At 63.9% G+C, this 57,188-nt stretch carries 52 protein-coding genes and 3 pseudogenes (2 of these 55 only partly in view); 38 read left to right on the forward strand and 17 right to left on the reverse strand.

The window, feature by feature from the left end; all coding sequences use genetic code 11:
• The 3 genes from ACFQU1_RS08795 to ACFQU1_RS08805 all read left to right on the forward strand — a co-directional run.
• Positions 1–56: the final stretch of a GNAT family N-acetyltransferase gene (locus ACFQU1_RS08795; protein ID WP_378131399.1), read on the forward strand. The gene continues 226 nt to the left of window position 1, outside the view; 56 of the gene's 282 nt are visible here — the last part of the coding sequence; its start codon lies beyond the left edge, outside the window; the stop codon is at positions 54–56.
• A 232-nt stretch (positions 57–288) separates the two neighbouring features.
• Positions 289–840 carry a cytochrome P460 family protein gene (locus tag ACFQU1_RS08800; RefSeq protein WP_378131401.1) on the forward strand — a complete coding sequence of 184 codons (552 nt, stop codon included), beginning with the start codon at positions 289–291 and terminating at the stop codon, positions 838–840.
• 178 nt (positions 841–1,018) lie between these two features.
• Positions 1,019–1,552, forward strand: coding sequence for a DUF1993 family protein (locus tag ACFQU1_RS08805; RefSeq protein WP_378131403.1), 534 nt, complete (start codon positions 1,019–1,021; stop codon positions 1,550–1,552).
• Positions 1,553–1,626: 74 nt separating this feature from the next.
• Here the strand turns inward: ACFQU1_RS08805 and msrA are convergent, their stop codons facing one another.
• From msrA to ACFQU1_RS08820, 3 genes are all read right to left on the reverse strand, one after another.
• A complete protein-coding gene (gene msrA / locus ACFQU1_RS08810) occupies positions 1,627–2,142 on the reverse strand; it encodes a peptide-methionine (S)-S-oxide reductase MsrA (RefSeq protein ID WP_378131405.1) in 516 nt (171 codons plus the stop codon).
• Positions 2,143–2,270: 128 nt separating this feature from the next.
• Positions 2,271–3,575 carry an alpha/beta fold hydrolase gene (locus ACFQU1_RS08815; protein ID WP_378131407.1) on the reverse strand — a complete coding sequence of 435 codons (1,305 nt, stop codon included), beginning with the start codon at positions 3,573–3,575 and terminating at the stop codon, positions 2,271–2,273.
• A 95-nt stretch (positions 3,576–3,670) separates the two neighbouring features.
• On the reverse strand, positions 3,671–4,261 hold the full coding sequence (locus tag ACFQU1_RS08820; RefSeq protein ID WP_378131638.1) for an NADPH-dependent FMN reductase: 591 nt from the start codon (positions 4,259–4,261) through the stop codon (positions 3,671–3,673).
• Between the two features lie 301 nt (positions 4,262–4,562).
• On the opposite strand from ACFQU1_RS08820, the gene ACFQU1_RS08825 reads away from it, so the two are divergent.
• The 9 genes and pseudogenes from ACFQU1_RS08825 (at position 4,563) to ACFQU1_RS08865 (ending at position 11,485) form a co-directional block, all read left to right on the forward strand.
• Positions 4,563–6,257: a thiamine pyrophosphate-binding protein gene (locus ACFQU1_RS08825; RefSeq protein WP_378131409.1), complete on the forward strand. Its 1,695-nt coding sequence runs from the start codon at positions 4,563–4,565 to the stop codon at positions 6,255–6,257.
• 117 nt (positions 6,258–6,374) lie between these two features.
• On the forward strand, positions 6,375–6,881 hold the full coding sequence (locus ACFQU1_RS08830; protein ID WP_378131411.1) for a Dps family protein: 507 nt from the start codon (positions 6,375–6,377) through the stop codon (positions 6,879–6,881).
• Between the two features lie 205 nt (positions 6,882–7,086).
• A complete protein-coding gene (gene gorA / locus ACFQU1_RS08835; RefSeq protein ID WP_378131640.1) occupies positions 7,087–8,580 on the forward strand; it encodes a glutathione-disulfide reductase in 1,494 nt (497 codons plus the stop codon).
• Between the two features lie 424 nt (positions 8,581–9,004).
• Positions 9,005–9,577, forward strand: a complete 573-nt coding sequence (locus ACFQU1_RS08840; protein WP_378131413.1) for a hypothetical protein — start codon at positions 9,005–9,007, stop codon at positions 9,575–9,577.
• A 73-nt stretch (positions 9,578–9,650) separates the two neighbouring features.
• The gene (locus ACFQU1_RS08845; protein WP_378131415.1) at positions 9,651–10,094 is read left to right on the forward strand and encodes a hypothetical protein; all 444 of its coding nucleotides are present in this window, start codon (positions 9,651–9,653) and stop codon (positions 10,092–10,094) included.
• 245 nt (positions 10,095–10,339) lie between these two features.
• Positions 10,340–10,525: pseudogene (locus tag ACFQU1_RS08850) on the forward strand (hypothetical protein); the annotation flags it as partial.
• Positions 10,516–10,875, forward strand: a pseudogene (locus tag ACFQU1_RS08855) (ATPase, T2SS/T4P/T4SS family); the annotation flags it as partial. The pseudogenes ACFQU1_RS08850 and ACFQU1_RS08855, both read left to right, overlap by 10 nt.
• Positions 10,872–11,209, forward strand: a pseudogene (locus tag ACFQU1_RS08860) (TrbC/VirB2 family protein). The pseudogenes ACFQU1_RS08855 and ACFQU1_RS08860, both read left to right, overlap by 4 nt.
• On the forward strand, positions 11,210–11,485 hold the full coding sequence (locus ACFQU1_RS08865) for a VirB3 family type IV secretion system protein (protein WP_378131417.1): 276 nt from the start codon (positions 11,210–11,212) through the stop codon (positions 11,483–11,485).
• 390 nt (positions 11,486–11,875) lie between these two features.
• Here ACFQU1_RS08865 and ACFQU1_RS08870 read toward each other — a convergent pair whose 3' ends face one another.
• The 4 genes from ACFQU1_RS08870 to ACFQU1_RS08885 all read right to left on the reverse strand — a co-directional run bounded on the left by ACFQU1_RS08870 (position 11,876) and on the right by ACFQU1_RS08885 (position 15,988).
• Positions 11,876–13,051: an enolase C-terminal domain-like protein gene (locus ACFQU1_RS08870; protein WP_378131419.1), complete on the reverse strand. Its 1,176-nt coding sequence runs from the start codon at positions 13,049–13,051 to the stop codon at positions 11,876–11,878.
• A 108-nt stretch (positions 13,052–13,159) separates the two neighbouring features.
• A complete protein-coding gene (locus ACFQU1_RS08875) occupies positions 13,160–14,434 on the reverse strand; it encodes a TRAP transporter large permease (protein WP_378131421.1) in 1,275 nt (424 codons plus the stop codon).
• Positions 14,435–14,437: 3 nt separating this feature from the next.
• Positions 14,438–14,923, reverse strand: a complete 486-nt coding sequence (locus ACFQU1_RS08880) for a TRAP transporter small permease (RefSeq protein WP_378131423.1) — start codon at positions 14,921–14,923, stop codon at positions 14,438–14,440.
• A gap of 66 nt (positions 14,924–14,989) precedes the next feature.
• Positions 14,990–15,988, reverse strand: a complete 999-nt coding sequence (locus tag ACFQU1_RS08885) for a TRAP transporter substrate-binding protein (RefSeq protein WP_378131425.1) — start codon at positions 15,986–15,988, stop codon at positions 14,990–14,992.
• A 127-nt stretch (positions 15,989–16,115) separates the two neighbouring features.
• Here ACFQU1_RS08885 and ACFQU1_RS08890 point away from each other — a divergent pair, with 127 nt between their 5' ends.
• A complete protein-coding gene (locus tag ACFQU1_RS08890; RefSeq protein ID WP_378131427.1) occupies positions 16,116–17,069 on the forward strand; it encodes an NAD(P)-dependent oxidoreductase in 954 nt (317 codons plus the stop codon).
• 4 nt (positions 17,070–17,073) lie between these two features.
• On the opposite strand, the gene ACFQU1_RS08895 is transcribed toward ACFQU1_RS08890, so the two are convergent.
• Positions 17,074–18,030, reverse strand: a complete 957-nt coding sequence (locus tag ACFQU1_RS08895) for a GntR family transcriptional regulator (RefSeq protein ID WP_378131429.1) — start codon at positions 18,028–18,030, stop codon at positions 17,074–17,076.
• Between the two features lie 271 nt (positions 18,031–18,301).
• Entirely contained in the window at positions 18,302–19,102 is an 801-nt protein-coding gene (locus tag ACFQU1_RS08900; RefSeq protein ID WP_378131642.1) for an IclR family transcriptional regulator, read from the reverse strand.
• Between the two features lie 90 nt (positions 19,103–19,192).
• Between ACFQU1_RS08900 and ACFQU1_RS08905 the strand changes: the two genes are divergently transcribed.
• The 7 genes from ACFQU1_RS08905 to ACFQU1_RS08935 all read left to right on the forward strand — a co-directional run bounded on the left by ACFQU1_RS08905 (position 19,193) and on the right by ACFQU1_RS08935 (position 26,399).
• Complete coding sequence (locus ACFQU1_RS08905; RefSeq protein WP_378131431.1) at positions 19,193–20,197, forward strand: TRAP transporter substrate-binding protein; 1,005 nt, start codon at positions 19,193–19,195, stop codon at positions 20,195–20,197.
• Positions 20,198–20,211: 14 nt separating this feature from the next.
• Positions 20,212–20,685, forward strand: coding sequence for a TRAP transporter small permease (locus ACFQU1_RS08910; protein WP_378131433.1), 474 nt, complete (start codon positions 20,212–20,214; stop codon positions 20,683–20,685).
• Positions 20,685–21,974 carry a TRAP transporter large permease gene (locus ACFQU1_RS08915; protein WP_378131435.1) on the forward strand — a complete coding sequence of 430 codons (1,290 nt, stop codon included), beginning with the start codon at positions 20,685–20,687 and terminating at the stop codon, positions 21,972–21,974. The genes ACFQU1_RS08910 and ACFQU1_RS08915 overlap by 1 nt, the downstream gene beginning before the upstream one ends.
• A 33-nt stretch (positions 21,975–22,007) precedes the next feature.
• Positions 22,008–23,192: an enolase C-terminal domain-like protein gene (locus ACFQU1_RS08920; RefSeq protein WP_378131437.1), complete on the forward strand. Its 1,185-nt coding sequence runs from the start codon at positions 22,008–22,010 to the stop codon at positions 23,190–23,192.
• Positions 23,192–23,938 (forward strand): SDR family NAD(P)-dependent oxidoreductase, encoded by a 747-nt coding sequence (locus ACFQU1_RS08925; RefSeq protein WP_378131439.1) that lies wholly within the window; start codon positions 23,192–23,194, stop codon positions 23,936–23,938. Before ACFQU1_RS08920 ends, ACFQU1_RS08925 begins: the two co-directional genes overlap by 1 nt.
• Positions 23,939–24,215: 277 nt before the next feature.
• A complete protein-coding gene (locus ACFQU1_RS08930) occupies positions 24,216–24,704 on the forward strand; it encodes a hypothetical protein (RefSeq protein ID WP_378131441.1) in 489 nt (162 codons plus the stop codon).
• Between the two features lie 153 nt (positions 24,705–24,857).
• Positions 24,858–26,399: a thiamine pyrophosphate-binding protein gene (locus tag ACFQU1_RS08935; RefSeq protein WP_378131443.1), complete on the forward strand. Its 1,542-nt coding sequence runs from the start codon at positions 24,858–24,860 to the stop codon at positions 26,397–26,399.
• A 106-nt stretch (positions 26,400–26,505) separates the two neighbouring features.
• Here ACFQU1_RS08935 and ACFQU1_RS08940 read toward each other — a convergent pair whose 3' ends face one another.
• The 4 genes from ACFQU1_RS08940 to ACFQU1_RS08955 all read right to left on the reverse strand — a co-directional run bounded on the left by ACFQU1_RS08940 (position 26,506) and on the right by ACFQU1_RS08955 (position 31,635).
• Complete coding sequence (locus ACFQU1_RS08940; RefSeq protein ID WP_378131445.1) at positions 26,506–27,369, reverse strand: alpha/beta fold hydrolase; 864 nt, start codon at positions 27,367–27,369, stop codon at positions 26,506–26,508.
• Entirely contained in the window at positions 27,370–28,380 is a 1,011-nt protein-coding gene (locus ACFQU1_RS08945) for a TRAP transporter substrate-binding protein (RefSeq protein ID WP_378131447.1), read from the reverse strand. It abuts the gene before it with no gap.
• A 48-nt stretch (positions 28,381–28,428) separates the two neighbouring features.
• Complete coding sequence (locus ACFQU1_RS08950) at positions 28,429–30,312, reverse strand: TRAP transporter large permease subunit (RefSeq protein WP_378131449.1); 1,884 nt, start codon at positions 30,310–30,312, stop codon at positions 28,429–28,431.
• A 345-nt stretch (positions 30,313–30,657) separates the two neighbouring features.
• Positions 30,658–31,635, reverse strand: coding sequence for a peptidyl-alpha-hydroxyglycine alpha-amidating lyase family protein (locus ACFQU1_RS08955; protein ID WP_378131451.1), 978 nt, complete (start codon positions 31,633–31,635; stop codon positions 30,658–30,660).
• Positions 31,636–31,931: 296 nt separating this feature from the next.
• On the opposite strand from ACFQU1_RS08955, the gene ACFQU1_RS08960 reads away from it, so the two are divergent.
• The 17 genes from ACFQU1_RS08960 (at position 31,932) to ACFQU1_RS09040 (ending at position 51,527) form a co-directional block, all read left to right on the forward strand.
• Complete coding sequence (locus ACFQU1_RS08960; RefSeq protein WP_378131453.1) at positions 31,932–32,870, forward strand: LysR family transcriptional regulator; 939 nt, start codon at positions 31,932–31,934, stop codon at positions 32,868–32,870.
• A 413-nt stretch (positions 32,871–33,283) separates the two neighbouring features.
• Positions 33,284–34,258, forward strand: a complete 975-nt coding sequence (locus tag ACFQU1_RS08965) for a Bug family tripartite tricarboxylate transporter substrate binding protein (protein ID WP_378131455.1) — start codon at positions 33,284–33,286, stop codon at positions 34,256–34,258.
• A gap of 147 nt (positions 34,259–34,405) precedes the next feature.
• The gene (locus ACFQU1_RS08970; protein ID WP_378131457.1) at positions 34,406–34,849 is read left to right on the forward strand and encodes a tripartite tricarboxylate transporter TctB family protein; all 444 of its coding nucleotides are present in this window, start codon (positions 34,406–34,408) and stop codon (positions 34,847–34,849) included.
• Between the two features lie 18 nt (positions 34,850–34,867).
• Positions 34,868–36,373, forward strand: coding sequence for a tripartite tricarboxylate transporter permease (locus ACFQU1_RS08975; protein ID WP_378131459.1), 1,506 nt, complete (start codon positions 34,868–34,870; stop codon positions 36,371–36,373).
• 318 nt (positions 36,374–36,691) lie between these two features.
• The gene (locus ACFQU1_RS08980; protein ID WP_378131461.1) at positions 36,692–37,840 is read left to right on the forward strand and encodes a mandelate racemase/muconate lactonizing enzyme family protein; all 1,149 of its coding nucleotides are present in this window, start codon (positions 36,692–36,694) and stop codon (positions 37,838–37,840) included.
• Positions 37,841–37,870: 30 nt separating this feature from the next.
• The gene (locus ACFQU1_RS08985; protein WP_378131463.1) at positions 37,871–38,857 is read left to right on the forward strand and encodes a peptidyl-alpha-hydroxyglycine alpha-amidating lyase family protein; all 987 of its coding nucleotides are present in this window, start codon (positions 37,871–37,873) and stop codon (positions 38,855–38,857) included.
• Between the two features lie 43 nt (positions 38,858–38,900).
• Positions 38,901–39,671: a Crp/Fnr family transcriptional regulator gene (locus ACFQU1_RS08990; protein WP_378131465.1), complete on the forward strand. Its 771-nt coding sequence runs from the start codon at positions 38,901–38,903 to the stop codon at positions 39,669–39,671.
• 201 nt (positions 39,672–39,872) lie between these two features.
• Positions 39,873–40,838, forward strand: coding sequence for a Bug family tripartite tricarboxylate transporter substrate binding protein (locus ACFQU1_RS08995; protein WP_378131467.1), 966 nt, complete (start codon positions 39,873–39,875; stop codon positions 40,836–40,838).
• Between the two features lie 61 nt (positions 40,839–40,899).
• Entirely contained in the window at positions 40,900–41,364 is a 465-nt protein-coding gene (locus tag ACFQU1_RS09000; protein ID WP_378131469.1) for a tripartite tricarboxylate transporter TctB family protein, read from the forward strand.
• A gap of 19 nt (positions 41,365–41,383) precedes the next feature.
• Positions 41,384–42,901 (forward strand): tripartite tricarboxylate transporter permease, encoded by a 1,518-nt coding sequence (locus ACFQU1_RS09005; protein ID WP_378131471.1) that lies wholly within the window; start codon positions 41,384–41,386, stop codon positions 42,899–42,901.
• A complete protein-coding gene (locus tag ACFQU1_RS09010; RefSeq protein WP_378131473.1) occupies positions 42,898–44,067 on the forward strand; it encodes an alpha-hydroxy acid oxidase in 1,170 nt (389 codons plus the stop codon). Before ACFQU1_RS09005 ends, ACFQU1_RS09010 begins: the two co-directional genes overlap by 4 nt.
• Positions 44,064–45,113, forward strand: coding sequence for a 2-hydroxyacid dehydrogenase (locus tag ACFQU1_RS09015; RefSeq protein WP_378131475.1), 1,050 nt, complete (start codon positions 44,064–44,066; stop codon positions 45,111–45,113). Before ACFQU1_RS09010 ends, ACFQU1_RS09015 begins: the two co-directional genes overlap by 4 nt.
• A complete protein-coding gene (locus tag ACFQU1_RS09020) occupies positions 45,110–46,258 on the forward strand; it encodes a mandelate racemase/muconate lactonizing enzyme family protein (protein WP_378131477.1) in 1,149 nt (382 codons plus the stop codon). The genes ACFQU1_RS09015 and ACFQU1_RS09020 overlap by 4 nt, the downstream gene beginning before the upstream one ends.
• 23 nt (positions 46,259–46,281) lie before the next feature.
• Positions 46,282–47,202, forward strand: a complete 921-nt coding sequence (locus ACFQU1_RS09025; RefSeq protein ID WP_378131644.1) for an SMP-30/gluconolactonase/LRE family protein — start codon at positions 46,282–46,284, stop codon at positions 47,200–47,202.
• 109 nt (positions 47,203–47,311) lie between these two features.
• Entirely contained in the window at positions 47,312–48,076 is a 765-nt protein-coding gene (locus ACFQU1_RS09030) for an SDR family NAD(P)-dependent oxidoreductase (RefSeq protein ID WP_378131479.1), read from the forward strand.
• A 1,221-nt stretch (positions 48,077–49,297) separates the two neighbouring features.
• Positions 49,298–50,590, forward strand: coding sequence for an MFS transporter (locus tag ACFQU1_RS09035; RefSeq protein WP_378131481.1), 1,293 nt, complete (start codon positions 49,298–49,300; stop codon positions 50,588–50,590).
• A gap of 13 nt (positions 50,591–50,603) precedes the next feature.
• The gene (locus tag ACFQU1_RS09040; protein ID WP_378131483.1) at positions 50,604–51,527 is read left to right on the forward strand and encodes an SMP-30/gluconolactonase/LRE family protein; all 924 of its coding nucleotides are present in this window, start codon (positions 50,604–50,606) and stop codon (positions 51,525–51,527) included.
• 508 nt (positions 51,528–52,035) lie between these two features.
• Here the strand turns inward: ACFQU1_RS09040 and ACFQU1_RS09045 are convergent.
• Positions 52,036–52,857 carry a DeoR/GlpR family DNA-binding transcription regulator gene (locus ACFQU1_RS09045; RefSeq protein ID WP_378131485.1) on the reverse strand — a complete coding sequence of 274 codons (822 nt, stop codon included), beginning with the start codon at positions 52,855–52,857 and terminating at the stop codon, positions 52,036–52,038.
• A gap of 898 nt (positions 52,858–53,755) precedes the next feature.
• Here ACFQU1_RS09045 and ACFQU1_RS09050 point away from each other — a divergent pair.
• Entirely contained in the window at positions 53,756–53,977 is a 222-nt protein-coding gene (locus ACFQU1_RS09050; protein WP_378131487.1) for a hypothetical protein, read from the forward strand.
• 191 nt (positions 53,978–54,168) lie between these two features.
• Here ACFQU1_RS09050 and ACFQU1_RS09055 read toward each other — a convergent pair whose 3' ends face one another.
• The 3 genes in view from ACFQU1_RS09055 to ggt are tightly spaced (at most 53 nt apart) and all read right to left on the reverse strand, a layout consistent with a single transcriptional unit that may run on beyond the window.
• Complete coding sequence (locus ACFQU1_RS09055; protein WP_378131489.1) at positions 54,169–55,122, reverse strand: aldo/keto reductase; 954 nt, start codon at positions 55,120–55,122, stop codon at positions 54,169–54,171.
• 22 nt (positions 55,123–55,144) lie between these two features.
• Entirely contained in the window at positions 55,145–55,984 is an 840-nt protein-coding gene (gene pucL / locus ACFQU1_RS09060; protein WP_378131491.1) for a factor-independent urate hydroxylase, read from the reverse strand.
• A gap of 53 nt (positions 55,985–56,037) precedes the next feature.
• On the reverse strand, positions 56,038–57,188 hold the 3' portion of the coding sequence (ggt, locus tag ACFQU1_RS09065; RefSeq protein ID WP_378131493.1) for a gamma-glutamyltransferase. 448 nt of this gene lie beyond the right edge of the window; the window shows 1,151 of its 1,599 coding nt (coding positions 449–1,599); the start codon falls outside the window, past its right edge; it ends in the stop codon at positions 56,038–56,040.

The following is a 57,188-nucleotide window of genomic DNA, read 5'->3' on the forward strand; positions in this document are numbered from 1 at the left end:
TCATGTCCTCCTACGCCGCCCGGCATCCCGAGTACCAGGCAATCCTCGATGGCTGACCGGACATCAAGCGGGACACACGCACAACGCTTTTACGCGACGATACCTCATGCCTATCGAATGCATGCTCAAACGGAATTTCTAATTTCGTCGGCTGTATCCGATCCTGGGGTACGCCGGACAGGCTGAGTTCGCGGCAGCCAGGACATTGATTGAAGCCATTGCGCTGAGCCACCGTGCGCTGCGCGGGCAACAAAGGAACCCCCCATGAAATTATCGAGGACAGTCGGCTTGGCCGTCGCCGTCTCGTTGGTCGCCGGCTCCCTGGTGGCGCTCGCTCAAATCAGTGGAGCGGCTCCAGCCGATCCGACCGCGAACGTAGTGGACGCCGCCGGGCATATGCGCGTACCGGCAGACTACCGAACACTCTACCAAGCGCTCGGGACGTGGGCGGTTGCCGCCGACAGCGACAGAGGCTCGAAGGAAATGCACACCGTCTATGTATCGCCCGGCGCGATCGACGCCTACCGGAAGACGGGGCACTTCCCGGACGGCGCCGTCCTGGTGAAAGAGGTCTTCGAGACCTCGACGAACGAGTTGACCACCGGAACTGTAAGCCATGCCGACAAGCTCAAGGGCTGGTTCGTCATGGTGAAGGACAGCAAGGGAACGCACCCCGACAATCCGTTGTGGGGCGACGGGTGGGGATGGTCGTGGTTCGACGTGGACAAGCCGCTCAAGACAACCTCTACGGACTACCGTTCCGATTGTCAGGGGTGCCATGCGCCCGCGGAGGCCACCGACTGGGTTTACGTGAACGGATATCCCGTCCTGCATCACTAGGCGGACCGCATGCGTAGGCGCTCTACCCTTGCCGCTGTTTCGCGGAGGCCACTGTCGAGTTCGGCAACCTGATGTGACAAGCCGTGAGATAGAAGCGGTTATCTCATCATTCATTTCGGCTATCGACTTATCGGGTCCGACCGACGTTCACACTAGAATTGAGCGCATGGAGGTCACAGTGCCCTTCTCGGTCTATGACATCACTGTTCCTGTCATGGTACATGGACTGAACGTGATGGACGATTATCTCGACGACGCCCAAGCGCTCGAGCGGACCAGAAGGTTCGAACCTGGAAGGGTCCTTGGCGAGCGGTTGGCGCCCGACATGCTAACTTTCGGAGAACAGTTCTCCGTAGGCTGCAACAAAGTCGACGCGCACATGGCGAAGTTGATGAAGCACGACCCGCCAGCCCCCCGCAAGACCCCGATGATGTATCCGGCATTGAAGGGACGCCTCCTGGAGACTCGCGGATTCCTGCAAAACGTGCAGCCGGACGAAATTGCCGGCGCGCAGTCCCACACATACCAACTGACGCCGCCTATCGTGCGTGGGTGGTACGGCGGCGACGACTACATTCGACACCTAGTTCTTCCGGATTTCTTCTTCCACATCTCGATTGCTCACGCGATTCTCCGGCACCTCGGAGCGAAGATCGGGAAGCGCGACTACCTCGGCAACCTCACGCAGCAGAGTGGCGGCGACTATTCCTGAGACGCAGGCTCGGTGCACCACGCGGACCGTGGCCTTCAAGAGTAGCGGGGGCAGTTCGGCAGCCCCTCAGCGGTTCACGACTTTTGGGATGAACGAGCAGAGGGTAGTCGCCAACTCGGCCGAATGAAGTGGCAGCTGTAGCCGCCCGGGTGCCGTTGCAGGTAGTCCTGGTGCTCGTCCTCGGCCTGCCAGAACCGCTCCTCGGGGTTGATTTCGGTCACCACGGGACCGGGCCACAAACCAGAGGCTTCGATTTCGGCAATCGTCACGAGCGCCGTCTCCTTCTGCTGCTCGTCGGTGTAGAAGATGGCAGAACGATAGCTTGGTCCAAAGTCGCTCCCCTGCTGCTCGTAAGTTGTCGGGTCGTGAATCTGGAAGAAGCGTTCAAGGATGGCCCGGTAGCTTACGACCGCGGGATCGAAGATGATCTCGATTGCCTCAGCGTGCCCCCGATGGTTGTCGTAGCTCGGATTGGGGAGATCGCCGCCGGTGTAGCCGACTCGCGTCGAGACCACACCTCGCAGTCGGCGGAACATGTCCTGCATGCCCCAGAAGCATCCGCCGGCCAGTACCGCCTTCTCCGTCGTCATATTTGGATCCCTCCGGTCGCTGCGCGACGGTACCGGTCGTCGCCAGCGCGTGTGGGTGCGCCCGACCCGAGCCAACTGGACCATCGCTTGCGCCTCAAAATGTTTGCTAACGCTTACACCGCCCTCCATCAGTCTCTCAGAACGGAGTTATTGCCCGCGAGCGCATGAACAGGGATCTGGCTTCGCGCGAGCACCGGCTCCTTGAGCGTGTCCACCGACGTGGACACGACGGACGAGGACTCAAGCGTCCGGTGCACCGGGCATTTGTTGGCGATCTCGATGATCTTCGCTCGGAGTTCCTCGGTCACCTCGACGTCCACGGCGATGGCGCGTGTGAAGCGGTCGATCTTCGCGTCTGGCGAGGTGTCCGCCGCGCACTCGGCGCAGTCGGCGGCATGGACCCTGTCGTGAGCGACGTCGACGCTGATGCGCCCCAGCGGAATATTCTTGCGGTCTGCGTAGAGGCGAAGGGTCATCGAGGTGCACGCCGCAAGCGCGATGGAAAGGAAGTCGTACGGCGTCGGCCCGGAGTCCAAGCCGCCCAACTTCGCGGGCTCGTCCGCAAAGAGCCGGTGCCGGCCCGCGCGCACCATGTTCTGGAACCGTCCCTCCCCCGTTTCCATGACGCGCACGTCGCCGCGGACGTCGTCCTCTTGGGGCGTGTCCGCCGGGACGTAGCGCGACAGCCAGCCCGCCATCGCTTGACCTGCGAACGCGGCGTCCGCCGGATCGGAAAGCAGGTGGTCGGCCGCGTCCAGGGAGATGAAGCTCTTAGGGTGTTTCGCAGCCAAGAATATTTCGGTGGCATTCTCGATGCCGACCGTCTCGTCGCGCGGAGCGTGCATGATGAGAAGCGGCTTTCGCAGCAATGCGATGTCACGTGAAAGCGGATCGCGGCGCACGTCCTCGACGAATTGCCTGCTGATCTTGAATGTGCGCTCTCCGATGTGCACGTCGGCCACTCCGTCTTCCTCGATCCTTGAGAGATCGGAGGAGGACACGTGCTTCAATACGTGGCTGGCGTCGGCAGGCGCCCCAATTGTCACGACAGCGCGGGTTTCCGGTATCAGCTTCGATGCGGACAGCACCGCAGCGCCGCCGAGCGAGTGGCCGATAAGAACGGACGGCGGCTCGAAGTTCCCGCGCAAGTAATCCGCCGCGGAAACGAGGTCAGCTACATTTGACGAGAAGCTGGTCGACGAGAACTCGCCTTCGCTTGAACCAAGTCCGGTGAAGTCGAAGCGCAGCAGCGCGATGCCCGCACGGGCGAGCTCGGCGCCAATCCGTCGAACGGCCGCCAGGTCCTTGGAGCACGTGAAGCAGTGGGCAAAGAGCGCGTAGGCCCGGACCGGCCCGTTGGGAAGGTCGAGCCGAGCAGCGAGGTTGGCGCCCGAGTGGCCGGCGAAGTCCAGTCGAAGGGGCTGCGATGTCATTCGCGCTGTCCGCGCCGATTTTGCTGCATCGTTCATCCAAGCGGCACGGGGCATCGGCTTGTCCCCACGAGTCGCGTCGATCACGGGAGCGCCACCTAGTAAGGCGGCTCCCGCCGCGCCCTCTGCGCCTGGGCGGCTTCCGCCCACCAGGCGAGGTCTTCAACGAATTTCGATAGCGCCGGTCCCATCGAGTGGCCGAGCTCTCCAGTCGGCCGGCCGTGATCGTCGAGCGCTTCCTCTATGGGCCCAATAGCAAGCGTGCTGGACACGACGAGCATGCCCATCTCGGAAAGGGTGCCGCGCCAGGCGAGCGCGGCGCGGACGCCGGCTGTGCGGCCCGCGGAGTAGCTGGCGATGGCGGCGGGCCGCCAAAACCACTCTTCGAGGAAGTGATCAGTGAGGTTCTTCAGCCCCGGCTGGACTCCCCAATTGTACTCGCCGACAACGAACACGAACGCGTCCGCCTGACGGATCTTCGCGGCCAGGGCCTCCATCTGCGGGGGCGCCTCTCCCGGCGAGAACTCCTTGTACATACGATCTATGATCGGCAAGCCGACAGCCTTGGCGTCGATCAGCTCAGCCAGATGGCCACGCAACCGGAGCTCTTCGCACATGTGCCGCGCCAAACGGATGCCCTTCCGGTCAGACCGGTACGATCCATAGAAGACGAGTATTCGTAGCGGCATGGTCATATTCCCACGATCGCCGCCGTCGGAGGTGACGAACCAGTTCGGCCTGCGGTGCGCGTCGTCGCCGTTGTATCCCGTGGCGTGCTGCACCCAGGCTCGAGTGTACCCATTGGCGCGCCGGTCCGGAATATACCGGGAGCATGCTATTCATAACGCGTGGTTATCACCGCGCGAGCGTATCCTGCTGTACAATGAACCTCTTAGTGCGAAAACGCACGGCTTTGGCAGTGACGCCGCGGCATCGGCCGGGACCCGGCGGCCATCTCGACGAAAACCAGGCCAACGGTGAAAGTGATCCATGTCGCGTACTGTCGCAGAAGCCCTCGTCGACGTCCTCGAGGAGGTTGGCGTCAAGCAGATCTTCGGCCTGATCGGCGACTCGCTGAACCCCTTGGGCGATGCCGTCCGGAAGAGCAAGATTGAGTGGGTCGGCGTGCGGCACGAAGAGGGTGCCGCTCTGGCGGCGGCCGGACAAGCCAAGCTAACCGGCCGGCTCGCGGTGTGCGCCGGAACGACGGGACCCGGCAGTACGCACCTCGTCGCGGGCCTTTACGAGGCGGCGCGCGACCACGCACCTGTCTTGGCGCTGTCGGGTGAGATGCCGCGACGTCTCAAAGGCATCGACTACCATCAGTCGACAGAGCCGGACCTACTCTTCCGGGACGTGTCGCTCTACACCCAGACGATCACCGCGCCGGCACAGGCGCCCGGCGTGATCCACCAGGCGATCGCTTCTGCATACGCTGGCCCCGGGGTCGCGCACCTGACCCTCCCCCAAGATGTACTGTCCAGCAAGGTCGAGCACGCGGTCCCGAGTGTGGCGACGCTTGGTCCGCGTGGAGAGATCGCGCCGGATGAGCACAAGATCGACGCGGTTGCCCGCCACGTCGACGCGGCAGAGTCGATTGTCATTCTCTGCGGGGCGGGATGCCGGGGCTCGGCCGATCTGCTTCGAGATCTTTCGGACCGCTTGAAGGCGCCGCTTGTCCACACGGTCCGCGGCAAGGAGATCATCGCCCACGACGACCCGCGTTGGATGGGCGGACTCGGCATGATCGGCAGCAAGCCGGCCTACAATGCGGTCCAAGACTGCGACCTCCTGCTGATGGTTGGCACGGACTACCCGTATTCCAACTTCTTGCCGGCACATGGAAACGTTATCCAGATCGATGAGCGGGCCGCGGCGATCGGTCGGCGCGCGCCGACGGCGATCGGCGTAAGGGGCTCGGTGCGTCCGACACTCGCCGCCCTCCTGCCGAGGGTGCGACAGAAGACAGAAAGCGCCTCCTTCGACAAGGTCGCGCGGGGTCGCCGCGCTTGGGACGAGCTCCTCGACCAGCAGAGCGACCTGATGCGCAGCCGCGACAGGATCCATCCGCAGGCGGTGGCCCGCATGGTCAGCGACCTGGCGAAAGACGACGCCGTGTTCGTGTTCGATACGGGCCTCAATACGCTGTGGTCGGGCAACTGGATTCGACAGAACGGCAAACAGCGGATTGTAGGCTCCTTCAACAATGCGGCCGTCGGCACCGCGCTCGGACAAGCCAACGGCATTCAGGCGCTCGATCGGTCGCGACAGGTGATCGCCCTCACCGGGGACGGCGGTTTCAACATGCTCATGGGCGAATTCCTCACGGCGGTTCACCATCACTTGCCTGTGAAGATCGTGATCTTCGACAATGCGGCGTTCGGGCTCATCACGCTTGAGGCCGAGAGTGTGGGCATTCTTCCTTTCCGGAAGGCAATCGAATTCACAAACCCGGATTATGCAGCGCTCGCACGCGCCTGCGGCGCGCAAGGCTTCACGGTGCGCGATCCAGCGCTGCTCCAAGCGACTTTGATCGAGGCGTTCGCGTGCCCGGGTCCTGCGATCGTCGCCTGCAGCGTCGCGCCTGACGAGATGCCGAACCTACCCCACGTCGAGCTCGAGCAGGTCGGCGGCTACGCCATCGCGAAAGTCAAGGAAGCGATCGCCGCCGTGACCGGCGGCTGATCGCCTCTCATCCTCCCCGCTCGTCTTATACACGCCAACGACTCCCAACGATGAAGATAGCAGCGCTAGGCCAGCGACAAAGCAGTACGCAGCGCGAAAAATGAAAGGACTGCCGATATGACGACAAACGTTCAAGAGGTGCCGAACGGTGAGCAAGATGAGACGGCGGCACGAAACTCGGTTACGACCCTCGCGGCGAAGATCAACAAGCTCCTTGCTGACGGTATGTCGCTCTACCTCAAGACCAAGAACTTTCACTGGCACGTGAGTGGCCCCCATTTCCGGGATTACCACCTCATGCTCGACGAGCAGGCGAGCGACATTCTCGATGTGATCGACCCGCTCGCAGAACGCGTCCGCGCAGCCGGCAGCACGACGATCCGCTCGCTTGGGCAGGTGGCGCGGCTGCGAACCATCGCAGACAACGAGGCAGATGACGTCGCACCGGGCGCGATGCTCGCTGAGCTCATGGAGGACAACAAGGCGTTGGCTGCCGCGATGCGGCAGGCGCACAAGCTCTGTGACGAGCTTGAGGACGTTGCGACGGCAAGCCTTCTCGAAGGGTACATAGACGCGGCCGAGAAGCGCGCGTGGTTCCTGCGCGAGACAGCGCGGCAGCACTAATCATCGACGGATGCACTGAACCGAAAGTCCAAAACATGATGCCGCGAGTCCGAAGTGGCAGCGTGTGCGCTAGGACTTGCGCCCGTTCGAATCCAGTCTGGGCGGACGTTTGCCAATGCGCGTGCGTGGACAATGCGATCAGCGCGCGCATTTCGATTGTCCGCACAGAATGAATCGGATGCCTGACTTGAGCGACACAGACGCATTGCAGGAGCCGCTAGGCGGGTCGAGACCTGCCGCCGAGGTTTCAGCTACCTCCAGCGAAGCAGAATTCGACGTCGACCTGTTCGTGATCGGGGGTGGGTCGGGAGGCGTCCGCGCTGCGCGCGTAGCGTCGGGACATGGCGCGAAAGTGATGCTCGCCGAGGAGTACCGGCTGGGTGGGACGTGTGTCATCCGCGGATGCGTGCCGAAGAAGCTGTTCGTCTACGCGAGCCGTTTCAGCGACGCATTCGACGAAGCCGCGGAATTCGGCTGGCGCTTGTCGGTCCCGCGTTTCGACTGGCCGTCATTGGTCGCCGCGAAAGACCGCGAGATCGCCCGCCTGGAGGGGCTCTACGGCACGGGTCAAGAAAGTGCGGGTGTCGAGGTCGTGAGGTCTCGCGCTGTGCTCGAGGACGCCCATACGGTGCGCCTCCTCAAAGACGGCCGTCGCGTGCGGGCGCGCACGATTCTGGTTGCGACCGGCGGACGGCCTGAACTCCCTCCCTTCGACGGCATCGAGCTCGGCATCACCTCGGATGACATCTTCGACTTGAAGACACTCCCGAGAAAGCTTGTCATCGGCGGCGCCGGATACATCGCAATGGAGTTCGCCGGCCTGTTTGCCGCGCTAGGAAGCGACGTCACCGTCGTCTGCCGTGGAAGCAATGTGCTCCGCGGCTTTGACGAAGACGTGCGCCAGGCGGTCGCCGCGTCCTACACGAATCGTGGCGTCAAGCTGATGCTTTGCGACAGTATCCGCCGCCTTGAGCAGCGGAACGAACACGCCGGCGACGGTGACCGCGCGCGAGGAATCGACGTTACGACCGAACAGGGCGGGAGGCTGGTGGCCGACCAGGTGCTGCTCGCCTTCGGGCGCAGCCCGAACACGGCCTCGCTCGGACTGGACCGCGCTGGGGTCAAAACTGCGGCAGACGGCGCAATCATTGTCGACGCGAGCTCCCGCACGAATATCCCGAGCATCTACGCCGTGGGTGACGTGTCGAACCAGTTCAATCTGACGCCGGTCGCGATCCGCGAAGGCCATGCGTTCGCCGACAGCGTGTTCGGCGAAAAAGCTTGGAAGGTCGACTACTCCCATGTGCCAACCGCGGTCTTCACCAGCCCGGAGATCGGCACCGTTGGCCTGACCGAGCTGGAAGCGAGGGCGCAATACCCTGCTGTCGACGTTTACAAGGTCCGCTTCCGGTCGCTGAAAGCCTCGGTGACCGGCGATTGCGAGTCCTCGCTTCTGAAGGTCGTAGTGGATTGCGATACGGACCGGATCCTGGGGATCCACATCTTCACTGAGGCGGCCAGCGAGTTGGTCCAGGTGCTGGCGATCGCCGTTGGCAGCGGGGCCACCATGAAAGACTTTAAGTCGGTCATGGCCGTGCACCCGACGATCGGCGAGGAGATCGTCGCGATGCAGGCGCCGACGGTGCGTTACGACCGGCGAGACGCTTCGACCCCGCTCGTCCGGAGCGCTGGCCTGTGACACCACCGGCTGGCGGCCGAGTGGGTCCGCTCGGAATATTCCCGGTCGTCGAGCCGCTCACTATCCGTTGTCGGCCTCAAACGGGCGGGAATGGAATCGATAACGCTGCACCGCTTCCGTAGCAGCGGAAGCTTTGGCAAAGTTGCGCCGGCCGTATGAACCCGCGGCCCGGTCGACTTGGCTCGCGGCATGTGCGCGCTCAGCCTGAAATCCTGAAGGTGAGCGCGATAGTTGGCTGCTATTTTGCATAATGCCTAATCCAGCCAAGCTCGTTCTGTTCTTGGAGGGGTTGGGCTTAGCGTATGAGCTCATGCAGTCGACACCCGCAGCGGCTGCGCGACGGTCGCGTTCGCAGGCTCGGGCGCCAACTGACCTATATATGTGTCGTGGCGACCTGAGAGCTGCACAATCAAGGAGAGTGCAAATGAACCTCGATGCCAGGGATATGGTCGAGGCCGTCACAGATCTCCTAAGACGCGGCTACGACCACGAGTACCGGATAAGGGACGGCCAACTCTACGATTTGACCGCCGACATGCTTGTCGCGGCCGGCGACGCCCGCGTGGACGGCGCGTTGAGGTTCGAGAGCGCGCCCGATGCGGGGGACGGTTCAAACATCTACGCGATCGCCGACCGGAAGGCTGGCAGCAAGGGCCTGTTGATCGACGCTTTTGACGCCTTGGACCAGGAATGCTCGCGAGAACTCTACGAACAGCTCAACGCGAACCGCCCCACACGTCACGACAACGGGGGCGAAATAGCGAGCCGATATGGCCTGCGGAAGGTCTTCAAGGAGGAATTCGACGCAGACGCCGAGCGGTATGTACTGCGCATCGGCTTCCCTGACTTCCCCCCGTGCCCGTTTGGGCAGTCGTTCTCGATGCTCGGGTTTGACACTGCGGAGCAATCCTACGTCTGGCTGGTCACCAGCATCTTGCGAGATTCTAGGCTTGAGAGAATCCCCTATCAAGGCGCGGACGTGCCCGACAACGAATGAGCGCCCGATAATCAGGCTCCTGATGGTACACCACCGGCCCTGCCTATGCGGCGCCTCTTACGAAGGACGCGAGATGAACAAACAGATCGTGAAGCAAACAATGCTTTCGCTCGAGGCGTGCGACCTTGAGAGCGCGAGAGAGAAATACCTGGAATATGTGGCGAGCGCGCGGCTCGATAGAAGCGAGCCGATCGAAAACGACGAACAAGCGCAGGCCGAGCTCGCGAGCGACCTGTCCGAGGCCATCGACTGCACCGTTCACTCACACTCTGACAAGATCGAGAAGCTCTCGGCGATAGACTTCGGGCCGAAGACCAAGGTCGAAGAAGGCGCAGTGGTAAAACTAGGTGGCCGGCTTTTCGTTATTTCCGTGTCGACAGGCAAGTTTGTGTGCGACGGCAACGAGATGATGGGCATCTCCACCCAAGCCCCGATCTATGCTGAGTTAGAGGGCAAGCGCGCCGGTGATGCGATCTCATTCAACGGACGAACGCTCGTGATCGAACAGGTCGCCTGACCGCAGCAACAACGGAGGTCCCCAAGCCGTGCACGGCATAACGCACGGCGATCGTCTCAAATCTGTGTTCGGCGGCCTTGTAACGAAGAAGAGCGGGATCACTAATCATTAACGTCGACGCGTCGATGAACGAGGGACAAAGGTCGTCGAAATCGCGAACATGCGTGTAGCGCCGCGGTTTCGTTTGCTCTTCTTGGCTCCGCCTGCGGGCCAGCTCGCAACGCTTCCGGAAGGAAGATTAGACCATGTCTTGGAGCGGCTCGGCGCGCTTATATGGGAGGCAGAAAGTGACACTCGATCATCCAATCTTCACGCGCTGGCCGGCGCAGTACCCTGATCGGCTCCAGCTCTTTTCCCTGCCGACGCCCAATGGCGTGAAGATCGGCATCATGCTCGAGGAAACAGGCCTCGCCTATGAGCCGCATCGGATCGCCTACGACCCGACCGTATCCCGGTTGGTGAGGTGCGCGGGGCCGAAGCTCTCGATTTGCTCAAAGCCTGGGGGACCGGTCACCCCGGCGGGATCGGCACGATCCATGCCGGCACGGCGCTCGGCGCGCTTCGGCGCCTCGAACAGCTCATCCAGGAAGCCGTCGTCACCGTTCCCAAGGCGCTGATCGCCGAAACCATCGATCTCGTCGCGGTGCTGCGCGGCCGCGGCAGTGAACGCCGCCTCTCCGAACTCGCTCTCATCGCCGGTCTCGATCCCGCCACCGGCGATTACCGCGTCCAGTCCGCCGGGGTGGGCGGCGACCCGTTGCCGCCCGGAGACCCTTCATGAACCGCGCTCTCGCCGTTGTCCGCTCGCCGCGTCGCCGCTTGGCCGGCCTCGCCGCCGTGACCACCCTCACGCTAGCGTTCGCACCGGCGGCCTACGCCTCCGGCTCCTCCATGCCGTGGAGACGTCGCTCAACCAGATCCTGGAATCGGTTCAGGGGCCTGTCGCCAAGATCATCTCGGTCATCATCACCGTGACCGGCCTGACGCTCGCCCTCGGCGACACCTCGGGCGGCTTCCGGCGGCTGATCCAGATCGTCTTTGGCCTCTCGATCGCTTTCGCGGCTTCAAGCTTCTTCCTCCCCTTCTTCTCCTTCTCGGGCGGAGCGCTGATCTGAGTGGCCGCGGTCGTCGATCCCGACGTGCCCGGCTTCTTCGCGCCGGTCCACCGCGCGCTCACCGATCCGATTCTCATGGGCGGCGCGCCACGGACGGTGGCGATCGCCAACGGCACGCTCGCGGCGGCGATCGCGCTTCGCCTTCGGCTCTGGACTCCCGGCTTATCGCTCTGGACCGTGGGCCACGCTGCTGCCGTGTGGGTGGCCAAACGTGACCCGGAATTCGTCGAGGTCGTGCGCCGGCACCTCCGCTATCCCGCCCACCTCGGCGTCTGAGGCTCGCATGCTGAACCTCGCCGAATATCGCAACCGTCCTGTCGGCCTCGCGGCGGCCTGGGTCAAGTTCGTGATGAGGAAGGGGCTCTTCGAGCCGGAGCTGGCAGATCGTCATGTCGACATCTGATCACTCCGGGTAAAGGCCAGATCTCTGAGTCGTCGTATTTCAGGGGTGTCTGGTAACATCCTAAGATGATGACGTCGCCGGTCACTTTAAGCAGTTCCGCCGTTGCCCCGGCCGGGTCCCTTTAGGGTCGCCCTCCCGCCGCGCAGTGGCGACCGGCGTCTGCCGGATAGGCCTCGAGGACCCACGCCGGCCGATTTCGAGGTCGCCAACCCACGCTTCTCTCACGGGGTAAGATAAACCATAAGACAATCCTTAGAGGCGCCTCAACCCTTGTGCCCGAACCGTCTTTCGCCAACCTTGTGAGCCTCGATGTAGGTCCAGTCATACTGGACGCCAAGTCCGGGGCCGCTCGGAACCTCGACACAGCCGTCGCCACCGACGCAATCGAGCTGGTCGCTATAGCCGCACGTATAGACCGGCGCCACCATGTTGGGGCAATCGGGACCGACGAGCGCGACCTCGTAGAAATTCGAGTTGCGCATCGCCGACATCAGGTGCCGGTGAGCGGGACCGCAGGCGTGGATTTCGACATCGACACCGAGCGCTTCGCCCAAATGGGCTATCTTGAGCGCTCCTGTTATGCCCATGTCGTATTCCGGATCAACGCGCAGGTAGTCGGTTCCCCCCGCGATGATGAAGTCGGCTTTCGGCTCGATCCCGCGGACATATTCCGTAATGAGCAGCGGCGTCTTGATCATTTCGCGCAGTTTCTTATGTGCGAAGGCGGACTTCCCTGAGTCCCGAAACGGATCCTCGTACCAGAAGTAATTGGCCTCGTCGCATGCCTGTCCCACATAAAGCGCGTCCGAGAACTTGCGCAGCTGATTGGCCGGGTCGAGCATCAACGTCATGCGGTCGCCGACCACCTTGCCGACATGGAGCACGTTCTCCGCCTCCCGGCGCGCATCGCCGTCGTTCCAGCCGTGGATTTTGAAGGCGCGATATCCGATGTCGTAGCATTGCTCCGCGAAGGCGGCATAGGCTTCCTTCGAGTCGAGTCCGCCTTGGCTGTCGCCCAAATAGGTCGAAGCATAGGCAGGCAGGCGCTTGCGATAGCCGCCGATCAGCTCGCTAACGGGCACGCCGTATTTCTTGCCGGCGAGGTCCCAAAGGGCGATATCCAACGGGCCGTGGCCCATGCTCGACCATTGGCGCAACTCGCGCTTCAGGTCGTCGAACAGCCCCTCCCGCTCGAGCGGATCGCGACCGAGCAAGAAGGGGGCGAGCATCTCCATTTCACCGCGGGTCGCCGGACTGGCGCACCAGTTGGTTACATATTCACCGCGCAGGTCGTCATCCGTCTCGATCGCGATCGCGTTCTTGACGACCTGGATTGACGATCCGCGCTTGAAGCCGACCATCTGGCCAAAGCCGATCCGGCTGAGATTGGGGGCCTCGAACTCGAAATCGGTGATGGTGACGCTGGTGATCTTGCTCATGGCGTGCCTCGTCTGTCGATCGGCGCGGCTTGCGCCGCAAAGGGCATCGAGAGGCATCGCGATACCGATGCCGGAATATGCCAGGCCGCACTCACCGGATTGCTATTGCTAGAAGATGACGCTGGGAAGCCAGAGTGAAACGGCCGGCACATAGGTTACGAGAAGGAGAAGAAGCAGGAATGCGATGTAGAACGGCACGGACGCTTTCTGGAAAGCGACCGTGGAGACCTTGCCTATCGCGCAAGTCGTGAACATCAAGATACCGAATGGCGGTGTGATCGTGCCCAGCAGCAGGTTAGCCGTGACCATCACACCGAAATGCACGAGATCGACCCCAAGAGCCTTCATCAAGGGGACCAGTGCCGGCACGACGATGAGCAGGATCGAGGTCGATTCCATCACCATGCCGAGCAGGAGCAGCACAAGATTGACGACAAGCAGGACAACCGCGGGGCTGACCGACAACGCCGTTGCAGCGTCGAGGAGGGCGAGCGGCACCTGCTCGGCCGTGAGAATCCAGCCAAAGGGATAGGCGGCGGCCACGACGAACATGATCGACATGGACGTCCGGACAGTCTCCTGCACGGCGCCGACCATGATTGGCAGGTTGAGCGACCGGTATACCAGCAGGCCGACCAGAAGCGCATAGCCGACCGCGACCGCGGCCGCCTCGGTCGCGGTAAAGGCGCCGATCACGATGCCGCCGAGAATGACAACCGGCATGACCATCGCCCAGACCGCATCCAGAAAGGACTGCCAGACCTCCTGTGACGTTGCGCGCTTTGCGACCACGCCATAGCTGTTACGTCGGGAAATGATGTAGATCGTAACGAACATAAAGACGCCGACGAGAATGCCCGGAATGGCACCCGCCACGAAAAGGCGGTTGATCGAGACATTGGCGAGCCAGCCGTACACAATGAACATGATGCTCGGCGGGATCAGCGGCCCCATCGTGGCTGCGAAGGCACAGATCGAGGCCGAGAAGGCGCGTGGATAGCCGAGGCGTTCCATCTCCGGAATGGCAACACGGCTCAGGGCGGCTGCGTCGGCAATCGCCGAACCGGAAGTCCCGGCCATCACCATCCCGACGGACACCACCACGTGACCGAGCGCGCCGGGGATGCGCCCCAGCAAAAGCTCTGCAAACCGGAACAGCCGGTTGGTCATGCCCGTCGCATTCATCAGGTTTCCGGCCAGAATGAACAGCGGGATTGCGAGCAGGGGGAAAGACTGCGTGGTCGCAATGATGCGGCTCGCCACGATATCGAGCGGGACGCCAGCGAGAACAAAATAGACGAGTGAGGCGGCGAGCAGCGCGAAGGCTACCCGCACCCGCAGGAGCATCAGGCCGATGAAGACCGCGAGGACAATCCAGAACATGAGCTAGATCCCCTCTTCCGGCTGCGCTGTCGTTTCGCGCCCCATGATGGAGAGGAGGCAGAGGCGGATCATGTGGACTGTGATCAGCAGGAAGCCAACGGGGGCAGCGGCGTTGTAGGCGGCACTCGACAGGCGGAAGATCGGGGTCACCATCGGCGCTGCCCCGACGGTGTAGCGCCAGGAGACCCATACGAGCACGGCCGAGACAATGGCGGCGACGGCAGCTGCCAAAGCCTCGGAAAAATGATGAAAACCGCTGCCCGGTCTTGGCGCTATCAGGTCGATCAGCACGTGCCCATTCTCGCGGGCGCAGATCGCTGCACCGAAAAACATCAACCAGGCAAAAGCGATAAGGCTCGTCTCCTCGGTCCAGGACAGAGGGTAATTCAGGACGTAGCGGAAAATCACGCCGATGAGAACGACCGCACTGAGAACGACGAGAGCCGTGCCTGCGATGAAGTTTTCGAGGCGAGCCAGTGCGCGCCACATGTGCGAACCTCCGTCAGAAAGGAAGGCGCCGCATCCGGTCCTGCCGTGCGGCGCGGCTTGCCCGAGCTATTTACCAGCGCTCTTGATGGCGGCTTCGAGGTCGCTATGCAGATTAGGGCTCCAGTTGCCCTTCAGGGTCTCATAGACGGAGAGGGTTGCGGCGCGGAAAGCGGCGCGGTCCACGTCTTCGACGATGGTGCCGCCGGCCTCGCGAATCTTGGCCAACTGGTCCCGCTCCGCTTTCTGCTGAAGCTCGGTATTGTGGGCGCCGGCCTTGGAGATTTCCTCCTGGAAGATCGTCTGCAGATCTTGCGGCAGAGACTGGAAGAACTTGTCGTTTACGATGATGAGGTTGCTCTGGAGAATGTGATGCGTGAGACTAACGACCTTGTTGACCTCGTAGAACCGCTGCGCCCAGATCGCGGGAACAGGATTTTCCTGACCATCGACGACGCCCTGCTGCAGCGCCGAGTAGATCTCCTGGAAATTCACGGTGGTCGGGTTGGCGCCGAGGGCCTTGAACATTTCGACAAAGATCGGAATGTTGGGCGCACGCATCTTGAGTCCGCGGAGATCCTCCGGCTTGCGGATCGGCCGGTTGGCCGTCATCTCGCGCCAGCCCCAGTACCAGAGCGGGTCGGCGATCCGGATGCCGGTCTCGGTGCGGAATTTCTCGTAGAGCTTCTGGCCGAACGGACCGTTCAGCACGGCCTTGGCAATATCCCAGTCGTTCCACAGGAATGGTCCGTTCAGGATCTGAAAATCGGCCATGATGTTGCCGAGCGCGCCGGGGCTCATGAAGGCGATCTGGACCGCCCCGAGACGCACACCCTGCACCACATCGGGCTCGCCGCCGAGCTGCTCGGAGGGATAAACCCGGACTTCCAGGCGGCCGTTCGAGCGGCTCTTGACTGCCTCGGCGAAGCGGTTTGCCGCAAGGGTGGCGGGCTGGTCCGGTGCGACGCTGACCGAAAACCGCGCCTGATAGTCGGCGGCGGCAGCCGCACCGGCCATCAACACGCTCGCCAGGATGAGGGGCAGACGTCGCACAGCGTTCTTCAGCATGGCTTCCTCCCGTACGAGGTCAGGTGATCCTGAGCCGCAGCCTTATGGCTGTCATTGCGTTCCGCTCGTACGAGTGTAACTGTGGCAGAAATGATCTTCGCATGCAAGAAGCACTTAGGAGGGACGCGTGGACAAGCAGATCGCGATCGGGGCGGCATGGAGCGGCGCGCTGCTGGAGCGACTGAGGGCCGCCTTGCCGGGCTGGTCGGTCATCGCCGATGCCGGGGCCGATCCGGCGGCGGCCCGGGCCGCAACGGTGCTCGTGCCGTTTCACATGCCCGTCGGGCGGGAGTTCCTGGCCGGCAGCCGCATTCGGCTCGTGCAGCAATTCGGGGTGGGTCTCGATCCGGTCGACCTCGAAGCGGCGCATTCCTTGGGCATTGCCGTTGCCAATGCCCCTTCGGAGGTCTCGGGCATGGCCGCCTCGGTGGCAGAGGGCGCCGTGCTCCTCACCCTCTCCTGCATGCGGCTGCCGAGTGTGCAGGCGGCGAGCCTCGCAGCCGGTGAGTGGAACTGGCGCATGCCGCTCAACCGGGGCCTCGCCGGGCGGCGGGCGGGACTCATCGGATTCGGCTCCATCGGCAAGGCGATCGCCCGCCGGCTCGCGGCGTTCGACATGCGCCTCGTGGCGGTGCGTCGCTCGGGCGGAACGGACGATGCCGCCGGCTTTCCGTTCGACTGGATCGGCGGGCCAGAGCGGATCGAGGAGCTCGCTTCCACGTCCGACGTCGTGGTGATCTCCGCCCCGTTGACCGCAGAAACGCGCGGGCTGTTCGATGCAGCGCTGATCGGCCGGATGCGCCCGGAGGCGAGCATCGTGAATGTCGGTCGCGGCCCAATCCTCGATGAAGCAGCGCTGCTCGCAGCCCTCGACGCCGGCCGTGTTCACGCGGCCGGTCTCGATGTGCTCTCGGCCGAGCCGCCGCCTGCGGATTCGCCGCTCCTGTCTCATCCGAGGATTGTGTTGACGCCGCACGATGCGGGCGTATCCGATCAGGCTTTCGACGGCGTCGCGAGGATTATCGCCGATAATCTGGGCCGGCTCGAAACCGGGCAGCCGCTGAAGTTCCGGGTCGTGTGAGCGATCATGGGTCCTCCCGGACCATGTAGGGCGGCGGCTCCCACCCGATCGGGCCCTGATCGAGCGTGGCCCGCACGACCTCGAAAGCGGCGTGCAGATGCGCTTCCAGGGCGCTCGCGGCGGCTGACACGTCCCCGGCCGCGAGCGCTTCCAGCACCTCCAGGTGCTCGACCACCGTCTTCGCCATGACGGTCGCACGCTCGCTATTGAGCGACCGGTTGGTCGCCATCAGCGGCAGTTGGCTACGACGGATGGCCTCGGCCATCTGCGGGCTGGGGCAGCGCAGGACGATGTCGCGGTGCAGATCCCGCTCCATCCGGTCGAGCTCGTGGATCGTGATGCTGCCGCCCTCCAGCGCCGCCGCTGCACGCTTGCGGCTGCGTTCGACGAGGCCGGGCGGCAACAGCGGCGCCGCCTGTTCGAGCGCGCGCGGCTCGAGAATCCAACGCATCTCGTAGTGGTCGCGCAGACCGCAGATCGTCAGGGAGCGGGCATACCAGCGAGAGGATTGCTGCCGCACGAGGCCGAGCCTCTCGAGGCGCACCAGCGTCTCGTGCGCGATGGTGCGGCTCACGCCGTAATGCAGCGCGAGCCGGCTCGCATTGATGGCGAAGCGCCCGAATGGCAGGCAGGCGGCAATCTCCTGCTCCACAGCAGGATAGAACTGCGAGCGCCAGCTTCGGGTCACGACCGCCTTGGTGACACTTCGCGGCAGCTTCAGCCCTGCCGCTTCCAGATCCTCTCTGAAGGGGATGCCGGCCTGGCCGACCACATAGCCGCGCCCCGGTCCGACGCGAATGATTTTTTCGTTGCTCAGAGCCTCCAACGCGGCCGCGACCGGCGTTCGGCTGAGCCGGAATAGGCGCGCGACCGTTGCCACTTCGAGGATGAGCCCGTCCGGCAGACGATGGCTCTCGATGCTGCGCTTCAGCGTGTTGTAGACGATCTCCGAAAGCCGCATTTTGCACGCCGGGCCAGGAGCGGGCCCCCATGCCCGCTCGCCAGTGCGGCGAATACACAACCGCCTCGTCTGCTGCAAGCGCGGTCAAGCGGAGGCTGCGGCCGTCGACCTTCGCCACACGCTGAGGCAACGGCGACGATCCCAATATTCCCGCCGCGTCGTGACCGGACCACCTCCCACAGATAGCGAAGGGGCTCACTGTGCCCGCCCTCCGATCGCCGAGGATCGCCGGCCGGCACCCTGCGCGCCGCCAGCTATACGCAGAATGCTTTTATTGCCCTTCGCCGAGCGAGCTCCTGTCCCGCTCGTTCCAATAAGGGTCACCCCAAAGCTCGCCGATCTCTGCAGCGGCGGCCGTAAGCGCGGCGGCGATGTCGGCCTGCTCCAGCGGGGCTACCGCCTCGCGCGCATAGCACACTGCAAATCCCGTCGTCCGCCCCGGCGAGATCCGCACCGCAACACCGATGGCGCCGACCCCGACCACGCGATCGTCGAGCCGCGCATAGCCACGCTGCCGCGCCTCTTGCAGCTCGCCGAGCATGGCCTCGCGGGTCGTATCGACGTCGCGCGACTCGTAGACGAGACGTTTCGGAAGCAGGGCGGCAAGCTCCTGCTTATCGAGCCGCGCGAGCAGCGCTTTGCCGACCGCGGTGGCATAGGCCGGGACTTTTGAGCCGGGCTCAAGGATGAAGCGCAGCGGATAGGAACCCTGGTGGCAGCGCAGGATCACGAGATCGATCCCCTGCAGGACCCCGACATAGGCTGTGGCCGGGTGGCGCTTCACGAGGTCCAGGCACACCGCGTCAATCTGATCCTCAGCGGGGACGCCGTCCCGATACAGGCTGCCGAGCCGGAACAGTTCGGGGCCTGCGCGAAAGCCTCGCTCGCCGCTTGCGTGCTCGATGAAATCGGCCCGGACAAGCTCGTTGAGAAGACGGGACACTGTGCTTTTTGGCAGGTTCAGTTCGCGCGCAACCTCACTGACGCGAAGTAATGTCCGCTCGCGGCCCAAGGACGAAACGATGCGTAGTGCGGTGGTGAGAGAGCTCATTTGTCCCGTATATAGCAACATTGTTCTTTTCTGTGGTACATGATTGCATTCCCCTTTGTCCAGACGTACGGTCTGCAGCAAAGCTCATCGAAGCTGATGGAGGGAATGCTCATGACCATCCGGAACTTTGCTGTTTCGCGTCGCACCGCGCTTTTCGCTGCGGGAGCCGTTGCAGCCGGCGTGATCGGCTCACGCAGCGCACGGGCTCAAGCCAAGACGATCCGCCTCGCCCACCACGTCACCACCGATTCCGACCAGCAGCGCGCAGCCGAGCGCTTTCGCGATTTGCTGAAGACCTATACAAACGGCGCGCTCACGGTTCAGATCCTGCCCGCGGGCCAGATGGGCGGCCAGCGCGAAATCATCGAAGCGGTGTCGCTCGGCACGCTGGAGATGGGCTACGGAGAATCAGGTCTCTACGCCAATTATGTCAAGCGCTTCGGCCTTCTGGCCCTCCCCTATCTCTACCGTAACGCGGACCACTGGGCTGCCGTGGTCACCGGCCCGATCGGGAAAGAGCTCGGTGATGAGCTCGTCGGCAAAGCGGGGCTAAGGATCGTCAACTGGATCAACGCCGGCTACCGCAACACCTTCCTCCGCACTCGCGCCGTCAAGGTTCCGTCCGACTTCAAGGGCCTCAAGATCCGGGTCCCGGAATCACCGGTCTTCGTGCGCACCTTCTCGACTTTCGGAGCGACACCCACCCCAATTCCCGCACCGGAAATGTACACGTCCCTGCAGACCGGCGTCGTTGACGCCATGGAGGGCTCGCCGGAGGTCGGTTATACGTTCAAAATGTTCGAAGTTACAAAATTCCTGTCGAAGACGGAGCACATCCTTCTGGACGGCAGCTTCGCGATTAACGAGACCTTTTTCAAGAGCCTGCCGGCCGATCAGCAGTCCGCTTTAATGCGCGCCGCCGCCGAGGCCGGTGAGACGCAGCGCAAGGAGCAGCCTGCGCGCGACAAGGCGTGGTTCGACAAGCTCACCGCGGGCGGTATGATTGTGAACGACATCGACCGCCCAGCGTTCCAGGATGCGGTCAAGGCGCTCCAGGACGACTTCGCCAAAGAAGCGGGTGCGGGCGCTCTCCTGGCCCAGATCCGCAGCGCCTGAGCCAGAGCCGACCGGTGATTTCAACGATAGCGCAGCGCGGCTTTGCCGCCCTCGGAGCAGTCGTGGTCGCGCTCTTTGCGATCATGATGGCCCTGACTTTTCTACAGGTCCTGAACCGCTACGCCCTCGGCTTTCAGCTCTTCTGGACCGAGGAAGTCATTCGACTGCTGCTTGTCTGGGTGGTGTTGCTCGCGACGCCGATCAGCCTGTTTCGGCGGGACGAGATCGTCGTGGATCTCCTCGACCTGCGCAGCCGCGGCCTCATGCGCGCCAAGGGGGCAATCGCAGTCGGCGCCTCTATCGCGTTCTGTGCTGTGCTCGCGTGGTGGGGCTATGCCTTCGCGCTGCGCGGATTGCCGGCGGAGTCGCCGACGCTCGGTATATCGCGGGTCTGGTTCTACGCGCCAATTCCGATCGGCGCCGCGCTCTCGATTATTGCCTTGCTCTGCCGGGGCGAGCGCCGCGAGCCCGCCGAGGAGCTCGTCTGATGATCGTCGGTCTGATGTTCGCCCTATTTGCGATCCTGCTCGCTTTCGGCGTGCCGATCGCTTTCGCGATGGGGCTCAGCGCTGTGGCGGCCCTGCTGATAGACGGGTCCGTTCCGCTTCTGGTTCTGCCGCAGCGCGTGTTCAGCTCGCTCGACAGCTTTGGGCTTCTGGCCATTCCGCTCTACATCTTCGCCGGGGAACTCATGAACCTCGGCGGCGTGACCTCGGCGATCGTGCAGTTTGCCCGCTCGCTCGTAGGCCATCTGCGCGGCGGTCTCGGTCAGGTCAACATTGTCACCAGCATCATTTTCGCCGGCATCTCGGGCTCCGCTGCTGCCGACTGCGCCGCCGTCGGGAGCATGCTGCTGCCGGCCATGGCGCGGGAGGGCTACAAGCGCGAATGGTCGGTGGTGATCACGGCCGCCGCCTCCATCCTCGGCCCCATCATCCCGCCAAGCATCCTGATGGTACTCTACGGATCGATGACCGGTCTTTCCATCGGGACCCTGTTTCTCGCCGGCATCATTCCCGGCTTGATTATGGCCGCGGCCATGATGATCCTGGTCTACGTCAAGGCCGATGCCATCGGCGCTCCGCGCTATCCCCGCGCTTCGCTGCCGGAAATCGGCGCCTCCTTCGGCAAGGCTGCGCCGGCGCTCGTAATGCCGGTGCTCATCATCGGCGGCATTCTGTCGGGGGTGTTCACCCCAACAGAGGCCGGCATCGTCGCGGTGGCCTATGGACTGCTCTACGGCTTTGCGACACGCCAGCTCAAGCCCGGGCCCGTCTATCACTTCGCCCTTCGCGGCGCAATTTCCACCGCCAGCATTCTGATCATCCTAGGCAGCGCCTCGCTGTTCAGCTGGATCATCGCCCGGGCCGGCATTCCCGACGCGATTGCCGCCTGGCTGTCGTCCTTCACCACGAACGGCGCCGTGGTGCTTTTGATCATCGTGCTGATCCTGCTCGTGATCGGCATGTTCATCGAGACGATCTCCGCGCTGATCCTGGTCGTGCCCGTGCTGGCGCCGATCGGCAATACCTACGGTTTCGACCCCATCCATTTCTCGATCGTGACCATCGTGGCGGTGTTGCTCGGCGCGCTGACCCCGCCGGTTGCGGTGCTGTTGCTGCTCGCTTGCAAGATCGGTGGGGTCGAATACGCGAAGGCGATGCGACCGCTCGTGCCCTTTTTGATGGTCCTAAGCATCGGTCTCCTCGCGATCATGTACTGGCCAGATCTGACGCTTTGGCTGCCGAGAGTGGCCATGGGTTATGGCGCGCCCTGAGGCGCCCCGTTCGACAATGCGAGGAAAGGTCCCATGAGTATCATCACTGAAATCGAGGTCATTCCCTTCACATTCCAGGTGGCGGATCTTGGGCTCGGAGAGCACCGGGCCATGGGTGTCAGCAACCTCCTTTATCAGAAGGGCGCTAGACTCGATGTCATGCGCTACGCCGTGCGGCTCGCCACGCGCGACGGGGTGGAAGGCCATTACGTGACCCACTGGGTCGGCACTCAGTCGGCCCTCGGCCAGACGCTGATGCTCGCGCCACATTTGCTCGGCCGCAATGCCGAACATCGCGAAGAAATCTACGACGATCTGAAACGCGAGGCGCGCGCATATGATCATATGGGCCACGGCCCGCTCGATATCGCGCTGTGGGATCTCGTCAGCAAGAAATATGGCATGTCCATTGCCACCATGCTCGGCGCGTACAAGACCCGGCTGCCGACCTATGCCAGCACCCATCATGGCCAGGACGAGCCTGGCGGTCTCGATAGTGTCGAGGCCTTCGCCGAATACGCCACGGCCTGCCGCGACCAGGGCTTTCCCGGCTTCAAAATTCACGGCTGGCACGACGGCAACAAGAAGCGCGAGGCCGCCGTCGTGCTGAAGGCGCGGGAGGCAGTTGGGGATACCATGGAGATCATGGTCGATCCCGGTTGTGAGCTGCGCACCTGGGCCGACGCGCTTTATGTCGGCCGGGCTTGCGACGAGGCCGAATGTCTCTGGTATGAAGACCCCTACCGCGACGCCAGCGTGTCCGTGCAGGGTCAGCGCATGCTGCGCGAAAAGCTGAAGACGCCGCTCCTGGTAAGCGAGCATATCCGCGGCCCCGAACAGAAAGCAGCGTTCGCGCTCGCCGGCGGCTGCGATATGATCCATACGGATCCGGAATACGACCTCGGCATCACCGGGCTCATGAAGATCGCGCATATGGCGGAGTCGATAGGCATGGACATCCAGGTTCACGCCTGCGGTCCGGCGCACCGGGCCTGCGTGGCCGCCATCCGCAACACGCATTTCTACGAGCTTGCACTTGTCGGGCCCGGCATGCCGAACCTCGTTCCCCCGGTCTATACCTGCGGCTATTCCGACCAGCCGGAATCGGTAGGGAGGGACGGGTGCCTGCCGGTGCCGACTGGTCCTGGTCTCGGGGTCACCTACGATTGGGAGTTCATCCGCAAGAACGCCCTTTCCGTCCACGCCTGGAAGCTGTGATGCGGGCTCTCGTCGTCGGCGGAGGGACCGGGCTGGGCCTTGCTTCCGCCAAAGCGCTCGTCGCGGCAGGCGGGCGGGTGTTCTTGACCGGCCGGCGCAAGGAGGTGCTGGCCGCGGTCGAAACCGATCTCGGCGCCGGCGCGGCCGGCCACGCGGCCGGCGATGCGACTGACGAGGCCGATGTGCAGCGGATCGTATCCGATGCCGTCGCGCATCTCGGCAGCATCAACTGTCTCGTCGTCAGCGCCGGGGCGACCGCCATCGGCTCGGTGGCCGACGCGGAGCTGGAAGACGTGCGGCGCGTGCTCGACGCAAACCTGCTCCCGACGTACCTCTTCACGAAGCACGTCCTGCCGCACATGCCGGATGCCGGCGGCTCGGTGATCGTCATCGCCTCGATCGCCGGCAGCGTTCCGCATCCCGAGCGCCTCGCCTATTGCACCGCGAAGGCCGGCGTGATCGGCATGGTCAAGCAGATGGCGCTCGACCTTGCCGCACGCCGGATCCGCGTGAACGCGGTCAGCCCGAGCCTCGTGCTGACGGATCTCACGCGTGAGGCGATCGGCAGGGCGGCCGATCCTGCGGCCACGCTCGAGCGGCGCCGCAGCCGCCATCCGCTTGGCCGGCTCGGCACGGCCGAAGAGGTGGGAGCGGCGGTCGCCTATCTCGCGTCCGATCTGGCGGGTTGGACCACCGGCCACGATATCCGGATCGACGGTGGGCTGTCGCTCGCCTCCATGTACTGAATGCAATGAGCGCAACCCCTCGCGCCTTAACGGCGCGGCGGTCTTTCCAACCATCGTCGCCGGTGCTGAAGGGCTTTGTTGAGCAGGTCGGCCGTCGCGGGCGTTGTCGCCTTGGCCGACGGCCGTGGCGTTCACTTCCCTTTTAACAGCATCGAGGATCAATTGCCGCTCTGCCGCCTCTACGCCGAGAAGCAAGGCTGGGCCATCATACGGCAAGGCGATCCAAGCCGTCCTTGATGGGGGGCCCGGAACTGCGCTGAAGGATAAGATCGGCGCCTTGGAGGCGCGAAAGGCGGAGCTGAAAGACCAGCTCGCGAATGCGGAAGAGCCGCCGCCCCTTCTGCATCCGAACATGGCCGAGGTCTACCACCATCGAATCTCGACGCTCTACGGCGATCTCCAGAATGAGGAGACGACGGCTCAGGCGGCGCTGACCTTCCGTTCTCTTGTCGACCAGATCGAACTGGTCCCCGAGGGCAAGGACCTGCAGATCATGCTGCGCGGCGACTTGGCGGCGATCCTGCGGTTCGCCGCCAACAAGAAAAACCCCGGCGTCCTTTCGGACGCCGGGTTTTGGGGTGCCTTGCTTTCGCAAGAACCGATGATTGCGGGTTTCAGCATCCGCGAAGGGATGCGATATTCATGCGCTCGAATGTCGTGGTGGACGGCGGCTTCACAGCCTGGTAGGGGCGGCGCCCGTGTGGGGGTGTTGAGGTGGTTAACGCAAAAAGGCCGTCCCTTTGTGTGGGGACGGCCTTTTTTGTGATTTGGTTGCGGGGACACGCAACACCCGATCCCGGCGAAATGGAACGTCTGTTCCAGGGATTGGGGTATCGCAAAAATCGTGGGTTGCGAAGGCTCGCAAAACCCGATTCTTGCGATTGGTCGAGCAGACCATTCCCCGGTGACCGAGCAGCCGATGGCGGCGATCGTGCACAGCAATGTCGGTCTGATGCATGCGACCATGGCCGTATTCAACGCCTGGTGCGACCGGGTGCCGATGGTGATCGTCGGCGCGACGGGACCGGTGGATGCCGCCAAGCGCCGGCCCTGGATCGACTGGATCCACACGGCCCGCGATCAGGGCGCGCTGCTGCGCCCCTATACGAAATGGGACGACCAGCCCGCCTCCGTGGAGGCAGCGGTGGAATCCTTTCTGCGCGCCCACCAGATGGCGAATAGCTACCCCAAGGGGCCGACCTATATCTGCCTCGATGCCGGGCTCCAGGAAATGAAGCTCGGCGAGCGCCCGGCAATCCCCGATCCGCAGCGTTATCGGCCGGGGCCGCCGACCGTGCCGTCACCGGAGGTCATCGGCCAGATTGCCGGCCATCTCCTGCGCGCCAAGCGGCCGATCATCCTGGCCGGGCGCGTGAGCCGCAAGGAAAAGGCTTGGGACGAGCGCATTCGCCTCGCCGAGGCGCTCGATGCGGTCGTGCTCACCGACCTCAAGGCGCCGGCGGCTTTTCCAACCAGTCACCGCCTGCATGGCGCGCCGGCCGGCACCTTCCTCAATCCGGATGCCGCCGCGCTCCTGCGAGAGGCCGACGTGGTGCTGAGCCTCGACTGGATCGACCTCGCCGGCACGCTCAAGGCCGCCTGGGGGCAGGACACCGTCTCGGCCACGGTCATCCACATCTCCGGCGACCAATATGTCCATAACGGCTGGAGCATGGACCACCAGGGGCTGCCGCCGGCCGATATTCTGGCGCTGGCGGAGCCGGACCCGACGATCTCGCTCGTGCTGCCCGCCGTCGAGCGGTCCGGCGCGCGCCCTGCCTCGGCCTGGCCGGCGCGGCCTGCGCCGATCGCCCCGCCGGTGCTGGCCGCCCATGCGTCCGACGAGCCGCTGAGTGTTCCTACCCTGGCCGCCGCACTTGCCGAGGCGGTCGATGCGGAGGAGGTCTGCCTCATCCGCGGCCCGCTGTCCTGGGCCGGCAAGCTGTGGACCATCGAACACCCGCTGGACTATCTCGGCATCGACGGCGGCGCAGGCCTCGGCTCGGGGCCGGGCATGGCGATCGGCGCGGCGCTCGCACTCAAGGGCACCGGTCGCCTGCCGATCGCCGTCTTCGGCGACGGGGACTTCATGATGGGCTCATCGGCAATCTGGACCGCGGTGCATTATCGCATCCCCGTGCTGATCGTCGTCGCCAACAACACGTCCTTCTTCAATGATGAGCTGCACCAGGAGCGCATGGCGCGCCAGCGCGGCCGAGTCGTCGACAACAAGTGGATCGGTCAGCGCATGGCGGATCCCGACATCGACCTCGGCATGGTTGCGCGGGCGCAAGGGGCTGTGGGCATCGGTCCGGTCACCGACCTCGCCGAGCTCAGGGAGAGCCTTGCCCAAGCCATTGCCGCCCTCAAGGAGGGCCGGACAGTCGTCGTCGACGTGCGCGTGCTGCCGGGCTACGACCCCGGAACGACCAAGGCCATGGCGCAAGTCTCGAGCGAATGAGGGGAAGCGCCGCGTCGGGCCAATCGACGCGGCGCAGTCTTCCGACTGTGTGTCGGCAGGATCTATTGGTGGTCCCGGCTTTTGACGATCCGGAACCTATTCAGTCCTACAGGCCTGCCGAAGCCTCCATCACGAACCGATCGAGTTCCCGGTTATAGCGCGTGGCGTTCTCATAGAACGGCGCGTGGCCGCAGTCGTCGTACCAAGAGATAGCCGCACCGCTGGTTGCATCGCTCGTCATCTGCGCCGCTTGGGGCAGGATGAGCTGGTCGAGCAGCCCATGGGTGATCAGCACCGGCACCTTCACCTTGCCGAGTGCCTCGCGGGTTGCCTCGGGGTCGGTCGACCAGCCGGCGATCGCCTCGCGCACGGCGCGTGGCACGAGCATGTTGAAGGCGATCGCCTCCAACAGATCGTCGCCGACCGGCGGTTTGGCATAGCAGTTGCGCAGGAAGTCGATCTCCGCCCGCAACCGATCCGGCAGATCGAGCCCGTTGCTCGCCTGGATCGCGCGTGACCCCGGACCGACGATGCTCGGATCCTCAATCGGGCGCGTAGACAGGAAATTGATCCCGCCCAAGGCGCGATCGCCGTAATGCATCAGATACTGGCGCACCACGCGGCCGCCGAGCGACCAGCCGACGAGAACGGGGCGGTTGAGGCGCTTGGCCTCGATCACCGCCTGCACGTCGTCGGCCCAGACCTCACTGCGCTGGTAAAAGCTGTCTTCGAGCGGCTTTTGCGAGCCGCCATGACCGCGCAGATCGAATGCGACCAGCCGGAAGCGGTCGGCAAGGACGCTCGCTATCTGCCGCTTGAACGACAGATAGCATTGCGCGGCTCCGTGAATGAAGAGGATTTCCGCACCCTGCGGATTGCCCCATTCACGCACGGAGAGTTCGACCCCGTCGGGCGCCCGGACCAGGGCTTCCCGGCCGGCGGCCCCGTGAGACCGTGCAGCCTCGGCCATTCAGCTCAGCTTTCCGACATATTTCTCGAGAAGCGTCCAGGCGTCGTCGCCGAACTTGGCCTTCCATTCGGTGTAGAAGCCGGCCTTCGTCAGGGCCGCGCGAAATGTGTCGGGTGTCGTATCGTTGAAGACCATGCCTTTCGACTCGATGAGACCTTTGACGGAGTCGTTGAGCGCGGCCACGTCTTTGCGCTGATCAAGCCCGGTCTCGTTCAGGCTCTCCGCGACGATCTTCTTCAGATCGGCCGGCAGAGCCGCCCAAGCCTTGTTGTTGCAGCAGATCCAATATCCGTCCCAGACGTGGTTGGTCATCGAGACGTATTTCTGCACCTCATAGAGTTTGCCGGCCTCGACCTGCGACAGCGGGTTCTCCTGACCATCCACGATATGGGTCTGCAGGGCCGAATAGACTTCGGCATATTGCATGCCGACGGGGGCCGCCTTGAGCGCCCGGAACATGCTGATGAGGCTCGGTGCGATCGGAGTGCGAAGTTTCATTCCTTCCAGGTCGGTCGCGACCTTGACCGGATGATTGCTCGTCGTGACCTGCCGAAACCCGAGATCCCAGATCCGCTCCATGGGATAGAGATTGGTCTTGGCAATGATCTGATCGCGGACGAAACGGCCGAGATCACCATCCATCGCCGCCCAGACCTGGTCGTAATTGGCGAAGATGAAGCCCATTGCGTTGACGGCCGTGACGGGCAGGATGCCCGACAGGATCTGGCCGGTCGGCTGGCAGAACTCGATGGCGCCGCTGCGCGCCTGCTGCAGGATGTCATTGTCGCCGCCGAGCTGACTATCCGGAAAGACCTGGAATTCCATGCGCCCGTTCGAGGCGCGCCCGATCTTTTCGCCGGCCTCGATCAGCCGCTTGTTGAAGGGATGGGCCGAGGGCGTGCTCGTGCCAATCTTGTAGGAAAATTCGGCCGCTTTGGCATATCGCGGCAGCGCGACGGCGGATACGGCGGCTGCCGCACCTGCGGTAAAGGCTCGACGTGTCGGCTTCATGGTTGGATCCTCCCCACATGTATCTCAAGGTAAGAATTCTTGCGACTTCTAGAGAAAAGCCGTCGATATCCAAGGTATCGCGGCGATCGCAACGAGCGCGGCCACGAGCGCCAGAATATACCGGCCGATGAACTGCAGCCCCTCGTCGGGCGTGGCGCCGCCGATCGCACAGGCAACGTAATAGCCGACGCCGAAGGGCGGCGAGAAAAGGCCGATGCCCATGCTGAAGACCGCGACCATGGCATAGTGGATGTCGTTGATGCCGACCTGATGCGCGACGGGGAAAAGAAGCGGCCCCATCAGCACAATGGCCGGGATACCCTCGAGCACGCTGCCGAGAACGATGAAGATCAGCGCGGACACCGCGAGAAACGTGCTGGCGCCGCCCGGCAGGCCGATGATCGCCTGCGCCAGGCCACGCGATATGCCCGACTGCGTGATGGCCCAGGCCATGCTGGTCGCCGTTCCGACGATGAGGAGAATGGCGCCGGACAAGGTCGCTGTCTGGACGAGCATGGGCCAGATCCGGCGCCAATCGAACTGCCGGTAGATGGCGAAGCCGACCACCACCGAATAGGCGATGCCGATCGTGGCGACCTCCGTTGCCGTGGCGATGCCTTCGACGATCGAGAACCGAATGACGAAGGGCAGCGCAAGCGCCGGCAGCGAAACAACAAAGCTCTTGCGAATTGCCGCGCCCCCGGCCCGGGGCAGGACCTTCGCATCGCCGTCTCGACGTGAGCGGAACCAGATGACGGCGCAGAGGAAGAAGGCGCCGACGACACCCGGCAGCAATCCACCATTGAACAGCGCCGCAATCGACATGCCGGTCACCGAACCGATCGTGATCAGGATCAGGCTCGGCGGGATAGTTTCCGTCTGCGCGCCGGTCGCGGCAAGCAGAGCGACGAGATCGCCCCGGGGAATGCCGCGCTTTTCCATCTCGGGGAAGAGAACCGGCGCAATCGCGGCCATATCGGCGGCCTTTGAGCCGGAGATTCCGGAGACGAGATACATTGCGCCGACGAGCACATAGGAGAGCCCGCCCTTCACATGGCCCAGGAGATTGGCGAGAAAGGTGACCATGGCCGCCGCCATCCCCGTCATCTCGATCAGCAGGCCGAGGAAGACGAACAGCGGAATCGACAAGAGGATGGGATGCGCCATGCCGGCATCCATGCGCGCAATGAGAATGGTCAATGGTATGGGCGTGGACAAGGCGAGATAGCCGAGCGTCGCCAAGCCGAAGGAAAAGGCGATCGGAATGCCGGCAAGAACTGCCACGCCGGCAATGCCGACGAAGAAGATCAGCAGGTTGAGATTGCCGAGGCCGCGCAGAAACGGCCCTGCCCAAGCGGCTGCGCCGACGAGGAGCACCAGGCCGCCGAACACCAGCGCATCGGCAATGGCCGGCCGACGGCGTAGCGACAACACCATCGAGACGAGCATAAGCGCGACGCCGACGGGCATGGCCGCTGCCCGCCACAGCATGGAACCATCCATGGTCGAGAGGGACACCACCTGCTCCTCGAGCGCGTAGTCGACAGCAGGCATCAAGATCAAGGCAAGCAGCAGGAAGCAGCCCAGCCCCGAGGCCAGATCGAGACAATGCCTGACGCCACCGGACGTGCGGCTACGCAAGGCGGTCATCCGCATATTGCCTTCCCGACGCAGGGCGAGCACAGCGCCCAACATCGCGAGCCAGAGAAACAGCACCGACGCGAGTTCATCAGCCCAGACGAGCGGATTATGAAACATATAGCGGGCGATCACGCCCGCCAGAAGGAGCACGATCTCGACCGCAAGCAGAACCGCCGCGATCGCCTCGACCGCACCTCCGATGACGCGATCCACGCGCCCCAGCCAACGGATCGACGCGGGAGAATCTGCCGCATCAGGCGGCGGATAGGCTGCGATTGTCGATTCAGCCATGATGCGACTGCCGAGAGGGTCGCGCTGTTCTGCTTTTATGCGATAAGTTGTCGCGGATAGGCTTCAAATATTCATTGCCGCAAGCGCTAAGGCACTCGCCCGATTCCAGTAATCTGATCACGTTTCCACCCCGTTTCAATGAGACTAGCAAAATGTCCATAGGGGCGGAAATCGATTGTTCGGCCGAATTATGAAAGGAACTATCTATCAGGTGACACCGAGCACAATATGCGAAACCTGCGCGAACACGCGCGAGCTGCGAATCGGCGCGGGGCCAGACCCCGGCTCATCCGCGCAGCGGCTTTCGCCGCCCCGTACTGTCGTTCGACGATTGTTCTGTATCGGCTAAGACGTCGTTCCTGCAGGAACTTTCACGAATTTCTCGATGCTTCTGAGTTTCTTCGGCAAGGGCTCGCCGGGGAACAGCGATGGCCAGCCGGTAACCGCGACCTGGCCGATATAGAGGTCGCCGCGGGAATCGACCGCGACCGAATGCGGCGAGAGAAATTTACCCGGCCGGTTGCCGGCGAGCGGATCCTCACCGAGGCGCGCAAGTACATTGCCCTTGTTGTCGAGGATCGACACGCGCGGCCCGAGATTAGGGGCACCGCGATTGAAGCTCCAATAGGGCCCGATCTCGCCGACATAGCAAATGGGACAGCGGCCGCGCGGCATGAAGAGGCCGTTCGGACGGTGGATATTGCGCCATTCCGTTTCATAGCGGCCATTGCCGTCGAACACCTGGATGCGATGGTTCTCGCGATCGGCCACATAGACCCAGCCGTCCTCGTCGCAGGTGATGTTGTGCGGCAGGTTGAATTCGCCCGGCCCCATGCCCGATTGTCCCCAGGACATGAGATGCTTGCCATCGGGTGAAAACTTGTGGACGCAAGCATTGCTGTATCCGTCCGTGACATAGATGTCGCCGTTGGGCGCAAGCGCCGTGTGCGTGCACCGGTTGAAGGGGCGACCGCTCATGAAGGGCTGCGGCTCGTGCGGGATGCCGATCTCGAGCAGCACCTTTCCGTCCAAGCTGCATTTGCGGACCGTGTGATCCCCGTCGTCCGTGCAGTAGATCGTATCGTCTGGGCCCATCGAGACGCCATGGGCGTGCGTGAAGATGTCTTCGCCCCAGGACGTCAGAAAGTTTCCATCGCGATCGAAAACGATCATCGGGTGCTCGGACCGGTTGAAAACATAGACCCGGTCTTGCATGTCCGTGCCGACAGCCGCGACATCGCCGAGCAACCAGCCATCCGGCAGTTGCGCCCAGTTCTCGCAGACACGATAGGTGAAGTCTCCGGACCCGACGATGACACCCATGATCGCCCCACAAGGACAGCATTGCGCATGGCGAAAGCCTAAAGCCCAACGGCCCGGTCCCTGCTCGCCATTCGACGCGCCACTGGGCTAGCAGAGCGCGGGCGCTGTTGCTGTCCGACAGCCGACATTTCCTGTCTCGCTGCACGGGGGGGCGGAGCCGCCGTGCCGGCGGCGGCTCTGCGAACCACTGTCGCTGGGCTGCGGGAGGCATTAACGTCGATCGAGGCCGGATCCATACGGCAGCATCGACGGAGACGGAGGCGGAGGACTTCCGCCGATCCCGCGGAGGTTTTTCATTGCGCGACAGTCGCCAACACCTCACCTCAGCGATGGTGCAGAACGTGACCTTGCCGCAAATCCGGGCTTTCGAACGCACGGTGCGGCTGGGTGGCGTCCATGCGGCGGCGCGCCACCTCGGGCTGACCCAGCCCGCGGTGTCCCAGCGGATTCGCGAGCTCGAGCGGACCTTGAACGCGCAGCTCTTCATTCGCCAGGGCCGGTCGCTGCAGATCAGCCCGGAGGGCGCCGCGCTGCTCGTCTATGCCGACCAGCTCTTGAGCACGGCCGAGGAAATGGCGCTGCGCATCGGCACTGGCGACCCGCTCAAGGGCGTGTTGCGGCTCGGCGTCAGCAAGAGCTTTTCCGCGATTTGTCTGCCCATTCTGGTGAAGCGCCTGACCGCCCGTTATGAATCGCTGCGGATCGCCGTTCATGTCGGCGACAGCAGCTCCATCAATGAATTGCTCAACAACTACAACCTCGATCTCGCCATTACGTCCGAATACAACATGGCTCCCGATGTCCGGAAGGAACCGGTCGGCACCAATGTGCACGGGTGGTTTTCGGCGCGCGACTATTCCATCGACAAGAAGAACCTCAACCCTGGCGACGTCAGCCGCCACCATCTCATCATCACGCCGCCGCCGTCGCGGCATAACACGAGCGTGATGCAGTGGCTCCGGCGCGCCAACGCGACGCCTCGCCATCTCAGTACCTGCGACGATCTATCGGCGACCATCGGCATGATCCTGGGCGGCATCGGCATCGGCTTCGTGCCGACCCGCATCATACGCGATCACGTGGAGCAGGGCTTGGCGCGCCAGCTCGTGGTGACACCATCGATCCCGGCTTATGAGGTGTGGATCTGCTACCAGGTCGAGGAATTGGGGCCTGGTCTTCGCGACGTGGTCGACCTCGTTCATCAGGTGGTGACCGAGACCGAGCTCTACATCTGACCGCATGCGCGGTGGTGCTCGTTCGGCGCCAACATACCTGGTCGGCGGCACCGCGCGGAACGGCAGCCGTCAGCACAGCCTCGCGCCACCCTCCATGACTAGGCGAAGACGATCCTCCACCCGCGAGCCATTCTTGTCCTGACTTCACACCGCACGGAACTCGATATTGGCGAGAGCGCGCGCAAGCTTCCACATGTATCTTCCGCCGACTACTTGGATCAATTCATCGCATAGTTTTTGACTCGCATACTGATAACATTTTTTTATCATAAGTGGGGAAAATTACTGATTGGACGCACTGGAAGGCGGCTGATACCACTGTCAATAAGGCGCATCGGGGCAACAGGTCACCGGAAAAATGCGTCTCATTAATCAGGGCAGGACAAAAGAACCTGCAAAGACGGGAGGATTCCATGCTCAAGACGTCGATCGGCATGTTGCTCACGCTCGGAGCGCTGCTCTCATCTGCTCCGTCCTTCGCCGAGACGGCCTATCCGACACAGACGATCCGCATCGTCGTTCCCTTCACACCGGGCGGCGGAACGGATCTCACCGCCAGGATCGTGGCGGATCAACTCAGCAAATCTCTGGGCCAGAGCGTCGTGGTGGAGAACAGGCCGGGCGCCGCGTCCCAGCTCGGCATCTCCTATGTGGCGAAAGCGCGCCCGGACGGCTACACGCTTCTGTGGACCTCCGCCGACGGCATTTCCGTTCTGCCGGCCGTGAAGGTAAACCTTCCCTACAAAATCCCGGACAGCCTGGCCTTCGTCACCTCCTTTGCATCCTTCCCGCTGATCCTGGGTGTTTCGAGCAAGCTCCCCATCAACACGATGCAGGAGTTCATCGCCTATGCCAAAGCCCACCCGGGCCAGTTGCACTACTCGAGCTCCGGAACGGGCGGCGGCGGACATCTCCAGCCGGCCTACATGGCCAAGGTTCTCGGCCTCGACATGGTGCATGTGCCGTTCGAAAGCGCGGCGCCGGCCGTGGTGGCGGTTGCCGGCGGGCATGCCGAATTCACCAATGTCGCACCCTCCACGGTAGGTCCCTATCTGACCGCCGGCACGGTCCGCGCGATCGCCACGACGGGCCGGAACCGGACGAGCATGCTGCCCGACCTCCCGACGATGACGGAACTGGGATATCCGCAGCTCACCGAAGACTTCTTCTACGGCATGTATGCCCCGGCCGGTACGCCGCCGGACATCATCAAGAAGCTGCAGGAAGCGGTCCAGGCCGTCCTGCGGGCTCCTGGAACCACGGAGAAGCTTCATTCGCTGGGTCTCGAGCCGCTCGATCTCTCCTCGGACGAGTTCAAGGACTTCGTGATCAAGGACCTGAACCGCTGGACGGAGATCGCGAAGGCCATCGACTTCCATCTGGACTAGCGACCGCCGTGCAGAATGCCGCCTGCGCATAGGATCGAGTCTCCTCTGCGATGCGCAGCCGAAGGCTCGAAGGCAGCCTTCGGCGGATGACCTTTGGCAGGCACTTTCTGCAAGTGACATTCGGCCTCTGATCTCAGGGAGGAAGATATGCTTCGCGTCGCCGATGCCAGGAAGTTCTGGTCGGGCCTTCTGTTCGCCGCGATAGGCGCTATCGCGCTCGTGGCACTGCCGCGCCCCATCGGATCCCTCATCAGCATGGGGCCTGGCTATTTCCCGATGCTGCTCGGCTCCGGGCTCATTCTCATCGGCCTTCTGTCGGTCGGTCTCAGCATGACCGCAACGGAGGGCGACGGGATCGAGATCATCTCCCTCAAACCGACGCTGTTCATCATCGGCGGAATCGTCGCCATGGCCGTTCTCATCGAGCCTGCCGGCCTTGCCGCATCGCTGCTCGCGATGGTGCTCGGCACCTGCCATGCCCGCCTCCGGCAGCATCCGCTGGAGATCGCGATCATCTATCTCGTGGTGCTGGCGCTGTCATGGGTGGTCTTCATCCACTTCATGCAGCTGCCGCTCAAGCTCTTTTGGTAGGAAGGGGAAGCCCCGACGATGGACCTTGTCCAGAGCCTGATCATGGGGTTTCAGGTTGCCCTGACCCCCGAGAACCTTCTGTTCTGCCTCATCGGCGCGACCGTCGGAACCGCGGTCGGCGTGCTGCCCGGCATCGGTCCGGTCACGACGATCGCCATGCTGATACCGCTGACCTTCCACATGCCGGCGGTCGGCGCGCTGATCATGCTCGCCGGCATCTATTACGGCGCGAACCACGCGGGCGCGACGACCTCGATCATGCTCAACATGCCGGGCGAGCCGAGCGCGGTGGTCACCTGCCTCGACGGCTATCCCTTGGCGCGCAAGGGCCGTGCCGGCGCGGCGCTCGCCATGTCGGCGATCGCCTCGTTCTGTGCGGGATGCGTCGCCTTCATGATCGTCGCGGCTCTCTCGCCGCAACTGTCGAACATCGCGCTTCTATTCGGCCCGACGGAATATTTCGCGACGATCGTCATGGCCCTGCTTATGGCCTCGGCGCTCACGGACGACAGCCTGCTCACGACACTCGGCCTGTGCATGATCGGCCTGCTGCTCGGCACAATGGGGACCGATCTCACCTCCGGCGATGCGCGCTATTCCTTCGGCATGCCGTCGCTCGAAGACGGGATCGACTTCGTGGCGGTCGCCGTCGGGCTCTATGCACTGACCGAAATCATCGAGTATTCCGGAACACATGCGAAGCGCCCCAAGGTCGCTTTCAAGCTGAGCGGGCTGATCCCGACGCGCGACGACCTCAGCCGCTCCTGGCGGCCCATCCTGCGCGGCACGACGCTCGGCTCGATCTTCGGCATTTTCCCCGGCACCGGGCCAATGCTCAGCTCCTTCGTGGGCTATGCCCTGGAAAAGCGCATGGCCAAAGACCCCTCGCGCTTCGGCAAGGGAGCCATGGAAGGCGTCGTCGGCCCGGAAGCCGCTGCCAATGCCGCCGCAATCACCCATTTCATCCCCATGCTGACGCTCGGCATTCCGGCCGGCGCGACCATGGCCATCATGCTGGGCGCCCTGCAGATCCAGGGGATCGCGCCCGGCCCGGGGGTGATGACGCAACATCCCGATCTCTTCTGGGGGCTGATCGCCAGCATGTGGGTCGGCAATCTCATGCTGCTCGTCCTCAATCTGCCGCTGATCGGCGTCTGGGTCCGCCTGCTCGGCATGCCCTTCCAGATGCTCTATCCGGCCATCATCGCCTTCTCGTGCCTGGGCGTCTTCAGCATCAAGAATTCGTCCTTCGACATCTTCCTCGCCGCCTTGCTCGGCGTCTTCGGCGTCGTGCTGCGGATCCTGAAGTGCAATCCGGCGCCGCTCATTCTGGCCGTCATTCTCGAGCCGATGCTGGAGCAGAACTTCCGCCGGTCGCTCCTTCTGTCGAATGGGGACGTGACCGTCTTCGTGACGAGCCCGATCAGCCTTGCGATACTGTCCGGTACCGTTCTCGTGCTGATCTATTTCAAGCTCAAACGCCGGGTCATCTTGGGAGACGTCAAGACGTCGGAGCTCATCTGAGAAAAGGCGGCTCGACGCCGCCATCCGTCGGCCGCCGCTACGCCCGGCTGCGGCGTCGGACGAGAGGAACACAACGATGTAGCGGACAAGACGTCGGGCACAACCGCGCCCGGCGAACGGAGCTTGCTGTCGGCGCAGGCGGACATCAGCCCGCGCTCGGCAGAGATCCTGGGATCTTGTGCATGCCAGTCAGCGCCTCACAGGTGCTGAACCAGGATGCGCCGGGCCCGACGGCGATGCGATCACGCCGATCGATTGATCGTCATATCGAATGACGCAGCGCCGCCAAGGGCGGCAGACGCGAGAGGACGCTGGGCCATGAAGATTACCGATATCGTCGTCCATCCCTTGGCGGCGGATCACGACTTCGTATCCTGGACGGCGCACGAGCCGTTCGGCCGTTCCTATCTCACCCTGGTCGAGATCAGAACCGACGAAGGCATCGTCGGCATCGGCGAGGTCGCCAGCGGCCCGCAGCCGATCGTCTGCGAGATGCTGTCGCTGATCGCGCCGGCCATCATAGGCATGGATCCATGCGGCCATGCGGAGATCTGGCAGCGCCTGATGTCCATCACCTGTCCCCGGCCGGGCGGCATCGGCGGCTGGGACGGCTTGCCGTCGCCGCTCGCACGCCATCTCCGGCCGCAGTTCCTGGCGGCTATGGCGGGCATCGACATCGCGCTCTGGGACATCAAGGGCAAGGCCGTCGGCCTGCCGGTCTTTCGGCTTCTCGGCGGCACGCGCACGGATGTGTTCACCTATTCGGTCGGCGGCATGTATCGCGAGGACAAGCCGATGCTCGCCTGCGCGGACGAGCTCGCCCGCTTCGTCGAGCAGGGATATCGCGCGGTCAAGCTCAAGTCCGGCGCGCTTTCGCTGAAGGACGAGGTGGCACGCGTTCGCGCAGTGCGCGAGGCCATCGGGCCGGACATCCTGCTGATGGTCGACACCAATGCGGCCTATGACGTGACCGCCGCCATCGAATACGCCAAGGCGATCGCGCCTTTCGACATCTGCTGGTTCGAAGAGCCGCTGCATTGGTATCTGCAGCCCGCCGATTTCGTCCGGCTGGCGCAGGCGAGCCCGATCCCGCTGTCGCACGGCGAGCGCGAAATGCATCGCTTCACGACGCGTGATTTCGTCGATTCCGGCGCCATTCGCTATCTGCAGTTCGACTCGGCGCGTTTCGGCGGCATCACCGAGGGCCTGCGCGTCGGCCTCTATGCGGAACAGAAGGGCGTGCTCGTGCAGCCGCATTCCTGGCCGCATCTGCATGCCCATCTCGTCTCGGCGCTGGGGGATGCCTCCTTCGGCGCCGAATGCGTCGGCGATCCGCGGATGCATCCGGTCCACCACCACATCTTCAGCGGCGGCGCCTATTACAAGGACGGGCGTGTCCATCTCACGGAAGAGCCGGGCTTCGGCCTCGAAGTCGACTGGAAAGAAGTCAAGGCCCTGACCGTCTGACGGCGACATTTCGGAATCGAGGAGAACACCATGGCTGTCATCATGGGCAGTGGCGACTATACCTTCCGGGTCGAGGAACAATGGCCCAAGCTTCCGCCGGATGTCGCCCTCGGCGACGTCTCGGCAGTGGCCGTCGACGACAAGGATCGCGTTTATCTTTTCAATCGCGGTCCTAATCCGATGGTCATCGTGGATACCGCCGGGAATTTTGTCGATACCTGGGGCCAGGATATCTTCAAGGACGCGCACGGCGTCTATGTGGGGCCCGACGGCTATATCTACTGCACGGACTGGGGCGACCATACGGTTCGCAGATGCACGCCGGACGGCAAGGTCCTCATGACGCTCGGCACGCCGAACGAGCCTGCGCCCTACATGAGCGGCAGACCGTTCAACCGCTGCACCCAGACCGTGCTGTCGCCGGACATGGATTATCTCTATGTCACCGACGGCTATGGCAATGCCAAGGTGCACAAGTTCACGCGCGACGGCAAATACGTCACGTCCTGGGGCGAATCCGGATCGGGACCGGGCGAGTTCAATCTTCCGCATGCGATCTGCTGCGACAAGGATGGCTTCTTCTATGTCGCCGATCGCGAGAACCATCGCATTCAGATCTTCGACGGCAACGGCCGCTTCGAAGCGCAAATCAATAACCTGCACCGGCCGGGCGGCCTGTATCTCATGGAGAGCGCCGGCGAGACCGTCTGCTATGTCGGCGAACTCGGCCCCTTCTACAGCTTCAACCGGCGTGCGCCCAATCTCGGGCCGCGCATCAGCATCATGACGCCCGACGGCAAGCCTCTCGGGAGGCTTGCGGGCGATCCGCCCTATGGCAATGCGCCGGGGCAGTTCTTGTCGACGCATTCGGTCGCGCTCGATTCGCGCGGCAACATCTATGTCGGGCAGGTCGGCATGAATTCCTGGCCGGCGCTTTTCCCCGGCGAGCCCATCCCGGAGGATCTCTGCCAGGTGCGCAAGCTCGTGCGTGTGGGCGCGGGCGCACAGGCAGCATGACCTCGCCGTTCCGCAGATGAAGCAGCGTCGTCGGGAGATGCACGTGGACCAGAATAAACTCAGCGACCGTTTCCGCGCCAATGACCAACGCTTTCCCAAGCTTCTCGAACTCCTGAACACCGAAGACAGAGACTTCTTGCTGTCGCATTCGGTCGAGAAGTCGGTCGCGAAGGGGCAGGCGCTCTACCACCAGGGAGATTCATCGGACAATCTCTTCATCCTCAAGAGCGGCGCGGTCAAAGTGCACTACATCACCGACAACGGCAGCTCGCTTACCACCTCCTATTATCGCGAAGGCATGCTCTTCGGCGCCCATGGCTGCACGGAATGGGCGGGTGGTCACTCCTGGTCGGCGCAGGCGCTCGTCGACAGCCGCCTGCTATGGATACGACGCTCCAAATATCTTGAACTCGTCGAGCGCTCGCCTGAAGCGCTACGCTCGGTGCTCGCCGTATCCGAATTCAAGGGAGCGCTGCTCAGGACGATCATTCGCATTCTGGCGGAACCGGCGCTGGAGCGGCGGATCGTCATGGCGCTGCGCCACCTCGGCGAGCTGTACGGCATTCGGCGGGGCGACGAAATCGAGATCGACGGCCGCTTCACCCATCAGGAGATTGCCGAAATGGTGGGCGCCTCCCGGCAAAGCGTGACGACGCTGCTCGCCGCCCTCGATACGTCTGATTACATCCGCCGCGAGGGCCGACGCATATTCGTCCGGGCCTCCCGAGAGGCCGGCGCAATCGACGGCCGGTCCACAGCGCTCACAGGCGTCGTCGCTCCACGCCGGGCGGCCGCATCTGTGGCGCTTCATTGAGGCAATGCCGCCGATCTCGCGGCCGTTCCGCGGGAAATCGTGGGAACTGTCGGATAGGCGACAATGCAACCTCCATGCTTGTCATAAAATCGGAGGTGACTTGCCCGCCTGTCCGATGAGCGAAGGCAGCACAGATCCCGGCACGCAGAGCCAGGGCATGCGTGTCCCTTCGGCGCGAATGAAGAAAACAGGGAGGAATGAATGAGCTGGGTGACGACAATTTCACGCGCCGTTGCGGCGGTGGCGATCAGCGCGCTGCCCTTGGTCGCATCTGCGGCGGATTACCCGACGAAGCCGATCCGCTGGATCATTCCCTATAATCCGGGCGGCGCAACGGACGCCTCGGCGCGCATCCTGCAGATCGCCATCGAACAGAACAAGTTCCTCCCGCAGCCGATCGCTCCCGTCAATGTGGCCGGTGCCGGCGGTTCGATCGGCGCGCGCCAGGTCAAGGACGCACCGCCGGACGGTTATACGATCCTGATCCACCAGTCGGCCATGTTGATCCAGGAGGCCGCCGGGCTCAGCGACTTCGGATACCGGGATTTTGAGCCGGTCATCTCCATCAATACCCAGTGCATGGCGGCAGCGGTCGGCGACGGCAGCCCCTATACATCCTACAAGGAGTTGATGGACGCGGCCGTCGCCAAGCCGGACTCGATCATCTGGGGCGGCAATATCGGCAGCGCCAATCACATGGCCATCGCCATGATGGAAGGCGGGAGCCCCGGCGCCCGCTTCAAGAAAGTGCAGCTAGGCGGGGCGGCCGAGAGCTTTGCCGGGATCAAGGGCAATATCATCAATGTCGGCAATTTCGGTGTCGGCGAGATCGTCGCCTTCCGTGGCGGCGGCCTGAGGCCGCTCGCGCTGCTGGGTGAGAAACGCGATCCGGCGATCCCCGACGTGCCGACCGCCAAGGAACTCGGATACAACGCCGTCTTCTGCAACGAGCACAATCTCTACGCCCCGAAAGGCACGCCGCCGGAGCGGATCGCCATCCTCGCGGAGGCCTTCAAGAAGGCCCTCGGCACCGATGTCGTGCAGAAGGAATTCCGCGAAAAGCTCGGCATGTCCCTGGACATCCGAACCGGCCAGGAGCTCAAGGACCATCTCGCCGCCGAGCTCACCCGCCTGAAGCCGATGACGGCGGGCATGAAGCCCAATTGACCCGGCCGAAAGACGAACGAGCGGACGGGATCGATCAGCCGAGAATGCAGGAGGACGAGGCTTGAGAAAAAATTTCGGAAGTACCTGCGCCATTCTTGCGATCATGGTGGCGGCTGCGATGATCTACTGGGATTCGCTCGGGCTGCGGGCGGGCCTCTACGACCCGCTCGGATCCGGCACCATGCCGCGGATCGTCGCCAGCGCTATCATCGTGCTGTCGCTCGTCGCGCTGCTCCAGACCTTCCTGGCACGCACGCCGGTCAGGGTCTCCGAACCGGAGGACACCTCCTTCGCGCCGCGGCCCTGGCTCGCCGTGTCGATCTTCGGCTATCTCGTCATCTGCGTCGTTCTGCTCCATGCGCGCCTGCCGTTCGGACTGTCGAGCACGCTCTTCCTGTTCGTGTCCGCACTGTCGATCAGGCGCTTCGAGAAATCCGCCATCTTGCCCGCCGCCGTCTGCGCGGTGGTGGTGGGATATGGACTGACCTACCTCTTCGGCGCCGTCTTCGGCGTCGACTTGCCGTAAGCGAGAGCTGCGCGTCCACATGGAAGGGTTCCTTCACGCTTCACTCGCCGTCATGTCGCCCGGGACGATCCTCTTCCTCATCGGGGGGACCGTTCTCGGCGTCGTTCTCGGCGCGATCCCCGGTGTGACGGGCGCCATGGGCATCGCCCTGGTGCTGCCCTTGACCTTCTACATGACGGTCAACAACGCGCTCACGCTCATGGTGTCGATGTATGTCGGAGCCATCGCCGGCGGACTCGTCACAGCGATCCTGCTGCGCATCCCCGGCGAGCCGTCCTCGATCGTGACGACTTTCGACGGCCATCCCATGGCGCGTAACGGCGAGCCGGGGCGCGCGCTCGGCTATGCGATCGGCGCCTCGCTTTTCGGCGGGCTCGTCTCCTGGGTCGCGCTCGTGACGCTCACCTATCCCCTCTCCGAAATCGCGGTGAGGCTCAGGCCTTTTGACATCCTGGCGCTCGTCATGATGGCCCTGGTGCTCATCGCCGCGCTCGGCCAAGGCTCGATCATCAAGGGCCTGATTTCGGGGCTGCTCGGCATTCTCGTGTCGATGCCGGGGACCGATCCGTCCACCGGCGGCCTCCGGCTCACCTTCGGCTTCCATGACCTCGACGCGGGCTTCTCCACCTTGTCCGTGCTCGTCGGCGCCTATGCCGTGGCGCAAGTCCTGTCCGACACCATCGCGGTCGACCGCAAAGCCGAGGCGGTCGAGATGAAGGCCGGCAAGATGTGGATCAGCCTGCGCGAGTGGAAAGCGCAGTGGTGGAACCTCGTACGGTCCTCGTTCATCGGCACCTGGGTCGGCATCATGCCGGGCATCGGCGGCACCGTCGGTTCGCTCGTCGCCTATACCGTAGCGAAGACCACCTCCAAGACCCCGGAAAAGTTCGGCACCGGCCATCCCGACGGGATTGTCGCGTCCGAATGCGGGAACAATGCCACCGTCGGCGGCGCGCTCGTGCCGCTCATCGCCATGGGCATTCCCGGCAGCGTGACGGATGTCTTCCTGTTGGCGGCGCTGGTCATCCACGGGCTGCAGCCCGGTCCGCTGCTCTTCACCCAGCGGCCGGACATCGCCTATGTCATCTTCGCCGCCTGTCTTCTATCCCATTTCGTGCTGTTCATCGTCATGACGGCGGGCATTCGCTATCTCGTCAAGATGATGACTGTGCCCGTTTGGTATTTGCTCCCGATCATCCTGGTGTTCTGCTTGATCGGCGTCTTCGCCGAGAACAACCGCGTCTTCGACGTCTTCGTCATGCTCGGCTTCGCCGTCGTCGGCTTCTCCATGGAGAAGACAGGCTTTTCACTCGGTGCCTTCGTCATCGGCTTTGTTCTCGGCCCGATCGCGGAGCGGAGCTTGCGCGCCGGGCTCACCTTGTCCGACGGATCCTATCTCGATCTTCTCATGCATCCGATCTCGGGAACCTGCTTCCTGCTTTCGATTGCCATGTTCATCTGGTCACTGCGCTCCCAGCACCGGCTGAACCAGCGCGCCATGGCTACCGCCGCGCCGTCTGAGGCGGCAGCTCGATGACACGGCTCGATCGCTGCTACGATCTGGCGGACATGCGCAACGCTGCCCGCCGGCATCTGCCCAAGGGCGTCTTCGAATTCATCGACCGCGGCGCTGAGCGGGAGCTCGCGCTGGACGAGAATATCAAGGCCTTCGAGCGGCTCAAGCTGCGCACGAAGTTCCTCGTCGATCTCAGCGAGCGCGACATGGGCACGGAGATTTTCGGCAAGCGCATCGCCTTTCCGCTCGCCATCGCGCCGACCGGCATCGCGGGCTTGTGCTGGTATCAAGGAGAGCTGGCGCTGGCGCGGGCGGCGGCCGCGGCGGGCGTTCCCTTCACGCTCGCAGCGACCTCGATCACCTCGATGGAGACGATCGCGCGCAAGGCGGGCGGGCGGCTCTGGTTCCAGTTCTACATGTGGAAGGAAGAGGACCTCTCGCTCGAGATGGTCGCCCGCGCCCGCGATCTCGGCTACGAAGCCCTGTTCATCACGGTGGATACGGCGCTCGGCCGCACGCGCGAATACAACGACCGCAACGGCTTCACCGACCCCATCTCGCTCAACGCGCGCTTCCTCACCGACATGGCGCTCCACCCGCGCTGGGTCGCCGGCGTCATCGGGCGCTATGTCATGAACGGCGGCATGCCGCGGCATGAGAACTATCCGAAGAAATACCGGCACCGCATCACCCGCGGGCGCGCCGACGAGGCACCGCAGAACAGCCAGGCAGTCACCTGGGAGCATATCGCGCGCGTCCGGCAGCTCTGGCCCGGCCCGCTCGTCGTCAAGGGCATATTGACTGGCGAGGACGCCCGGCGCGCGGTCGACAACGGGGCGGACGGCGTCGTCGTCTCCAACCACGGCGGGCGGGCGCTCGACAGCGCCGCCGCGACCATCGACATGCTGCCGGAGGTCGTCGCCGCGGTCGGTGGCAAGGCCACGATCTTCCTCGACAGCGGCGTGCGGCACGGCAGCGACATCGCCAAGGCGGTCGCGCTCGGCGCCCATGCGGTGCTCGTCGGCCGCGCCACGCTCTACGGCATCGGGGCCGCCGGCCAAGCCGGTGCCGAGAAGGTGCTGAGCCTCTTCGCCACACAGTTCGAGAAGAACATGGGCTATCTCGGCTGCCGCCGCGTGTCAGAGCTGAGCCCTGCCATCTTCGCCGCCACGAAGGCCTCGCCATGACGGAGACACCAATCCCAGCCGCCGAGGCCCGCCTGCGTGTCGCCTGTCTCGGCTTCGTCTTCGATCCGGCCGCGCAGGCGGTGATCAACAGAGTCGCGCCGCCGAATTTCCAGCTGAGCTATGCCGAACGACCGCAGGACATGACCGAGGCCATGCTCACGGACAGCGACATGCTGCTCGTCGTGGCGCCGGTTACGGATGACATGCTGGCGCGTGCGCCGCGGCTGCGCTTCATTCAGAAATGGGGCACAGGCTACGAGAAGATCGACGTCGCGGCTGCCGCGCGGCGTGGCATCACGGTCGCCATTACCGCCGGCGCCAATGCCGAGACGATCGCCGAACATGCCGTGACGCTGATGCTGACGGTGTTGCGGCGGATCGTGGTCGCCGACCGGGCCGTGCGGGACGGACGCTGGATCCCCGCCGAATTGCGGCCGGTGTCCCAGCGGCTCTATGGCAAGACCGTCGGCATTGTCGGCTTCGGCAATATCGGCAAGGCCGTTACCCGGCTTCTTGCGGGCTTCGGGACCACCGTTCTCTACACGAAGCGCGGCGGGCCCGTGCCGGACGAGGCGGCGCTCGGCGCCTCCTTCGCACCCCTGCCGGAGCTTCTTTCGCGCAGCGATATCGTGACGCTGCACTGCCCCGGCGGTGCCGCCAACCGGCATTTGATCGGCCGGGCCGAGATCGAGGCAATGAAGCCCGGCGCGGTGCTCATCAACGTTGCGCGCGGCGAACTCGTCGTGGAGGAGGCGCTCGTCGCGGCGCTGCAGAGCGGCCATCTCTCCGGCGCCGGGCTCGACGTCTTCGCCGAAGAACCTCTGCCGCCGGGCTCGCCCCTGCGCGCCTTCGACAACGTGGTGCTCACCCCGCATTCCGCGGGCAGCCTCATGGAGGATGTGGCCCTCATGGCGCGCCATGCCTTCGAGAACATGCTGCGCTTTTCGCGTGGCGAGAGCATCAGGCCCGCCGATCTCATCTCGGCACCGCCAGGGTCGCCAGCCGCATCGGCCGCCAGCCCCCCGTCGCGAGAGGTTCTCCCGTGAAGATTACCGAGATCCTGTTCCATCCCCTGTCGGTCGACTTCGGCAAAGTGTCCTGGACGGCGCACGAGCCCTTCCGGCGCGCGCAGCTCATCCTCGTCGAACTGCGCACCGACGAGGGCCTCGTCGGCATCGGCGAGATCTCATCGGGGCCGCAGCCCATCGTCTGCCGGATGCTGGAGATGATCGTGCCGGCGCTCATCGGCATGGATCCTCTCGGGCACGAGGCGATCTGGCGAAAGATGCTGTCGATCACCTGCCCGCGGCCCGGCGGGCTCGGCGACTGGGACGGCCTGCCGGCGCCCTTGCCACGGCACGAGCGCCCGCAATTCATGGCGGCGATGGCCGGCATCGACATCGCCCTATGGGACATCAAGGGGAAGACGGCCAATCTGCCCGTCTTTCGCCTCCTCGGCGGCACGCGCACCGATGTCTTCACCTATGCGGTCGGTGGGTTCTACAGCGAAGGCGAGCCGATGCTCGCCTGCGCCGGCGAGCTCGCGGATTTCGTGGCGCGGGGCTTTCGCGCCGTCAAGCTGAAGACCGGCGCACTCGGCCTTGCTGGGGAAGTCGAACGCGTGCGCGCCGTGCGCGAGGCGATCGGTCCCGACATCCTCCTGATGCTCGACCTCAATGCGCCCTTCGGCGTGGAGGACTGCATCGAATTTTCGCGCGCCGTCGCGCCTTACGACATCTTCTGGCTGGAGGAGCCGCTGCATTGGTACTTGCAGCCGGCAGATTTCGCGCGGCTTGCCGCCGCGACCGACATCCCCCTCGCCCATGCCGAGCGCGAGTGGCACCGCTTTGCGGTGCGTGACTTCATCGATTCGGGTGCCATCCGCTACGTGCAGTTCGACTGCACGCGCTATGCGGGCTTCAGCGAGGCGCTGCGCATCGCCCAATACGCCGAGACGAAGAACGTCATGGTCGCCCCGCATACGGCCGCCCATCTCCACGCGCATCTCGTCTCGGCCTTCGGCGACGCGGCCTTTGCGGCGGAATCGGTGGGGCGCGACGATATGCACCCCGTTCACCACCGTATCTTCCATGGCGGCGCCGGCTATCGTGACGGCCGCGTGTATCTGAGTGAAGAACCCGGATTCGGGCTCGAAGTCGATTGGCAGGCGGTCGCAGCGCTCAAGGGCTAGCGACGGCATGGATGGAAGCGCTGATTATGGAACGACGCGTTATTGCAACGGATCTGCTTTTCCCCGAAGGGCCGGTTTATTGTCCCGACGGCACGGTTCTGTTTGTCGAGATTGAACGCCGCACGGTGAGCCGCGCTCACCCGGACGGGCGGGTCGAGATCGTCGCCGCGCTGCCCGGAGGGCCCAACGGCCTTGCGGTTGGGCCGGACGGTGCCCTCTACATCTGCAACAACGGCGGCTTCCTCTTCCGCAGGGTCGCTGGTTTCAACCGCACACGCCCGGGCGTGCCCGAGGGCTATGCCGGCGGATGGATCGAACGCCTCGATCCCGGCACCGGCGAGCGTCGCGTGCTCTACGACCGCTGCGGCGACTTTCCGCTCGTCGGCCCGAACGATCTTGTCTTCGACGGCCAGGGGGACTTCTACTTTACGGATTTCGGCAAGATCTATCCGCGCATGCGCGTCAATGGCGGCCTCTACTATGCCAAAGCCGACGGCTCGCATATCGTCGAGGTCGCCTATCCGCTGCTCACGCCGAACGGCGTCGGCCTCTCGCCGGATGGATCCATCGTCTATGTGGCGGAAACCGAAACGGGGCGGCTCTGGGCCTTCGATCTGGAAGAGCCGGGCGTTGCCAAGCAGCAGCCGTTCCCGTCGCCCCACGGCGGACGTCTCGTCTGTGGCCTGCCGGGCTACCAGCGTCTCGACAGCCTGGCGCTCGACGCCGACGGCAATATCTGCGTGGCGACGCTGATTGCCGGCTGCATCACCGTGATCAGCCCCTCCGGCGAGGTCCTGCGGCAGGTCGAAACCGGCGATCCGATCACCACCAATATCGCCTTCGGCGGCGCCGATCTGCGCACGGCCTACGTGACGCTGTCGGGCATCGGCCAGCTCATCGCGATGGACTGGCCGAATGCCGGCCTGCGCGTGCCTCACGGTTAGTGCCGAACCAAGCTACCCTGCAGGTCGGAAGAAGATCCTGCTGGGTCAATCTTAAATCCTCTCCAGCAGCCGCCCGCGACATTATTCGCGACATCCATCGAGGTGAGCCATGATACTCGACGACCTGAAGGGCAAACGCGTTCTCGTCACGGGCGGCAGCTCGGGCATCGGCGCCGCCGTGGTGCTCGGCTTCGCCGAACATGGCGCGGATGTCGCGATCCACTATAACAGGGGCGAGGCTGCGGCCCGCGACCTCGCCGCCAAGGCGGCCGCTCACGACATCAAGGCGGTCGTCGTCGCGGGCGATCTCCGCGACCCGGCAGAGGCCACTGCCCTGGTGCAACAGGCGGCGAAGGAACTCGGCGGCCTCGACGTGCTCGTCAACAACGCGGGCGGCATGGTGGAAGCGGTCAAGATCGCGACCTATGACGACCGCGTCTTCACCGAGGTCATGGACCTCAATGTGCGCTCGATCCTCGCCGTCACGCGCGCGGCGCTACCCTATCTCCAGGCATCCGGCGAAGGGGCGATCATCAACACCGGCTCGATCGCCGGGCGCAACGGCGGCCAGCCTGGCTCGGCGCTCTATGCCGCCACGAAGGCCGCGGTTCATTCGCTGACCAAGGGCATGGCCAATGAATTCGCGCCCGACAACATCCGCGCCAATGCGGTTGCGCCGGGCCTCATCGTGACGCCCTTCCACGCGCAGACGCCACAGGAACGGCTGGACGCCGTGCGCCTGTCGATTCCGCTGCGCCGTCTCGGCACCGCCGAGGACTGCGTCGGCGCATGCCTTTTCCTCGCCTCGTCGCGCATGAGCGGCTATGTGACCGGCCAGACGATCGACGTGAACGGCGGCCGGCTAATGCCGTGAGCCGGACGCCAGCCCTTTCGGTGCGCCATGATCAGGCGCACCGATAACCAAAAGTAATCAGACGCCGACATTATTATCGATTACCCGCCGCAATAGTTGGTCTGCTAACCTTTGGCAATTGTTCAAGTGACTCGGCCCCGCGTACGGAATGCGAACTGGGGTCAATGAGAAAACATAAAGCAAAACATTATCAGGGAGACGATGAGGCTGGGGGCAGTGCTCATCACGTTCAGAGAAGCGATCCCCCTTTTTGCGACCGATGCCGCCTCGCCAATGGATGATTTTTTGGCTGATCCCGACAGGCCTGACCCTCGGTCAGCAGCATTGTCGCAGCCGCTCCCATGGTGATGCGGCGTCGTCTTAGCGCGATAGTAGTTGCGTTCATTGGCGAGGTCGGGCTGCGCCCACATGTATCGGCCATTGCGGTTCCCGAGAGTTCGACAACGACGACGGCTTCAAATCCCACATCGGCAGGTGCAATGCGGGGACGGAACGTGTCAGGACTGGGTCTTGCCCCAGGTCTTTCGATATTCCTGTTCGTAACCGTTGGCAGGGGCCCGCGCTCTGATTAGCCTGAAGTTCCCGGCGATCATCAGCATTTCTTTGGGATTCGCTTCATGCTGGATCGGAACGATGGTCGGCGGTCGCTCGGACGCAAAACCTACCAACGCGTGGTCAAGACCGAGTTGGAGTCCTTTTGGACGAGATTCTTGCCGATCCCGTGCCCATCTGATCGACACCGACGAGACCACCTTCGTTTGACTGCGCTGATCCTTTGGGCTGCGTCGTTCGAGGCAATCCACCGCCGATTGGTGTTCGACAACGGCAACCGCGCCGAAAGAAGAAGCTTCCGGCCGCTTTCGTCAATAGCCGTACGGAGGGCGGGCTCGCAACAGCTTATAACCCGACCGCGGTCGTCCATACCGCAGGTTGCACATTCGTGAGAATTTATGGCATAAATTGCTCATATTTGGACAATCTTGCTCGCCGGAGCCGCCACTTGAGTCTGCCGTCACCGCCTCGCGTGCTACGCCGCCGGGTACTGAATCACGGCGGGAGCTTTTCCAGCGTACGAGATCGGGGCAACCGGAGGGTATCGCTCGACACGTACGCGGTAAGCCCTCACCAATCCCCTTCTTCGCACGATCGTGCTCGTGAGCAGAAAAGCGGCGATTGTGCCGAAATAATCAGATTGGATAACAACCAAGGTGGAGAAAGCGCATGGGACGCGGGCGTATCCTGATTTATGTGTTCCTATTCTTCCTGGCGACGATCAACTACGTTGACCGGGTTGCGCTGTCCGTATCAGCAAGCTCGATCGCCAAGGAATTCGACATTGACACCGTCGAGCTCGGCTATTTGTTCTCCTCCTTCTTGTGGCTCTACGTCGTTTGTCTCGTGCCGATGGGCATGATCGTCGATCGCTTCGGCACCCGGGCCGTCAATGCCGGCGGCATGGCATTGTGGTCGACGGCGACGATCCTCACGGGTCTTGCCGGCGGCTTTGCCAGCCTGATCGCTTCACGCATCGCCATGGGCGTGGGCGAGGCCACCACCTATCCCGCCGGCGGGCGCGTGATCCGCGAATGGGTGCCGTTGAAGGAACGGGCGCTCGCCACCTCCATCTTCAACAGCGGTGCCTATTTCGGCCCGGCCATCGGTGGCCTGGTGCTCGCATGGCTCGTCCAAGCCGCCGGCTGGCGCATGGCCTTCTACGTCTGTGGCGCCGTGGGTTTCGTCTGGCTCGCCGCCTGGCTCGTCTATTACCACCTGCCCGAGCAGGCCAAATGGCTCGACGAAGACGAGCGCCGCATGATTCTCGCCGAACGCGACATGGCGCCGAAGGCCGCCGCGAAGGACGCTACCTCGATGGGGGTTCTGAAACTCCTGTCGCAGTCCTCGATGCTGGGGTTGATGCTGGCGCAGGGCTGCGCTGTCTATACGCAATATCTCTTCCTTACCTGGCTGCCGAATTACCTGCAGACCGAGCGCGGACTGACGATGCTGACGAGCGGCTTTCTCATGGCCCTGCCTTATCTCGGCGCGGTCGTGCTCACGATGCTACTGGGCAAGCTGAGCGACAGTCTTCTCACCGCCGAGACAGCCAAGAGCGGCCGGCGGCGGATCGTCGTTGCGGTTATCCTGCTCCTGTCCTCGGTCATCCTCCTGACGCCGCTGATCGCCAATGTCTATGTCATCTTGTTCCTGATCATGATCGCGCTCACCGGCGTGTCCGGCGCGGTCGCCCTGAACATCGCTCTCCTGAACGACCTGCTGCGCTCGGCAGCGGACATCGGCCGTGCGACGGGGCTGCTCATTCTCGGCGGCAATATCTTCGGCCTGCTCGCGCCTGTGGTCACCGGCTATGTCATCAAGGCGAGCGGCAGCTTCAACTACGCCTTCGTCATTGCCGGCCTGCTGCTCGTCCTCGGGGCATTGGCTGCGCTCTTCCTGACCCGCCGGGCGATCGGTCCGGAGCCGCGGCTCGCTGTCCAGCCGGCCGCATCGTTCTGAGAAGGAGATCGCGATGTTCTTCCATCCGCCCAAGGATGTTCAGACCACCGTCTTTGCCACGCTGCCGGACGAGCTCAAGACCGCCGATGCGACGAACGAGTGGGTGCGCTTCCAGCCGGCCGGCGGCCCGCCATCATCGCTGCTCGAAGGCCCCTCCTTCGACGAGGACGGCAATCTCTGGTGCGTGGACCTGCCGAACGGGCGCATCTATCGCATCACACCGGACGGCACGTTCCACGTCGTCACGCAATACGACGGCTGGCCCAATGGGCTCAAATTCCACAAGGACGGGCGCGTCTTCATCGCTGACCACAAGCACGGCATCATGGTGCTCGACCCCGTGAACGGCAAAGTGGAGCCCTATCTCGTCAGAGCCAATCTCGAGCGCTTCAAAGCCGTCAACGATCTATTCTTCGCCGCCAACGGCGATCTCTATTTCACCGATCAAGGGTTGACCGGCCTGCATGACCCGACGGGGCGCCTCTTTCGCGTGGCGCCCGATGGCCGCGTGAGCTGCCTGCTGGACAACGTGCCGAGCCCGAACGGGCTCGTCATGAATCTCGACGAGAGCATGATCTATCTCGCCGTCACCCGCGGCAACTGCGTCTGGCGCGTGCCGCTCCTGGCCGACGGCGGCGTGGCCAAGGTCGGCGTCTTCGTGCAGCTCTCCGGCGGCTGGGGTGGGCCGGATGGACTTGCCCTCGACGCGGAAGGCAGGCTCTTCATCGCCCATGTGGGCATGGGGTCGGTCTGGGTGGTCGACCGCTTCGGCGAGCCGGTTTACCGCATCCGCTCCTGCGCCGCGATGCACACCACCAATCTCGCCTTCGGCGGGCCGGAGGGGCGCAGCCTCTTCATCACCGAGTCGGGCAGCGCCACGATCCTGAAGGCCGAGCTCGATGTGCCGGGCAAGCCGATGTTCTCGCACCAGCCCTGATCCGAAGACAGGTGGCGGCCGATCGGCCGCCACCGACCCGCGACAGCACGCCGGTGTGCAACTGCGGAGATCGGCTCCGAAGAGACGAGCTTTCAGGAGGCAAGAAACGCCGACAGCGGAATCGCCGAAGGCCTCGGACTTCGCGAAACAGCGGGTGCCGTTCCACTGACCGCAGGCCATCCACGAGCCGCGGGCACGCCCGGCTGATACTCGCCCTCCACCGTGACCGCGGTGGCACCGAGGGCGCGACAGACGGCGGCGAAGGTCTCGCCGCCGACCACGGTCAGGATCAAGGCCAAGTTGGCGCCGCGGTAGCAGACAGAACTCTCCAGGCAGCCGCGACTCCATGGCCTCGGCACCGGCGCTGGAGGAAAGGTCGAGGGCGAATGATCCCTCGGGCCATGGCGCTTACGTCCGTAGCAGCACCGGCAAAGGCCCCGCCGAGCCCGTGAACTGCGTCGCGATGTCGAGCGCGCCCGCCAGTCGTCGGCGATCAGGCGGACGCGTGTCAGGCGGCCGCCGTGGACGCAGCGGCCGACGGCTCCACCGTCACGGCGACGCCGAGATCGCGCAGCCGGTCGAGTTCGCGCGGATCGGCCCGGGCGTCCGTGATCAATTCGTGCACCTCGGTGACCTCGCAGATCTTGCAGAAGGCGGCCGGCCTGAATTTCGACGCGTCCGCCAGAAGAACGATCCGCTTGGCTGCGGCGATCATGGCGCGCTTCATGGCCACGGCCTCAAGCGATGTCTCGCTCAAGGTTGTGCCGGAGATCGCATGGGTGCCCAGGAGAGCGACGTCCGCGCTGAGATTGCCGAGAAAGTCGCGTCCCGGATCACCGACCATCGTCAGCGATCCGGGACGCACCGTTCCGCCGAGGACCACGACGCGGATGTTGCTCGCGGTCGCCAGCACTTGGCCGATGCCGAGATCATTCGTGACGGCGGTCAGCGCCATGCCACGTGCCACCGAGGCGCGGGCCGCGGCGAGCACGGTCGAGCTGCTGTCGAAGATCACGCTCTCGCCGCGATGCAACGTTGCAGCGGCGGCCCGACCGATCGCCTCCTTCTGCGGCCGGTCGAATTCGGCCGTGATCGCCGCTTCGGGTTCGAAGGTCGACTGAAGCTGCTTTTGAATAAGCGCGCCGCCGTGCGTGCGCTCAAGATAGCCGCGCTCCTCCAGATGCTCAAGGTCCCGCCGCACGGTCGACATCGAGATGCCAATCGCCTGCGCGAGCTCCTGGATCGACGCGGCGCCCCGCTTGCGAATGTGGTCCAGCATGAAGGCCCGGCGCTGGGCTGGAATGAGCTCCGCGCGGCGGTTCGAGGCCATGGTTTATGCCCACTTCCGACGGTTGCCGATCATATGTCGCGTGCTCGATCGATCAGAGCCGCGATGATGCGGCTGGACGGCAGCTGATACAGCATGGGCCTGAATGGCAAGGTCATGGGGCTCGCGTGATCGGGGTGGTGACTGCGAGCTCGCGAGGCTCGCATGCAGCCTCTGCGCCAACACGAGTGAGCGGGTGCGCGGCAGGCTGGCGTGGAGAGAATGGCAGAAGATGCGATGTGTCAAGCAGCCCGCCTAATCCCCAGCATCCACCATCATACTCCGGCATAATTTGAAGTACACCGACGCAGAATGAGATATTATGATCAATTCTGGCTTCCCAACAGCGGAGGCATGCGCCAGGCTCTACCGTGCGTTTCGGGAGCGGGAGTGTCGGTGTTTCGTCCGAGGATCGCGGTTGAATCAGCGGATCCTGCGGGGGTTGGTCCGGAGATCATGGCGCGCGCCGCATCGGCGCTGAAGCCGCGAATTGAGGGTTGGCGAGTCCGCCCTCGCGCTAACGGGGTCGTTGTTAGCCGCCGGCGCCAGCTTGTTCCAATCGGACAATGCGCGACGGGCGCTCCTCGCCAATCGGGAACGCTTGGAAAGGCTCGCCCAGGCGCCCCGGAATAAAGACTCCGAGTTCGTCGTTCTCGACCGGTTGTAGGCTGCGCTGTAGGCCATGAGCGCGACTGACACCCGATCTTGCGCCGAGTGACACGCGATTTTGCGCGCTACATCTCCACAATGTCTCCAGAGAAATGCCGGTTGCCGGATGTGTACGGCGGGCAACGCTCATCGAGGGCACGGGCGAACTCGACAAGGGGGGTGCACTTCTCTCCGGCGCCCGCCACACGCCGGGCTGCTATGGGGTCGAATTGCAGACCAAGGACCACGCACGGTGGTCGTCGCCGGCGATGCGATCAGATATGCCCGCGAGGCGCTGCTGCAGGCCTGTGACATGGCGTTCGACGAGATCGCCGCTGGCACGGCGTCGATCCGCACTATACTCGCACGCGCCGACCGCATCACTCCCGGCCATTTCCCCGAATTGCGCCGCACGGAGGCGGGTTCATCTGGACGAGCCGGCGCCGTTCGAGCTGCTGATCCGCTAGCGCGATAAGGAAAAGCAGAACGGTGTTGGAGCTTGAATATGGGTAAACCTATTGAGCGATGTAGGCCACGTCCAAGCCCGATGAAGGGCGCACAAGCGGCTACGACATCCTCTCGCCCCGCGTGCATGGAAGAATACGAACCAGTCGACGGTTCGCGGACCTGCTGCCGAGTCTGACGTCGGTCGACAGGCTAACTCCATCACACGCTGGCGCTATCTAACTCGTTGATATCCTCCGCCATCAGGACAAGCGCGGTAGCGCAGGCGAAGCTCTCAATGTGGCTGACATTGGTGGCGCTTGCTATGGGCGCGGTAACGCCTTCGCGCGCCATCAGCCAGGCGAGCGCGACCTCAGCCGGCCGAGCGCCGTGGCGCGCCGCCACCCTGTCGAGTGCACCGAGGATCGCTAGCCCGCGCGCATCGAGATACTTGCCCATCCCCTCCCCGCGCGGGCTCAGGCCGAAATCGACCGGCGATCGGTACTTGCCCGTCAGAAAGCCGGAGGCGAGGCTGAAATAGGTGACGACGCCGAGCCCTTCGTGCAGACACAGCTCGCGCAGCGGCCCGTCGAAGGCAGCGCGGTCATAGAGATTGTATTCCGGCTGCAGTATCTCGTAGCGCGGAAGCCGCTCACGCGCCGCGACGGCAAGCGCCTCGCCAAGTTGGGCGGCGTCGAGATTCGAGGCGCCGACGGCCTTTATCTTACCGGCCGCCAGCAGCGTCTCATAGGCCCGCAGGGTTTCCTCATAGGGCGTCGCGGCATCGGGCCAATGCGAGAAATAGAGGTCGATCGCCTCAATGCCGAGCCGGCGCAGCGAACCTTCGGCCGCCTCGACGATCCAGCGGGCCGACAGCCCCTTCTGTCCGGGGCGGCCTAGATCGGAGCCGACCTTGGTGAAGATCACCACCTTGTCGCGCAGGCCGGGTCGCGCCTTCAGCCAGTTGCCGATGATGGTCTCCGACTCGCCGCCGCTATTGCCCGGCGCCCAGGCGGAATAGACGTCAGCCGTGTCGATGGCGTTGAAGCCGTGGTCGACGAAGGCGTCGAGCACCGCAAAGCTCGTCTTCTCGTCGATGGTCCAGCCGAAGACGTTGCCGCCCAGCACGAGAGGGGCGATCGAAAGGCTCGTCTTGCCGAGGTTGCGGTTCTGCATGGGCGGCTCCCTGGTCATTGTGTCAGGCGCGGCCGACGGTGCACTCAATCTGGCCGTGCGGCTCATCGGTCGCGGTGAAGACCTGCCCGTCCGACGAACGGCCGAAGGGCGAAAGATCGATCGGCAGGTAGTGCTTGTTCGGGCAGGCCATTGAAATCTCGACGACCTCCTGCACCGCGGCAAGGACCGCCTCGCCCATGAGGAAGAGCGTGCGCTGGAGGCTTGGGCTGAAGGTCGTCGCGAAAACGCCCATCGCGACCTCGATCACGCGCGCATTGGCCGCCTCGTAGGAGACGGGCTTGGCCAACCAACGCCAGGAGGCGTTCATGGCCGTTCCGAGTAGGCGATCGGACGTGCTCTTGAGGGTCGTGGCCTCATCCATCACATAGTTGTCCCAACCCGATTGCGTGGTTTTCAGGAAGGCGAAACCGTCAATGCCGGAGGCCAGCGTCACGCCTTCGCGCGTGGCCGTGAGGGTCACGGTCGGACGACCATTGCCGTCGAACAGGAAGCTGTGGTCGTGCGGTGCGCCGTCGACGATCAGCCGCGTCCACCGGGTCTCGCCGGTTTCGATCTCCACCTTGGCAACCTGTCGGTAATGATCGAGAAAATACGCCGCGAGCGCCTGTGCGAAGTCTTCGTTTTCCGCGCCGACATGATCACGGGCGACGATATTGACGATGTTCTTTATAGAATCGGTGGCGATAACGCCGGCATTGGCGCCCTCCGTATAGGAGGCATCGAAGTCGCCGTGGAGCATCGCCGTCACGGTGAGTTCGCGTGCTTGGTGGCGATCGGTGTCGCGATTGACCCGCATAACGCGGACGCGATCCTTGCCGTGGCGCTGGCTTATGAGCGGCATCTCGACTTATCTTTCCAATTGGGAGAATGCGGTTGCGGGCCAACAGCCGCCGATCAGTAGCCGAGCGCGATGCCGTCCTTGCGGGGATCCGATCCCCCGACCAGAACGCCGCGCTCACGGTCGATCCAGATCGCCTGCCCACCGCCGTGCGGGCGGCCGATCTCGACAATGCGGTGTCCCATGGCGGCGAGCTCGACGCGGGTGCGCTCGGGGATGCCGCGCTCGACTTCCACGGCTCCGGCAAAGGGGAACAGGCGCGGGGCCTCGAGCGCCTCTTGGATATCCATGCCGTATTCCAGCAGGTTGGTGAGGAACAGGGTCTGGCCCATCGGCTGGAAATGACCGCCCATCACGCCAAAAGGCATGACCGCGTGGCCTTCGCGCGTCAGCATGCCGGGCATGATCGTGTGCATCGGCCGCTTGTCCGGTGCGATGCAGTTCGGATGTCCGCGCTCGAGACGAAAGCCGAAACCGCGATTGTGCAGCAGCACGCCCGATTCTTTAGCGAGGATGCCGCTGCCGAAGCTCTGGAACAGCGAATTGATGAAGCTGCAGGCATTGCCGTCGCGGTCGACGACGCTGATGTACACCGTATCGCGATGGGCGGGCACCGGCGACACGCCCGGCGCGGGCAGCGACGAGAGCGCCCGCCGGTCGTCGATCAGTGTGGCGAGAGCACGCGTGTAGTCCGGGCTCGTCAGTTGGGCGACCGGAACCTTGGCCTGCGAGGGATCCGCGACGAAGGCATCGCGGTCGCGATAGGCCAGACGTGCCGCCTCTATGTGCCGGTGCAGACGCAACGTGCTCGTCGGGCCGTCAGCGGTAGGGCCGAGAGCGTCCAATATGCCCAGCATCATCAGGACGACGATGCCGGAACCATTGGGCGGGCACTGCCAGACGTCGTAGCCCTTCCACTGTGCATGTATCGGCTCGACGAATTCCGCAACCCGCCGGCCACGGGCGAAGTCCTCCTCCCTGTGTAGACCGCCGGCCTTCTGCAGCGTCGAGCCCATGTCCTGCGCGACCTCTCCGAGGTAGAATGCGTCGGCGCCCTTGGCTGCGACGGCGCGCAACGTCTTCGCCAATGCCGCCTGCACGAAGCGCGCTCCTTCCGCCGGCGGCCGTCCGCCGGGCAGAAACAGTTCATTGTCGGAGCGCGCCAGCTTCTCGCCCTCCTCGCTCCAGTCGGCCGCCACGCGCGGAT

The sequence above is a fragment of the Chelatococcus sp. GCM10030263 genome (assembly GCF_042666455.1).
Taxonomy (GTDB): Bacteria; Pseudomonadota; Alphaproteobacteria; order Rhizobiales; family Beijerinckiaceae; genus Chelatococcus.

What these genes read in the sequence shown, in the direction of transcription:
- ACFQU1_RS08985 (WP_378131463.1), top strand. Translation starts at nt 37,871, where the DNA reads ATGGCTGTCATCATGGGCAGTGGCGACTATACCTTCCGGGTCGAGGAA.
- ACFQU1_RS09040 (WP_378131483.1), top strand. Translation starts at nt 50,604, where the DNA reads ATGTTCTTCCATCCGCCCAAGGATGTTCAGACCACCGTCTTTGCCACG.
- ACFQU1_RS08925 (WP_378131439.1), top strand. Translation starts at nt 23,192, where the DNA reads ATGCGGGCTCTCGTCGTCGGCGGAGGGACCGGGCTGGGCCTTGCTTCC.
- ACFQU1_RS08975 (WP_378131459.1), top strand. Translation starts at nt 34,868, where the DNA reads ATGGACCTTGTCCAGAGCCTGATCATGGGGTTTCAGGTTGCCCTGACC.
- ACFQU1_RS08815 (WP_378131407.1), bottom strand. Translation starts at nt 3,575, where the DNA reads ATGACATCGCAGCCCCTTCGACTGGACTTCGCCGGCCACTCGGGCGCC.
- ACFQU1_RS09005 (WP_378131471.1), top strand. Translation starts at nt 41,384, where the DNA reads ATGGAAGGGTTCCTTCACGCTTCACTCGCCGTCATGTCGCCCGGGACG.
- ACFQU1_RS08965 (WP_378131455.1), top strand. Translation starts at nt 33,284, where the DNA reads ATGCTCAAGACGTCGATCGGCATGTTGCTCACGCTCGGAGCGCTGCTC.
- ACFQU1_RS09015 (WP_378131475.1), top strand. Translation starts at nt 44,064, where the DNA reads ATGACGGAGACACCAATCCCAGCCGCCGAGGCCCGCCTGCGTGTCGCC.
- ACFQU1_RS09035 (WP_378131481.1), top strand. Translation starts at nt 49,298, where the DNA reads ATGGGACGCGGGCGTATCCTGATTTATGTGTTCCTATTCTTCCTGGCG.
- ACFQU1_RS09010 (WP_378131473.1), top strand. Translation starts at nt 42,898, where the DNA reads ATGACACGGCTCGATCGCTGCTACGATCTGGCGGACATGCGCAACGCT.
- ACFQU1_RS09055 (WP_378131489.1), bottom strand. Translation starts at nt 55,122, where the DNA reads ATGCAGAACCGCAACCTCGGCAAGACGAGCCTTTCGATCGCCCCTCTC.
- ACFQU1_RS08820 (WP_378131638.1), bottom strand. Translation starts at nt 4,261, where the DNA reads ATGCCGCTACGAATACTCGTCTTCTATGGATCGTACCGGTCTGACCGG.
- ACFQU1_RS08830 (WP_378131411.1), top strand. Translation starts at nt 6,375, where the DNA reads ATGACGACAAACGTTCAAGAGGTGCCGAACGGTGAGCAAGATGAGACG.
- ACFQU1_RS08950 (WP_378131449.1), bottom strand. Translation starts at nt 30,312, where the DNA reads ATGGCTGAATCGACAATCGCAGCCTATCCGCCGCCTGATGCGGCAGAT.
- ACFQU1_RS08840 (WP_378131413.1), top strand. Translation starts at nt 9,005, where the DNA reads ATGAACCTCGATGCCAGGGATATGGTCGAGGCCGTCACAGATCTCCTA.
- ACFQU1_RS08825 (WP_378131409.1), top strand. Translation starts at nt 4,563, where the DNA reads ATGTCGCGTACTGTCGCAGAAGCCCTCGTCGACGTCCTCGAGGAGGTT.
- ACFQU1_RS09030 (WP_378131479.1), top strand. Translation starts at nt 47,312, where the DNA reads ATGATACTCGACGACCTGAAGGGCAAACGCGTTCTCGTCACGGGCGGC.
- ACFQU1_RS08845 (WP_378131415.1), top strand. Translation starts at nt 9,651, where the DNA reads ATGAACAAACAGATCGTGAAGCAAACAATGCTTTCGCTCGAGGCGTGC.
- ACFQU1_RS08935 (WP_378131443.1), top strand. Translation starts at nt 24,858, where the DNA reads ATGGCGGCGATCGTGCACAGCAATGTCGGTCTGATGCATGCGACCATG.
- ACFQU1_RS08870 (WP_378131419.1), bottom strand. Translation starts at nt 13,051, where the DNA reads ATGAGCAAGATCACCAGCGTCACCATCACCGATTTCGAGTTCGAGGCC.
- ACFQU1_RS08995 (WP_378131467.1), top strand. Translation starts at nt 39,873, where the DNA reads ATGAGCTGGGTGACGACAATTTCACGCGCCGTTGCGGCGGTGGCGATC.
- ACFQU1_RS08940 (WP_378131445.1), bottom strand. Translation starts at nt 27,369, where the DNA reads ATGGCCGAGGCTGCACGGTCTCACGGGGCCGCCGGCCGGGAAGCCCTG.
- ACFQU1_RS08900 (WP_378131642.1), bottom strand. Translation starts at nt 19,102, where the DNA reads ATGTTGCTATATACGGGACAAATGAGCTCTCTCACCACCGCACTACGC.
- ACFQU1_RS08980 (WP_378131461.1), top strand. Translation starts at nt 36,692, where the DNA reads ATGAAGATTACCGATATCGTCGTCCATCCCTTGGCGGCGGATCACGAC.
- ACFQU1_RS08905 (WP_378131431.1), top strand. Translation starts at nt 19,193, where the DNA reads ATGACCATCCGGAACTTTGCTGTTTCGCGTCGCACCGCGCTTTTCGCT.
- ACFQU1_RS08915 (WP_378131435.1), top strand. Translation starts at nt 20,685, where the DNA reads ATGATCGTCGGTCTGATGTTCGCCCTATTTGCGATCCTGCTCGCTTTC.
- ACFQU1_RS08945 (WP_378131447.1), bottom strand. Translation starts at nt 28,380, where the DNA reads ATGAAGCCGACACGTCGAGCCTTTACCGCAGGTGCGGCAGCCGCCGTA.
- msrA (WP_378131405.1), bottom strand. Translation starts at nt 2,142, where the DNA reads ATGACGACGGAGAAGGCGGTACTGGCCGGCGGATGCTTCTGGGGCATG.
- ACFQU1_RS08875 (WP_378131421.1), bottom strand. Translation starts at nt 14,434, where the DNA reads ATGTTCTGGATTGTCCTCGCGGTCTTCATCGGCCTGATGCTCCTGCGG.
- ACFQU1_RS08955 (WP_378131451.1), bottom strand. Translation starts at nt 31,635, where the DNA reads ATGGGTGTCATCGTCGGGTCCGGAGACTTCACCTATCGTGTCTGCGAG.
- ACFQU1_RS08895 (WP_378131429.1), bottom strand. Translation starts at nt 18,030, where the DNA reads ATGCGGCTTTCGGAGATCGTCTACAACACGCTGAAGCGCAGCATCGAG.
- ACFQU1_RS08970 (WP_378131457.1), top strand. Translation starts at nt 34,406, where the DNA reads ATGCTTCGCGTCGCCGATGCCAGGAAGTTCTGGTCGGGCCTTCTGTTC.
- ACFQU1_RS09045 (WP_378131485.1), bottom strand. Translation starts at nt 52,857, where the DNA reads ATGGCCTCGAACCGCCGCGCGGAGCTCATTCCAGCCCAGCGCCGGGCC.
- pucL (WP_378131491.1), bottom strand. Translation starts at nt 55,984, where the DNA reads ATGCCGCTCATAAGCCAGCGCCACGGCAAGGATCGCGTCCGCGTTATG.
- ACFQU1_RS08920 (WP_378131437.1), top strand. Translation starts at nt 22,008, where the DNA reads ATGAGTATCATCACTGAAATCGAGGTCATTCCCTTCACATTCCAGGTG.
- ACFQU1_RS08885 (WP_378131425.1), bottom strand. Translation starts at nt 15,988, where the DNA reads ATGCTGAAGAACGCTGTGCGACGTCTGCCCCTCATCCTGGCGAGCGTG.
- ACFQU1_RS08880 (WP_378131423.1), bottom strand. Translation starts at nt 14,923, where the DNA reads ATGTGGCGCGCACTGGCTCGCCTCGAAAACTTCATCGCAGGCACGGCT.